Genomic DNA, 55,835 nt, shown 5'->3' with positions numbered 1-55,835 from the left:
CTTCAACCGTGTGGTCGGCAATGAACTGCAGCTCCGGCGCACGATCGTTGGCCGATGGCGGATCGAAATCGGTGCTGTACACGCCCGTGGTCGCAACATCGAAGAAGTTGACGTAGTACTCCCACTTCTTGGTGTCCTTGTTACGGGTCTTGGACAGCCAGGCATTTTCCGGCGCCATGACTTTGGCGTCGGAACGGATGATGCGGCCAATTGGACGGGTGCCGCTATACGGATCTTTCAGGCGCACATAGGCAAATGCCGCTATACGGATCTTTCAGGCGCACATAGGCAAAGGGGCAGGCGGCTCCGGGTCTTGGACAGCCAGGCATTTTCCGGCGCCATGACTTTGGCGTCGGAACGGATGATGCGGCCAATTGGACGGGTGCCGCTATACGGATCTTTCAGGCGCACATAGGCAAAGCCCGGCGTTGCAGGGAAGTTCAGCGTGTAGGTGTCGACACCGTTGGCGCTTGGGCCGACCACCAGGGTGGCAGCGGCACTGCGGTCCGTCACATCGGAATCAGGGCCGTTGGACTCGAACACTTTCACGCCGGTCGGTTCCAGCGCCAGATAATCGCGCACCGCATCGCGGCCCGGCAGGTCGACGCGCACATCGTGCAGCAGGATATGCGCGTTCACTGCCTGCATGATCGAGGTCAGCGAGCCGCCCAGTTCATCGGCGTGCGAGAACTTGGCTCCATCGACGCGCACATCGTGCAGCAGGATATGCGCGTTCACTGCCTGCATGATCGAGGTCAGCGAGCCGCCCAGTTCATCGGCGTGCGAGAACTTGGCTCCGAACTCGGTGAATTTGCCGGCCAGCGTGGTCTGCATGATCCAACGGCCCATCTTGCTGGTGCCGCCGGCGATATCGCCAAACTTCATCAGCAGGGAATTCTGCGCCGGTGAATTTGCCGGCCAGCGTGGTCTGCATGATCCAACGGCCCATCTTGCTGGTGCCGCCGGCGATATCGCCAAACTTCATCAGCAGGGAATTCTGCGCGGGGGAGTCATCGACGAAGCTGCCCAGCAACTGGAAGCCGATCAGCAGGCCCTGATTGTTCTCAACGATCTTCGGCTGCGCGGAGTCGATGGCCAGGTTGGCCGCTTTGGCCAGGCCCGTGTTTTTCACGCGCACGCCGAGAGTGAATGGCTCGGCCGCTTCGATGATTGGCGTCAGCGGATCGTCGGCCACCACATCCTGCGTCATGAAGTAATCCAGCGTCAGCGAAGGCAGCGGCTTGACGGTGATCACGTCAGGATCGACTTCCAGCGTCTGCACTTCGCCCTGGAACTTGTACTTGAGGGTGGCGCCGACCAGGTACTTCTTGCCGAAAGGTGTCGCGCCCGCCGCACCAGGCGCAGGAATCATCAGCCAGTCGATGGTGGCGGTTGTTTTCGGCTGAACGACACCTGTGCCATCGACCGAAGCAATGCCGTCCAGGTTCGAAATGCGGACGAAGAACTTTGCGGTGGTGTCGCTGGCATTGGAGGTCACCGCAACCGGCAGCCCCAGCTCGTCGGTCACCCGCATCGTCACGCTGATGTCGGAGATCTGGTCGCCGTCAACATTGTTTGTAATGCGCATGGCCGCATCAAAAGCCTGCCGCTCGAGAGTGAGCTCCTGCTTGATTTCGATTTTGACTTTGGCGCAGGAGGTTTCCTGTGCGTAGAGCGAAGGAGTGCAAATCAGAATGATTGACCCGGCAATTCCAAGAATTGCGTTACGTGACCATCGAAATATCATGATTATAAAAAGAAAATTCGTCTTAGTTCTTGGGTTACTTGAGCGAGAAGTGCAGACAACTTGGGGGCCGCGGAAGAGCAGACGAGAGCTTCCGGTCCGCAACTAAATAGCGTCGCTGATGTGCTTCACAGCGATTCATTTGCACATTCCACTACAAACCCTAAAGCAAGATGACGATTATTCCCGCGTTACTCCGGTTCCATGCTTACAAAAATACCAAACCCCAACATCAACTGACTAAGTGGTCCTAGACTGTATTAATTCCTTTAGGAAAGTAATACTATCTTTGATATCTTCGCCATCCTCATCTCGTCGTATAGGATCATTGAGGGCCCACGTCAAGAAATGCGCCAAGCACAAAAACTGATCCATATTTAAGGAAAATAATTTATGAGATATTAGCTGGCTTAGTTTTTGAACAGGATAGAACTGATAGAGAAAAAACGCCGTGAGAGTGGACTCGTTTTTCGCCTCATCACTGATGCAGAAACGCAAATAGTGGGGAAGCATCCAATTCCAGGCCTGCGCTGTCAAATGTGACAGTTCCAAGTATACAACTTGCGCTCCCGCTTCACCAAAGCAGCTTGATCGGAATCTTTCGATGTTTTCGCGCACATACTCGCATTCCGAGCATTTATCACTGTGCAGTGTAAGCAACTCATTCGACGGCATTGGAACAAACGGAAACACCTGTTCAATTTCTAGTGAAATTTTTCTCTTGGAATACATTTATTTACACCCCGGTTTACAATGGCGATCAACTGCTTTTTGCGCTTCCTTGATGGATTTTTCCAGTTCCGGATATAGATTTGGGTTGTGCTGGCCGTCCTTACCATCATAAAACCTATCGTTATGTTCTAAACGCAGCCACAAACAGGCGCGCTGCCGCCCCAGTTTAAATCTAGCCTGTTGACACTTATCTCCACCCTTAGGCGTCGGTTGATTACAACGATCCTTGTAGTTTTTGTAATCTTTTTTTCGTTCTTCCTCGCGACGCACGTCATCATTTTGGCCTGTCGCTTTTGGCGCAGATCTACTGCGCGCTTCGTCGCCAGACTCTCGGCGCCTTGATCGACTTCCATCGTCATCATCAAAGTCATACGGTGTCGGTTGAGGTAGCGGCCCAGCACCAGGGAGTGGCGGAGGGGGGCAAAACGGCCAAATGCAAATGCCCCGCCTCGGCAATGAGTCCCAGGGAGCCAGCCCTAAAGGATCTGTCTTGGTGTTTGGATTCCCTTCAGCATATAGATATTCGTTCAATCCCCCAGCAACACCAATTGGGTCTTTTTGAACATACCGTCCCAAGGACGGATCATAATAACGGCGGTAATTATAGTGGAGTCCAGTTTCAGAATCCTCTATTTGCCCCGGCAGTCTCAGATCGTTCACAATCTCCGATCGCAACACGGTGGCTTTACCGAACGCATCATACTCTGCCGCCCAGGTAATGTTTCCGTCCCTGTCTGTCGCTACTAATGGCGCTCCCCGCTGATCATTATGATAATAGGAAATCTTCTGTGTTCCATCGTATTGCTTACTCCACATAAAGACCGCGTTCGTGCCAAACAACGTATCTGGAACCACCCCGTATTGCCGGGTTATGGATGGAATTCCAATGTAAGAGGTCGATCCATCAATATTTAGTAAAATCTCTTGCTCCGCCTCTGCAATTAAGCCTTCACCTGCATAGAGATATAAAACCCGTTTCGCCTTCTCCAGTTTCGCAAAGTCTCTTCCACGGAACACTTCACGCCAAATTCGTCGACCTGCAGGGTCGTATCCATAACGGGCTATCAGTTGGCTATCGGGACCGCTCGCTTCAACAAGATGCCCAGCTGCGCTATATTTATACGAGGTCGCGCCGCCTTTCTCAATTTTTTTTATCAGATTGCCGCGTGCATCGTAGTGATAAATGACTTCGGATTCACCTTGACCGCGCTGTACAATTCGATTATTGGCGTCGTATGCCCAAGGCCCGGCAAAGCTTGACTGAGCAATCCGATTACCTACATTATCTAAAGTGAAGATATCAGCATAGCTTGTGACTCCTCCGTGGTTAACCGAAGTGCCGATCAAGCGATCCAATGAGTCATATTCGAAGCGCGAATCATTAATCCGATCCCCGCTAGGAATGGAGTAAGTTAGACGCGTTGAACCTAGATTTTGCTCCTGATTAAACCTATTTTCGAGCGCCAATAAAGTCTGCGCCCCCGCTGTTTTCACCGTTACTTTTTCAAGATTTTGAAGACCATTATATCCTCGTGTTTGCTTAATCCCGCCGGGGAACAATACCGTGCGGGGCGCATTTTCGTAAAAGTCAGCATACTTAATGACGCCTTCGTCAGGAATAGCTATTGCATCAAGCACGCCTGTCGAGCGCCAAGAATAAGCAATAGAAGTCCCGTCCGGCCAAATTATGGCGGATTTTTGCCCCACAGCATTATATTGATAGCCTACGCTCAGGCTATATCCACCAGGGAATGAGGTTGTCGATTTTATCTTTTTCCCGAATTCGCTGTACTCCACCTTCCCAGATGAAACTTCATTCCCCCGAGCATCCCTAACAGACCACATAGCGAGATTATCGTCAGAATTCCATATATATTCGACTTCCTGCTCAGGCTCATCTGCGCCGCTTGAATAGTTAATGTTAGATATACGATTTACTTTGTCATATATAAGCTTTGCTTGAGACTCAGCACTCGATATGACAGAAACATTGCCAGCCTTATCGTAGTCAAATCTTAAGCTTTGTCCGAGTGGCAATATCTCGTTGACGATCTGGCCTAATCTATTGAATTCAAATTTGTATATGTTGTTGTTTTGATCTTTTACTTCCAGAAGATTTCCGTGCACGTCATGGATGTAGTTAACCGATTTCCCGTTGGCATCGACGACTTTTGAAATCTGACCGATTTCGTCATATGAATATTTTGTCTCTCTGATCCCAGATATGATCGACCTTATTAGTGCACCACTCTTATCGTACTCGCGGGCGACGGAGCGCTTGGCTTCTGCTCCGTCATTCACGAATCTCGCCTCTGATTTAACAACATTCCCGAGGCGATCGAATTCATACTCTTCACTCCGAGTAGGAAACTTCGCCTTCGTAGCATTCTGATTCATCCCTTTCCGGATTTGCTCAGTATTTTCGGGAAGGGCATAGCTATATTCAATAGCGTTACCATCCCCGTCGACCCGGCTTGACAAGCGTCCTTGCAAGTCGTATTTCATTCGGGAAATAGTGCCCAGTGAATCCTGCGAAAGCACAAGTTTCCCCATCTGATATGTGCCGAATACTGGACCGTTCCCTGGCTCGTTAACCTCGATTTCATTATTATTGGAATCGAATTTCCTTGTCGTAACGAGTCCCCGCTTATTTCTCTCAGTCAAGAGGTTTCCAACTGCGTCATAGGTATAAGCTGAATAATTCCCAAGAGCGTCTGTTTTTCTTATTGGCCGCCCCATACCGTCCACGTCTGTTATTGTGGTATTTCCATAGGGATCGACGCTAGATGTCAAAATTTCGTCCGAATTGTAGGTATAGCGGCGAACATTTCCCTCTGGATCAACACTCTTATTAACATTGCCTCGCTGATCAAATTCGAAGGTCCATACAGAATCAAGGCTCATCAAGCCGTTAGCCTCGGTGCGGCCATGAAATCGAACCTCAGCAGCATCGCCAAAAGCATTTCTTTTGTATGTCGTGATGCGTTGCTTTTGTTTATCAACTGCAGCAACAGATTTTATAAGGTTGCCTTTTTCGTCGTACTCATAACTCGTAACCATTCCACCTTCATCAATCTCTTTCGTCTTACGCAAATTGAGCGGTGAATATTCGGCCGAGTAAGCCGATCCGTTCGGGTAGTCGATTCGTGCAACCAAGTCAAACTCATTCGTAGTCGTTTTTACGACAAAACCCATTGCATTTAATTGGTATGACTCTCTTCCGCCATCCTTAATATATTCTTCAACGAGTTCGCCATTAATCTCCTTGCGAATTTGAGCCCCATCTATGTCGTAAAATTCCTCTTCCACGCGGCGGTCGTCCACTGTGGTTTGAGTTGCACGGACAGCGTATTGCTTTTTCATCTTGTCATACGAATACTCAAAAGCCGTTACAGTTCCGTCAGCCTCGACCTCCTTTACCTTACGGCTACTTTTGCCTTGGTACTCGACGCGGCGTGTATGTCCCTCGCCATCGGTGATCGATGTCAGGCGGAATGTGTCGTCGTAGCCGAAGGAGGTGGTATTGCCGCCGGCATCAGTGGCTTTCGTCAGCAGTTGCACACCGCTAGCCTCATGGCTGAAGTCATAGTCGTACTTGACCACGCGGGGCGCGAAACTTTCCCCTGGAAGCAAAACCTCGCGCACCTCGCGAAGTGCAGTTGGATGGACCTGGTCGTAGACGAAGGTAAGGACGACGTTGCCATTACGATCTTTGACTGCTTTCAGCCTTTTGCCTTTCCTACCGTCAATGGCAGGCCCATTCTCGTATTCCATGCTGGCGGTCAACCCATTGGCGTCGCCATAAGAATCGACGCCTGTCTTGGCATCGAATAAGACCCAATCACCGGACCGATCTTGCCACCGATAGAAGACTCCTCGGTCTTGAATGAAAGTGCTTTCTACAAAGTAGCGACCAGAAGTCGAACCTTTTTGCTGATAAAAACGGTATTTCTCATCGGCCTCAAATATTGCGCCGTTGCGTATAACCTGCTCTATCGATGCCAATGGGACCGAAACAAGGTTAGGGTCGGATTCATACGCCACAAACGCACCGACATATCCAAACGACTCCTGTACTGGCGCGGGCGGCGTAGGTGCAGCCGCGGAACCGCCGCCCCCACCGCTACCGCCGCCACCTGCCCCCATTCCGAGAGGAACTCGGGGCCCGTCAAACCGCAACGGAGCCAAGTGAGGCGAGAATCTCCAGCCGTTACCGTCGTATTCCCGGCTCCAAGTGAAATAGCCATTGGCGATCTTGATGCGCATATCCACCGTGCTGACGGTGAATTTCCCGCCCGGCATGTTCGTGTTGATGCGAAGGCTCTCTTCATAGGCGGCGATTGGGTCGACAGTGCTTGCCTGCTGTGCACCGCATATAGGTGCGAGTCCCAACAACGTTGCCAGCCCAGCGATTCGCATCAAATTGTATTTATTCTGCTTGTTCATTTTCTTCAATTTCTCGTGAACACGTCACATAAGGTGAGTGGGACCACCACCACCGCCTGCTCCACCACCACCGCCTGCCCCACCACTAGGGCCGTTACCGCCGCCACCGCCACCGTTGCAAGTACCACCACCAGCCCCAGGGATGCAGCCTGAAGGTGACCCAATAGTCTGAGGCGCAGTTGATACGCCACTTCCGCCCCAGCCGCCGCCACCGCCGCCGCCGCCACCACCACCGCCGCCACCGCCGCCGCCTGGCACGGAGCAAGCGCCGCTCTGGCTGAACCAGGAGCTCGTCGCAAAGCCATTGGTCACCACACCGTTTTTGCAAGTGCACTGGTGGCTCGTGCTCGTCGAATTGCTGTAGGTCGAGCAGCCGCCGCCAGATGCCGTGCCAATATTGGCTGCGCCATCAAGCGACTGCAGTGCCACCACGCGGTAGTGCAGCGTTACGCGCTGTTTCGCGTCCAGCGTCTCTGGTACTTCTTCGAGGAACTCGAAGCGGAAATAGTTATCCGATGCAGGAAGCCTCTGCTTCACCTTATCCGCACGGAGCAAGCCGTAATTGGTGATATTCAGCTCTCCATGGAACACATCGCCCGGATTCATCTTCGGCAGGTTGGTGCTGAGCGGCTCGATCACCACTACCGCCGTCGGGACGTCGGTTTCGTAAGTCGCGTTGAGGACGATCTCGTAACGATCCTGCAGCGTGATTTCTTTGACGCTCCATTCCACGGTCACCGAGTTGTAGTCGAGGAAGACCGGCAGGGTTGCAGTGATACCCGGCTTCACTTGAACGCGGCCACCAACTTCCTGGTGGTTGGCTGCGCGGATGCGGTATTTGTAGCGTCCCGCAGGCAGGTTGGTGCTCAGTGCTTCGCCAACGCTGTCAGTCTTCAATTCGGCCATCACGGCAGTTACATCTTCGTTCTGCAGTGTGATCGTGGCATTCGCCAAGCCTTCAATCAGCTTGCCGTCTTTGCCCACGGTCGCGGTGTAGATGTCTGATGCCTTGAACAGCACCTTGCCTTCGCCGCTCTGGGTCAGGTTCACGTACACGTTCAACGCTTGCTGGCCAAAGTTGTCGCCAACGATATTCAGCTTGTACTCATACATGCCTTCTACTGCGTTCGCAGGTGGCATGAACGACAGGTCGATCGCGCGCGCTTCGCCAACCGGCAGCGTGCCGTCGGCCTGGCTGGCGATGGAGATCCACGATGGAACGGCACTGCCGTCTGCCTTGCTCAGGGTGAAGCGCAGGTTCTTCGCATCCTGCGTGCCGTTGTTGCGCAGCGTGAGCGATTCGATCTGCGTGCTGCCTTGCGCCAGGCCGGTTTCCACAAAGCTTGGAGACGCGATCAGGAATGGTTTCGCTTCGGACAGCGTGTAATTCACGGTGACTTTACCGATTGGCGTGCCGACGCTTTCGTCCGTCACCACGTCGAACACCAGGCTGCCGGATGGCTGCGCCGATTCGCTGGCCTTGAAGCTGACCGGCATATTCAGGGATTGGCGTTCGCTCAGGGTTACCGGAACGGCGGTCTGCACTTCAATGCCTTCCGGCAGGGTACCGGTGGCTTGGCTTGCAGCGTTCAGCGCCAGGCGCACGTTGGTGGCGGAAGTGCCTGCGCCTGCCTTGGCCACGAATGGAATCGTGAACGGCATGTTCTTCGCCAGGTCCAGCTTGTACGGCGTCGGGCCCACGGTGACGCGGTTGATAGTAAAGGCCTTCTGTTCCGGACGATCGGTGATGTCCGGGTGCACGGCGCTGACCTTAAACAGGCCTGCGTCGGTCACCGTTGGCGTGAACTCGTAGCTGAAGTTGCCAGAAGCATCCGTCATCACGGAGAAGTTACGTTCGAATCCTTGCTGGTTGAAGATCACCTTCAGACGGGTGAACGGCAACGGCGCGCTGCCAGCACGGTCCAGTGCACGGCCGCTGATGGTGATCTTGTCGCTGCCGAAGGAGCTGACCGGCGAAACGCTGGTCACTTCACCCACATACATGGTATCTACCAGCGAGATGGCTTTCTCGCTACCGCGGCCGGCCACGATCACCTCGTCGGCCTGGCCGGTGTGGTAACGCAGCTTGTCCACTTCCAGTCGTACACGTACTTTGGTCGGGCTGGATGCAGGAATGTTCACTTCGAATACATCCGACACATAGCTTGCGCCAGCCGGGATGCGGGCAACAGTCATACCGTTCGGCAGGGTCACCACGTTGGCGCCCAGAGCCTGTTTGTATGGCTGGGTAGCCAGGATGTTGCCGTCGTTGTCGACGATCTTGAAGCGCAACTCGGACGATGGCTCGGTGCCATTGCTCATGGCCGTGAGCAGCTCTACATCCACGGCGCTGGTGTTCTCGATGGTCAGTTTCAACTTGCCGGTGCCGCCGCGGGTGAATTCGTCGGTCGACATGCCGACCACCAGCGAGCCTTCCAGCACATCGATGGCCTGGTCGCGCGAGACTTTCACCTGCTCGCCTTCGTTCGGCGCGATTTCCAGGCCGACCGCAGCTTGCGGTGCACCCGGCATTTCGGCATAGCCGCCTACGATCACAGGAACCAGGCGGGTTTCGTTGGCAGCCAGGGTGAATACTTCGGACTTGTGGTCCTTGAACTGCGTCGCGTCCTTGTTAACCGGCACACGTACAGTGGCGCGAACGCCCTGCACTGCGCTGGACGAGGAGTTGCCAACCTGTACCTGCAGCTTGTTCATGATGCCACGCTGCAGCGGCAGGCCGCTTGCGATCTGGGCAAACACGTTCGGCATGGTCAGGCTGCGCGCCATTTCCATATTATTGGCGTCCACGGCTGCCACGGTGTAACGGCGTTCACCGCTGGTGTAGCCGGTATCGGTCAGCGTGGTCGCGGAAATTGGCGCAGGAGTCAGTTTGACCTTGCTTGAGTCCGGGCCAACGTAAACCTGGTAGCCCTTGATGTTGCCGTTCGGCGACTGCCAGGTCACTACTGGCAGGCTATTGCCATACTGTTCCACGCTCAGGTTACGTACTGGCAGCAGGCTGGCGTTCAGGTAGTCAGAGTTCGACATGGCGGATTCGTTGCCGGCTGCGTCAACCGCAGTCACCACGTAGGCGCCTTCAGTTGGCGACGGGTTGCCGTCAACGGCAGCGGTGCCTTTGATACCGGTCTTGATCGGAATCAAGCCGGTGATGCTGCCAATGCTGGTGCCGCTGCTGCGGTACAGACGATAGCTGTCCACGGTGCTGGCCACTGGCGCCTGCCAGCTTGCCTGAATGCCTTGGCCGGTGAGCAGCAAGTGCAGGTTTTGCGGCGCGCCCGGCGCAGTAGCGCTGGCGGTGACTTCGGCTGGAATGCTCTGCTCGGACAGCGCCTCCTGGCCGTTGGAAGCGCGTACCGAAGCAACCGCATAGGTATACACACCATCTTGCGGAACCTGGTCGATGTAGTCAGTGCCGCTGGTGCGCATCAATGCTTCCAGCGCGGCCTGGTTCGGGGCGCGGCGATAGATCTGGTACGACAGCGCGTCCGGCACGGCTTTCCACGCCAGCTGCACTTTGCCGCCTGGCAGCGCCTTGGCGGTGAAGCCGAATGGCGAAGCAAGTGGCGGCAAGCTGCCCTGGTAGACCTGGAATCGGTTCAGTGCCGACACCGTGGTCGATACGTTGTTCAGGTCGTCGCGCGCTTCGTTGGAGAAGCTCAGGGTTTCCAGGCCCGACGCGCCGGCATCGGACGGCAGCGTGAACGTAACCTTGTACGTCGTCGCGTTCACCGGCACCAGGCTGCCTACGCTCTGGTAGGAACGTACTGGGCCAGACAGCAAGTACTTCACAACCGGCGTACCGGTTGGCGCCTTACTGAAGGTGAAGGTAGCCTGGATGGCAGGCGAATTTTCATTCTTGATCGGCGAAACAGGATTCAGCACGATGCCGCTCAATTCCGGACCTTGGGTATCGATTTTCAGCGTTGCACCCTGCTGGATTTCGGTGCCGCGGTTGCCGGCCGCGTCGCGGGCCGAGAACAGCGCATTGGCAGTGCCGGCTGGAGTCGATGCATCGACCGTAAAGCTACCGGTATAGCGGGTGTCGCCAGCCTTGGTCAGGGTAACGGTGATCGGCGCGCCGCCTTGCGGCACTACCGACAGGTATGGCATCGTCGGCAGCGCTTCGCTGACGGTCATCTCCAGGTCGACCTTGCCCTGCCCGATGCGGCCGGAAGCTGCATCGACCATGCCCAGCGGCTTATAGAAAATGCTCACTGCTTTCGGGGCAGTCGAGTCGGAATTCGCTACCACCGAATTGGTCGGCGCCGAGGCCGTGCCAATGCTGTTGACTGCAACAACGCGGTAGTACCACACACCGTCGGCCGGAGGCATATCCTCATAGGCCATCGTGGTCAGGGGCGCGCCGCTGATACGGGTTGCGTCTTCAATTGCGGTGAAGGCGAAGTTTGCGCGATAAACGTGGTGGCCGATTGCATTGGCGTCAGTCGTGCGCACCCAGGTCAGGTTCACCTTGCCGCCGGCCTGCACGGTTACGGCCAGGCTGCTCGGGCTGGACGGGACGCTGCGGTCCAGCTTCATGCGCAGGGCGCCTGAAGCGGCGCTGGTACCGTATTGGTCGTTGGCAGTGGCGGTGATCAGGTTGTCGCCATCCACCAGGGTCACCGTGCCGTTGAAGCGGCCATCGCTGCCGGCCTTGAATGCTGCGCCGGATGGCACGCCATTCACCAGCAACTGGATATTGCGGCCCGCCTGGGCAGTACCGCTGATCCCCTGGGTGATGTTGCGGGTGACGATGCCATTGCCAGTCATCGACAATACCGGCGCGTCCGGTGCTGCGTGGGCAACGGTCACGCCGTAGCTCAGGGTGCTCGCGTTGCCCAACGAGTCGAAGGCGCGCAGGCCGAGTGTATGGGCGCCGTCAGTGATGTCTTCAATGTTCAGGGACAGCGAGAACGTTCCGCTGCCGCTTGCCTGGCTGCGGACGACGCCGTCCAGCAGCAGTTCGATGCGCGATACGCCGCTGGCATCGGTTGCGGATAATGCGAGGATGCCGTTGCGCGCCAGGGTTGCGCCTTCTGCCAGGTCAACACCGGAGATCTTGATGCCGCTCATTTCCGGACCGGCGGTGTCTGGTGGCACAATCACGTGCGAAACGGTTACCGGCACGCTGCGTTCGGTGCTGCGGCCAGCCAGGTCATTCGCTACGGCCCTGATGGCGTGGTCACCGTCGGCCACGCCTTCGATGTCCCAGGTGTAGGTGTACGGGGCAGCGGTGCGGGTTGCCACCAGCGTGCCGTCGATGTAGATCTGCACATTGCGGATGCCGCCCTCGTCGCTTGCTGCCGCGGTAATGGTGGTGTTGCGCTTGATGATGGCATTCGCCAATGGGCTGGCCAGGTCCAGCACCGGTGCGCTTGTGTCGACCAGTTGGCCCGGCAACGACACAGCACCGATCTCGCCGTTCGCGCTGCGGTACTGGACGGTGATGTTCTTGGTGCCGTCGCCAGCCGACGTGTCGAAAGGAATTGCCGTGCCGTCCGCCGGCATTGGCAGGAAGCTCACACCGGCAAAGGCGCCGTTTTCAGCGATGCGGTATTCAACTGCGTTGACGCAGGCCAGCGCCAGCTGCATGCGGTGCTGCACATGGTATGGCGCAGGGTTCAGCAGCGTTACGCGTGGGTTCAGCAGTGGTCCCGCAGCAACGAAGCTGCCGAAATTGACCCCGCCCGAAACCTTGTCGCCTTGGCCGGAAGGGTTGCCCGCAGCATTGGTCGGGCCGGTGGCGTGCCCCCACCAGTTGCCCGTCGCCTGGACGATGGAGGTTGGCGTCTTGTTTTCGATTGCAGCCGTCGTGTTGCCGACGAACTGGCCGCCTGTTATGGACGCGGTCGTGTCGAACGCTTCGACCCCGGTCGCGTTGCGCATAAAGCTTGCGCCGGTAAGCACCGGATTGGCGCCGGCACCAAGGCGCAGGCCCAGTACGTTGTCATGCAATTGCAGGAAAGGTGCGGTCGGGCTGACGCCGCGCAAGCTAAGGCCAGCATTACCGTCGGCGCCTGCGTAGCGCACCAGTATGCCGGAACCCAGTTGCACGCCGAATGCCTGCGCGGATTTCTCGATGCTGATCCCGCGCCAGTCACCGGCATGCGGTGCTTGCGCAGCCGGATTGGTGCGGCCGGCGGCAGCGTCGTCATTCTGGCTGGTGAAGGTGGTATTGTCGCCGACCGTGACCTTGTCGCGTACAACCAGTTGCGCATCCGCGCCAAACTTGATGACCACGCCATCGGCGATCTTCAGTTCGGCTGCGCCGCTCCACTGGGTCGCGAAGGCGGCACCAATGCAGACGGCCAGGATCGGACGGCGCCAGTTCGCTGGTACGCGCGTTAGCCTTGTCGCCAAGGAAGCGGCGCGCTTGGCGCCGTCGAGACGGATCTTTGTCATTACCACTCTTTTCTGCATATGACGAACTTCTGTTCTTTTCTTTTAGCCGCACCGCGGCAGAGGGATCAAATACCCGCGAGGGATGCTGCCGGCACCTTGTACTCTTTGCCGCTGACAGTGATCAGGGTGGCTAGCTGTTGACCGGCGCCCAACACGGACTCCAGGCGCACCTGGGCCACGTTTTCATTGCCAGCAAGTGGCGCCAGGGCCGCGGCAGCCTGGCCGCCCACCGTGAAGGTGATGGCAGCCTGGATAGTGTTGGAGCCGCCAGTCAATGCGACGTCGATCGAGGTGGTCGCACTGGCCTTGGTGCCTGTGGTTGGAGCGCCAACGATCTTGGTTGCTGTGGCAAGGCCTGCCTGCGCGACGGACAGCGTAACAATGCTGCCGACCGGAACGCCGGTGGTGTTAATGACTACGCTCTGGTTACCTGGCTCGTCAAAACTCAGGTCCCCATAACCGGTAGGATTGTCCGGAACCGGCTTGCCGCCGATGCTGGCAATCGTGATTCCTGGCGTGCCGCCGGGAACAACGATTGCACTCGGAAGGTCGTAGGTGAACGTAGGATTGGTACCGGCGGTACGCTCCATGATCGCGGCTTCCAGGCGGATGCGGCCTGGGCCCGCGTAGGTCCAGCCAGTATCAGGGGACTGGCAAATTCCGAAGGGCGAATCGCCAGCCGCAGCCGCATTGCCGCTGCCGCCAGTGCCGTTATGCGAGCCACCTGTGGCGGTGATGGCGCCGTTGCCGCGAATGATGTTTGCAACAAGGCGTACCGCACCGCCGCTGCCGGCACCGCCCTCAGAAGCGCCACTAAAGGACGTGGAAGCGTTGCCGCCGTTCGCGTAAATGCCGCCAGTAAGGTTGATCACTCCAGATGACGCAATCAGGATGGCCCCGCCGCCGCCGCCACCGCCGCCGCCAGGAGCGCGGTTGCCGCCAGCACCGCCGCCGCCACCCGAGCCCCCCATCAGCGGCATCAGGTTCACATTGCCATATCCAGGCACTTCAGGGTGTGCGCATTTGACGGAGCTTGCCGGAAATGCCGCCAACCTGCCGCCATATGCGCCACCAGTTCCATGGCGCAGGAAGGGTACCGTACTCGAGCTTGTCATGCCGCTGGGCCCCGGCAGGACCACACCGCCACCAGCGCCCCCGCCAGGCCCAAAGCCAGGGCTGCCCGCATTGAAAGTTGGCTCACCGTTAGCTTTCCATTGCGACGCGTCGATGAAAGAGCCGCCTCGGCCACCATCAAAACCGCCAGGACCACCTTTGCCGCCTTGTTGGCTCGTGTCGACATTCGAACCGGAGATGGTGATGCTGCCGGCGATCGTGACATCACCGCTCGCCAGGAGCGTGACCGGCGTGTTGGCTGCGTTACGCTTGAAGATGACTGAGGCACCAGCGTTGATCGTAACGGTCGTGTAGTTCAACACTCCATCAGGCGGCAGGTCGATTGTGGTGGTGCCGGATGTGGTGATGAGCAAAGCACCGTTGGCGCCGGTACTGCCGCTGTTGAATGCTGCCATGCTGTTGGCGCTGAGGGCTGCCATGATGCTGGCGAGTGCCAGCTTCGTCATCGGCTTGTTCGATTTCATATTCTTCATTCCTTCTTTCGCTTACTGAGTCTTTTTAACCGTTACGCCAACAGTCTTGGAATAGGTTGAGATTTCTCCCACCGCTGCCCCTGCTGTACCGAACACGTGCACACCGATTGGCTTACCGCTGATTGTTGTCGGGCCTTCGAATGCATTGCTTACACTGAAGACCTGTACGCCCACAGGCTTCCCTGTCACCGCGACACCACCATTAAATACGTTCGGTGCAAAGAACACTTTCACGTCGACAGGTGCGGACACGATTGGACCGATGACGGTGCCGTCGGCAATGCTGCCGACATAGACCGGGAATTTGATCGTGGCGAGGGTGGGGGACGTGGCAGTCAACATGGTGGTGCCGACTTTCAGTCCGCTTAGCGTGACGGTGGCCTGCTGCGCTCCGGCCGGGATTGTCAGCCGCGCAGGCGATACCGTCGCAATATCCGGGTCATCCAGCGCCAGGGAAAGGTCGTGCGCGATCACGTCCGCAGACGACAGTCGCAATGTGACACTGTTGGCTTGCGCGTTTGGCGCGATCGATATCTGGGCAGGGTCGGTCGAGACAGCCGGCGCGCCATTGACGACGCTCAATTTGACCGTAGCCGACGTATCCGGCGCCGTTGCATTGGTCACCAGCAGCGCCTTCTCGCCGAGCGGTGCCTGTTGGACCGCTGTAAGCTTGAAGTTGGCCGTGGTTTCCGTAGTTACCAGGTCGCTCAGGGTCATGCCTGAGTCCTGCGGCAATGCGATGTTCGCACCATTCAGGTAAGTCCCCGTCATCTGGAAAGCGGCGCTGGTACCAACGCGCAGGTAGGACGGCGTCATGCTGCTCACGCGCACGGTTGGCCGGGCCGGAATCACTTCCAATGCAGCCGGCAACCGCACCAGGCCGGCTGCAGTCTGCAGGGACAAATTCACTTTGCCGGCAGGCTGATCACGTGTGACAGCGATGCGCACCGGCACACTGCTATCGCTCGCGCCCGCGATGATCGCAACAGTTACGCCGGCGGCGTCGGCAGTGACGCTCTCCGCACCTGCCAGGCGCGAACCGCTAAGCACAGCATCGATCATGTCACCCTGTTGGACAGTCGTTGGGCTTACCGCATTGATCTTTGGACGGGCGCCGACCGAAACTTCGCCTGCGGCAACCACATACGGAATGCCGCGCAGATTCCATTGCACGCTGCCGCTGATATCGCCCGCGGGCACACTGATGCCGTTCACTGCATTGCCAGAAGCCTGCAAGCCAACGCCGCTCGGCGAGGAGCGCAAATCCATCTGCACTGCGGCACCGCTGCTGTGGCGGATGTCCACGTAATTGAGCACGGGCGAAGCCCCCTGGATGAGGATGCCTTTGCCGTAATTGACCTGTACCCATTCCAGTCGCGTGCTGGCGGACGTCCCTTCGAGGAAGCTGACATTGCCCCAGGCGCCAGCCGCAGGGCTGCCGCCCGGCATATCGGTGGATGCGGTCAGCACAATCGGGGCTGCCACGGTACCGACCGCCCGGAGGGCGCCTTCACTCACTACCAGGTTCGCATTTGCACCCAAGCGCACCGTGACGCCAGGCTCAATCGTCAGGACGGCTCCTGCCTCGATCGCAACGTCAGCATCGACCATATATGGGCTGCCGCGGGCGCCCCACGTCTGGTTCGTGCGGACGGGCCCTGACACGGTGGTCTGGGCGTGCGCCAGCCCGGTCAGCAGCAGCGCGCCGATCGCAGCTCGCGCCGGTGGCCGCAACGCGGCCCAGATGACTTTCAAAACCAAACAAACACCTCGAATTCCGGCGCAGAACAGGCATCCCGCTCTGCGCACTAGTTCTGCTGCATATCGCAAAAAAATTGCAAAAACAAAGTCGTAATGGCAAGCACTCTTTTTATCCGCGCGTTGGGGCGCGATCAAATACCTGCGAGGGATGCCGCCGGCACCTTGTATTCCTTGCCGCTGACGGTGATCAGGGTGGCCAGTTGTTCGCCGGCGCCCAGAACGGACTCCAGGCGTACCTGGGCGACCTGTTCGTTGCCGGCCAGTGGGGCCATGGCGACGCCGTTGGACTGCGAGACGGTGAAGGTCACCGAAGCCTGGACAACGTTGGCGCCACGGCCAAGATCTACGTCGACCGTCGTCGTCCCATTGTCAGTCGTGCCGGTTGTCGGCGGTGCCGAGAACAGGACTGGTGTTCCAAGCGGTGGCAGCAACTTCACTACTACAACACTTCCTACCGGGATTGCTTTGGTGGAAATGACCACCGGGACGATGGTGGTAGCGCTGGACAGGATCAGGTCGTTGTAACCATTCGGATTGGCAGGCACAGCTTGACCGGCAACGCTTACGACCGACAGCATTGGTACGCCGCCCGGCATGACGATTGGGCCGGGAACGTCGCTGGTGTAGGACGGCGACGTGTTACTTGTGAACTGCAGATTCACAGCTTCGAGGCGAATCCGGCCGGGGGACCCGTAAACACTTCTTGGGTCTGCTGAACAAACGTTATATCTCGTTCCCGCGTTATCTACATTTGCATAACCAGCGATGTTTCCGCCGCCTCCGTCAGCTTTCAACGTACCAGTGCCCGAGATGGTCGTTGCCACTATGCGAATTGCGCCGCCACTACCGCCGCCGCCGCGCGAACCGGGTCCTGGCCCAGTACCACTTGTAGTGAATTCGCCGTTGCCACCATTCGCGGAAATCAATCCGGTGATATTGATCGTTCCGTCAGCCGCGATGAGGAGTGCACCGCCGCCGCCGCCGCCGCCGCCGCCCGGCAAGCGCGCACCACCCGCACCACCACCACCGCCAGACCCGCCGACCAACGGCATGAGGTTGCTATTGCTGTATGCCGTCACGCCTGGGGTCGTACAGGTATAGGTGACGTTACCAAGAGCAGGGATGCTGCTGCCAAATGCTGCGCCGGTTGCGGGGCTAACGTGTATATAGTCTTGTTGCCCCCATCCGTATGCCCCGGGTTTAATTGCGGTCCCAGGCAAGCCACCGCCGGGGCCAAAGCCGGCGCGCCCTGTATTGGGACTCTTTCCTCCAAACGTCCACAACGATGCATCGGCAACAGCCCCGCCTTTGCCACCGTCATAACCCCCAGGTCCCGCAATTCCGCCAATGCTGTAGTTGAAGACGCTCGTTGGGGTTGCACCATCTATCGATATGGTGCCGGCGATGGTGGCATCGCCGGAGACCAGCATGGTGACCGGCGTGTTCCTGCCATTCTTCTTGAACGTAACAGTGACGCCAGCGGGAATATTCATGCTCGTGTAGTTCAGCACACCGCTTTCAGGCAATTGCACACTAACGTTGGCCGTTGGGTTGAATGCGCCGTCCGCGCCGGTGCTGCCGCTCGTCACACCGGCCAGGCTGACGCTCGCGCTCGACAACAGTACTGCGGCCAGGCTGGCTTTCGCTATTGGCATGCTTGTTTTCATCTCTGTTCCTTTTCCAAATATTCTGTAATTCATTCGCGCAATTCGACGCTTACTGGCGGTGAAATGATGGTCGTGTCGGAGCTATTCAGATCGCGCATGAGCACTACGCCAACCGGACTGGCATTAACCACGCCTCCCGGCACGGTCCCGTGATGCAGGAGAACGATGCCGACAGGTGGAGCAATTGCGACGCTATCCGGGGCGAAGCCGCTCGACAGCACGACGCCCACCGGCCGCGCGAGGACTGGATCAACCAGGGTGTTGTTGGCTACGCTGCCGACGTAAATCTGGTAGCTGATCGGCTGCAGTGTGGCCGAAGTCATGTTCAGCAAGGCCGTACCAACCTTCAGGCCAGATACCTGCACAGTCGCTTGCAGCTGGCCGCGCGGAATGGTGATCGACGCTGGGGTCACCGTGGCAATGGTCGGATCGGACGAAGACAACGCGACGGTGTTGTCGATGGAGTCGGCGGCGGAGAGGCGGATCGTTACCGTGTTGTTCCTGCCGTTCGGGAACAGCGAGATCGGCGACGGGTCGGTGTCAATGCGCGGAGCACCGTCGATAACGGTCAATGCCGCGGTGGCGGTGGAGTCGGGCACCGAGGGGTTCGCGACTTGCAGGGTCCTTTGGCCCGACACGGCGTCCGCCGCCGCGGCAAGTGTGAAGGTTGCTTGTGTTTCGGTCGTCTGCAGGCCGGACAAGACCAAGCCGGAATTCGCTGGCAATGTGACGGTTGAGCCATCCAGGTATGTGCCATCCATACGGAAGCTGCCGCTCTCGCCGCGACGCAGGATCGATGGCGTCAACGAGGTTACGCGCACAGTCGGTTTGAATGGAAGGACCTCCAGCCCTGCAGGGAACTTCACCAGGCCGGCCGCTGTTTGCAGTGCCAACGTTACCTTGCCTGTTGGCTGTTCCATGGTCGCGGTAATACGCACCGGCACAATGGTTGTAGTGGCTCCTGGTCTCAGGGTCGTGCTAACCCCGGCCGCGTCGACGGTCGCATTGTCGGCACTGTCCAGGCGAACGCCGGTGACGACCGCGTCAATGGTCTCGCCTTGCTGGATCGTTGCCGGCGCAATACTGCTAATCGAAGGACGTTGGCCAACCGAGACTTCGCCCGTCGCCACCACGTATGGGATGCCACGCAGGTTCCACTGTACATTGCCCGTAATATCTCCAGACGGCACGCTGATACCGTTCACCGCATTGCCGGAAGCTTGCAAGCCAACGCCACTTGGCGACGAGCGCAAATCCATCTGGACCGCCGCGCCGCCGCTATTGCGGACGTCGACGTAATTCAGCGTGGGCGAGGCTCCCTGGATGCGGATGCCCTTTCCGTAACTGACCTGCACCCATTCCAGTCGCGTAGCCGGCGAGGTGCCTTCCATGAAGCTGAGGTTGCCCCATGCACCTGGCGCCGGGCTCCCGCCTGGGGTGTCGCTGGAAGCCGTCAGGATAATGGGCGTTGCCGAGGAGCCTTCCGCACGCAGGGTGCCACTGCTCACGACCAGGTTCGCATTTGTCCCCAGGCGCACCGTCACGCCAGGCTCGATCGTCAGGACAGCGCCCGCTTCGATCGCAACGTCAGCATCGACGATGTAGGGACTTCCGCTCGTGGCCCAGGTCTGGTTCGTGCGGATAGGTCCCGAGACGGTGGTCTGGGCATGCGCCAGGCCGGTCAGCAGCAACGCGCCGAGCGCGGCCCGCGCTGACGGCCGCAGAGCGGCCCAGATGACTTTCAAAACCAACCAACACCTCGAATTCCGGCCCGAAACGAGCATCCCAATGCGCAATAGATGTGTCTATTACGCAAAAAAGTTGCAAAAATTCAAAATAGTAGATAGTTGGTAATATTTCGTCAAGGAAAATAATTTTATTTTTGCATCTCTTTTGTGCAATTCTCAAAAAATTAACATGAATTGCCCGAATTCCACTTAAAGACAGAGATAGATGCGGTTGGCGAGATCGAGCATAAAGGCTGGCTGCAGGTAGGCCAAGAACGCCAGCGCCAGGACGGTGGTGGCGAAAGCCCAGAGCCCGAGATGGAGCAGCCGCTGTTTCATGTCAGGCTGCCTTCAGGTCGGGCTCGCTGCGCGCCAGCGGGCGCTCGTCGATCGGCAGGTTGGCCAGGCCGGCGAAGATGCCGAGGCCGAGCGTGATGCCCCACACCACGTCGTAGCTGCCAAGCTTGTCGAACAGGTAGCCGCCCAGCCACACCCCGATGAAGCTGCCCACCTGGTGCGACAGGAAGACCACGCCGGCCAGCATCGACATATGCTTCAAGCCGAACACGCCGGCGATGATGCCGTTGGTGAGCGGCACCGTGGCCAGCCACAGGAAGCCGATGGCCGCTGCGAACAGGTAGACCGACCACTGCGACAGCGGCGCCAGCAGGAACAGGCCGATCACCACCGAGCGCGCGAAGTAGATCGACGAAAGCAGGTAGCGCTTCGGCATGCGGCCGCCCAACTGGCCGGCAGTAAAGGAGCCGAAGATGTTGAACAGCCCGATCAGCGCCAGCGCCATGACCGCCACGCCCGGCGTGGCAATGCCCTTGTCCTTCAGGTAGGCCGGCAAGTGAGCGCCGACGAACACCAACTGAAAGCCGCATACGAAATAGCCCGCCACCAACAGCAGGAAGGAGCGGTTGCCGACGGCTTCGCGCATTGCCTCGCCCACGCTCTGGTGGGCGCCGCCGGTCGCTACTTCGTGCCTCGGCTCGCGCAGGAAGTTCGTCATCGGGATCATCAGCAGGAACACCACGCCCGCCAATGCATAGAAGGCGTGCTGCCAGCCGATGGTGGAAATCAATTGCTGCTCGACCGGCATCATCAGGAACTGGCCGAAAGAGCTGGCAGCGCCCGACACGCCGAAGGCCCAGGAGCGCTTTTCAACCGGCGCCGCGCGGCCGATGATGCCGCTCACCGCACCGAAAGCGGTACAGGCCAGGCCGAGGCCAATGAACACGCCGGAGCCGATGATGAACAGCGTCGGCTGGGTTACCGTGGCCATCCACAACAAGCCCGCCATATAGGAGAAAGCGCCGGCGATCACCACGCGCTGGGTGCCCCAGCGGTCCGCCACCATGCCGGCGAAGGGGCCGAAAGCGCCCCACAGCAGGTTTTGCAGCGCCAGCGCCAGCGAATAGGTTTCGCGGCTCCAGCCATTAGCCTGCGAAATCGGCTGCATCCAGAAGCCGAAACCATGGCGCACGCCCATCGCCAGCGTCAGCACGACACCGGTCGCGAGCAGGATCGTCTTGAGATTGAGGTGGCGGTCGTTGCTTGGCATGGCAGGCATCCTGGCTGGCAAAGAAAGCCAGTGTAAAGGATGCCGCCGAATCCTGCTGGCGACCGCCGAAACGGCTTTAGCGCTTCCAGTAGCTCATGCGGCCGGTCATGATGATGTTGCCGGCGCCGGTCGCCATGTCTTCGCCGCCCTGCAACTGGCCGCCGCCGCTGGCAAAGATGTACTGGCCGGTGCCGCCGACGATCTGGAAAGTGGCGCTATTGAAGACGTAATTGGTACCTTGGCCGGTAGGCACGAACTGGCCGCTGTAGTTGGCGTAAATCTGGTCGCCGGACACGGTCATGAGGATGAAGCGGCCGCGGCTGAAGTTGTAGATGTTGCCGTCCGGCGTGATGCAGTCGCTGCCGACGTAGACGACACGGCCCAGCAAGGGGCTGCTGCCCTGGCCGGTGATGGTGCCGCCGAATTGGGAAGGGCAGCGGGCAGACGGCCCGGGTACTTCCTGGATCACCCCAGTAACTTGAAGATCAGTAGTAACCCATTGTGCCGAAGCGGCGCCGGATGCCAATGCCAGCGCCACGCCGCCTGCCAGCTTCAGGATTGCTTGATGCATACCACCCTCCATCCAAAGTTAAAAATACGATAATAACTTTATGACAATTTTAGGGCTAATACTTTTTTGTAAAGAGTTGTCGTGTGGCGCGCGCGCGTCAATCCTCGCTTCAGTCGACGCTGTAACGCACGCCAAGCTGGGCCCGCAACTCATCCAGCACGCCCATCAGCGCCACGGTTTCATCGAGCGGCATCTGCGGGCTTTCGAGCAGGCCTTCGCGCAGGCAGCGTCCTACTTCGATCGCCTCATGCGCATAGCCGTTGCCGATGCGCGGGAAGTGGAATTCGCGTTCACTGCCATCGTTCAGGACGACGGTGAAACGCTCCGCGTGGTGGAAACGTCCATGCAGGCGCAGGAATCCCTTGTCGCCGCCAATGCTCAGCGTGGCCGGGGTGCGGGCATTCAGGCTGCAGCCACATGCCGACAGCGCCCCGTCTTCATGATGCAGCGTGAAATTGGCTTGCACATCGACGCCGGCCGGCGTCAATTCGCCATAGCCGCGGACACCTTTGACAGGCCCCAGGAAGAAGGCTGCCATCGACAGCGGATAAATGCCCAGGTCCAGCAGAGCGCCGCCGCCCAGCGAGGGGTTGAACAGGCGATGCTCCGGGCCGGCGTTGGCCACGAAACCCAGGTCCGCCTGCAGGTTGCGCACGTTGCCGATCTCGCCCATGTCGATCATGCGCTTGGCTTCCAGGATGGCTGGCTGGAAGCGGGTCCACATGGCCTCCATCACGAACAGCTTGCGCTCGCGCGCCAGGTCGGCGATTTCCTGCGCTTCGCGGCGGTTCAGGGTAAAGGCCTTTTCAACCAGCAGCGCCTTGCCGCCCTTCAGGCACATGATGGCATTTTCGTGGTGCATGGCGTGCGGGGTGGCGATGTAGATGACATCCACGCCGCCGTCATCGGCCAGCGCCTGGTAGCCGCCATGGGCGCGCTTTGCGCCATACTCCCTGGCGAACTCGGTAGCGCTATCTAAGCTGCGCGATGCAACGGCCGCCAGTTCGACGTCAGGCACCTCGCGCAGCGCTGTGGCGAAGGCCTTGGCGATCTTGCCGGTGCCGAGGATGCCCCAGCGAATAATCTTGTCCATTCAAAGCTCCTTTTCAAGCGGGCTTCCGCTTTGGGCGGAATACCGTGTCGTCTGCGTAAAAAGCGTCATCCTGCTGCGGCCACCAGCCGGGAATGCCCAGCACCGGCACCGGCGTGAAGCCGCCCTTGGCCAAACCTTCGCCGGCCAGGCGCGCCGCTTCCGCACTATCCAGCCATGCGCGGCGGCCGGCATCGTCCTGCGCCCAGTAATCGTCTCCCGCCCGCACCACGCGGGTGTGGGCGGTGATGGCTTTATAAGGCGCCACCAGCTTTTCCATCAGCGCGTGGCCGAACAGCCAGACTTCGGCGTCGCGGCCGAACATGGGGGCGCACTGCACGAAGGCTTCGCGCCAGCGGTGGTTACGCAAGGCGTCCACCAGGGCTGCGCCTTCGGCGTCGTCGCGCACCACCAGCAGCGCCGAGTTTTCGTCGTAAATAGTAGCAGCATCGCGCGCGGGACCGCGCGATTTGCCCACGCCATCGAGCGCGATCTGCGCCGCCTGCAAGGCGTTGAGCTGGCGTTTGATGAGCGGGAAAGTCAGCCACACCAGGCCGTTGAAGAAATCGTGCAGGTTGTCGCGGGTAGGCACCTGGCCGGTGGCGCCGATGAATTCTTCGTAGGCCGTGCCTTCGGGCAGCGCGGCTTGCGGCACGAAGCGCAGCGGCTGGCCTGCGTGGTTGACCAGCGCCAGCGCGTCAGCCTGCTCGCAGAACGGCCGTACCACGCTGGGCTGGGAGAGGTCGATGCGGGAAGCTGCATCGCGCACCGAGGCATACCAGGCGCGCGACCAGTCGATTTCCTGGAACACTTGGAGCTTTAGGCCATTTTCCAGTTGATCGTTTCGCCGGCGTTCAGCGGGATCAGCCTGGAATCGCCGAATGGCAGGTCGGCCGGCAGCGTCCACTGCTCGCGCTTCAGCGTGATGGTGCCATTGTTCGGCTCCAGGCCGTAGAAGGCCGGGCCGTTCAGGGAAGCGAAGGCTTCCAGCTTGTCCAGTGCGCCGGCACGGGCGAAGACCTCGGTGTACAGCTCCATGGCGTGCAGCGCGGTGTAGCAACCGGCGCAGCCGCAAGCGGCTTCCTTGGCGCCCTGCGCGTGCGGCGCGGAGTCGGTGCCGAGGAAGAAACGCTCGTCGCCGCTGGTGGCCGCGGTCACCAGCGCCAGGCGGTGCTCCTCGCGCTTCAGCACCGGCAGGCAGTAGTAATGCGGGCGAATGCCGCCCTTGAAGATCTCGTTGCGGTTGTACAGCAGGTGGTGGGCGGTGATGGTGGCTGCGATCGGGCCTTCCGCTTCCGCCACGTATTGCGCGGCATCCTTGGTGGTGATGTGCTCGAACACGATGTTCAGTGCCGGCAGGTCCTTGCGCAGCGGGCGCATGACGCGTTCGATGAACACGGCTTCGCGGTCGAACAGGTCGATGTCCTGGTCGGTCACTTCACCGTGCACCAGGAAGGGCATGCCAACTTCCTGCATGGTTTCCAGCACCTTGTAGCACTTGGCGAGGTCGGTCACGCCGGCGTCGGAGTTGGTGGTGGCGCCAGCCGGGTACAGCTTGACTGCATGCACGAAACCACTGTCGGCGGCGCGGATGATCTCGTCCGGCGAAGTGTTGTCGGTCAGGTAGAGCGTCATCAGCGGCTCGAAATCCAGGCCTTGCGGCAGAGCGGCCAGGATGCGGTCGCGGTAGGCGGCGGCCTGCGCCACGGTGGTGACAGGAGGTTTCAAATTTGGCATCACGATCGCACGGCCGAACTGGCGCGCGGTGTCCGGCAGGACGCTGGCCATGGTGGCGCCGTCACGCAGGTGAAGGTGCCAGTCGTCCGGGCGGGTGATAGTGATGCTGTGCGGGATCTCGAAGTCACTCATGGCTGCAGGCTTTCATTTAAAACGAATCCCGACATTTTACCTGCTGTACCGCATGGGCCGCGAGAATATGCGATATTGGCGCTTCCCCCCGCAATCCTTTGAGGAGGCAAGCGATGGCTAGCAAGAACACAGTCTGCCTTTGGTACGACGGCGACGCACTGGATGCCGCCACCTTCTACGCAAAAACCTTCCCCGATAGCGCCGTCGGTGCAATCAACCGGGCGCCGGGCGATTACCCGGACGGCAAGCAGGGCGACGTCCTCGTGGTTGAGTTCACGGTCGCCGGCATCCCATGCATTGGCCTGAACGGCGGCCCCCTTTTCAAGCACAGCGAGGCGTTCTCATTCCAGATCGCGACCGACGACCAGACGGAAACCGACCGCCTTTGGAACGCCATTGTCAGCAACGGCGGACAGGAAAGCGAATGCGGCTGGTGCAAGGACCGCTGGGGCCTGTCATGGCAAATCACGCCGCGCGTGCTGATGGAGGCAATTTCCGATCCCGATCCCAAGGCAGCCAAGCGGGCTTTCGATGCGATGATGGACATGAAAAAAATCGACATCGCGAAGATCGAGAAAGCGCGGCGCGGCCCTGCTTAGCCGGCGGGCGGAGCGGGATGCTCCTCCGCGTAGCGGCGGGCCGATTCCAGCATCGTGTCCAGTTGGTTGCGGTCGTAGATCTTGCCGTGGCTGATCACCATGCGCACCTTGCGGGTGTTGGCGATGTCCTGCAGCGGATTGGCGTCCAGCACCAGCAGGTCGGCTGCCTTGCCCTGGGCGACGGCGCCGTAGCGCTCCTGCTTGCCGAGGAAGCGCGGGCCATTGATCACCGACGCTTGCAGCGCCTGCTGCGGCGTCAGGCCGTATTTGACGAAGATGCCCAGTTCGTCATGCAAGCCCTGGCCCGGATAGTCGAAGGAATTCAGGAAACCCGCATCGGTTCCGGCGATGATGTTGACGCCTTCCTGCTGCAGCAGCGGCAACAGCGACGCCGCTTTCTCGTAAGACGCGTGGCGGTAGGCGATGGCGGCCGCATCATCCTTGGCGGCGCGCTGCACGCGCCATTCGTAGGTTTTGCGCAGGCCCTTGCCGATGTATTTCAGGTACGGGTCGTTGGCGTGTTCATCCTGGTCCAGGTAAGCGGTGACTTGCGAGCCCACCAGGGTCGGGGTGATCGACATGCCCGCTGCGGCCATGCGGCGGAAGGTGGCGCGCGCGGTCGCTTCATCGAAGCTTTCCAGGCTGGCGCGCATCGCTTCCCGGCCGGTGATCCTGCCTTCCGCGACCTGTGCGGTCAGTTCCGCTTCACGCGGGGTTGAGCCGCGCAGGGCATAGGCCTGGTGCTCAATGCTGCCCAAGCCGGCCCGCATCGCCTGGTCCAGCGTGAGCTGTACCGGCAGGTGGCCCGAGGTCTGCATGCCGCGTGCCTTGGCCTGGCGTACCGCTTCCAGGAAAATCTCCGGCTTCATGGTGTTTTCGGTGATCTTCACGAAGTCCACGCTGCGCGACTGCAGGTAGTCCAGCGCCTTGCTGACTTCTTCCGGCGTGCCGACTTCGATGGTGCCTTTCCACAGCGGCTTGTAGCCCTCCAGTTTCGGGCCAGATGCCAGGATGGTCGGGCCAAGCAGCTTGCCCTGGTTGATCAGGTCGCGCCAATCGAGCACGGTGTCGGAGAGGTCGCCGGCACAATCGCGCACGGTAGTGATGCCGTGCGCGAGGTAGAGGTTCAGCAGCTGCTTGTTCTCTTCGATCAGGGCCGGCCCGCCGCCAAAGTGCACATGCGTGTCCCACAGGCCCGGCATCAGGTATTTGCCCGTCAGCTTGACGGTTCGCCTGGGTGAATAGTCCCTTAGCCTTGCGTTGTCGACAACGGCGATGATGTCGCCACCCTTCAGCAGCACGGCCTTGCCTTGCACCAGGCGGCCGGAAGCCACGTCGACAATCGTCGCCTGGGTCAATGCCACGTCTGCAACCACGCGTCCCGCAGCGTGCGCGCTACCGAATGCCCCCAGCACAAGCAAGGCGCCAACCGAAAGTTTAGTCATCTTCATGCACCACATGGTACACACGCGACATGCCGCGCACCAGGCTGCGATACAACCCGAAACATATGAAAGCCCGGAGGAGCGCAAACTTTCGATGAGTCAGTAAATGATCGCGATGCGCCGCTGCATGCGGCGCACCAGCCACGACATCAACGTGCACAGGATGAAGTAGACCACGGCCACGAAGACGTACATTTCGACCAGCCGCCCATCGCGCTGGGCGATCTTGCTGGCAGCGCCAACGAAGTCGGGGACGGATAGCACATACACCAGCGATACGTCCTGGAACAGCACGATCGTCTGCGTCAGCAGTACCGGAAGCATATTGCGGAAAGCCTGCGGCAGCACGATCTGCGACATGGTTTGCCAGTAATTCATGCCCAGCGCCTGCGCTGCCTGAAATTGCCCTTTCGGGATGGCCTGTATGCCGCCGCGCATGATCTCGCAGTAGTAGGCGGCCTGGAACAGGGTGAAGGTGACCAGCGCTGACAGGAAGGTGCCGACTTTAACTGGCTCCGAAGCGCCGATCATCCACGCAGCGATGTAGGGCACCAGGAAATAGAACCAGAAGATCACCAGCACCAGCGGCACGGCACGCACCAGGTTTACATAGACTGCGGCGGCCAGCGACAGCACGCGCAGCGACGACAGGCGCGCCATCGCCAGCAAGGTTCCCAGCGCCACGCCGCCCAGCATGGCCAGCACGGTCAGCTTGAGCGTGAACACCATGCCCACCCTGAACAGGTAGACCCACGAACCGGCAATCACGCTGAAATCAAAGTTCGCGAACATCACGCTGCCCTCCGCGCTTCGCCGCCCAAGGTTCCGGGCAGCGCGAGGTGCCGCTCAAGCAAGGTCATGCCGGCAACGACAATGATGTTGGCGATGACGTAGATCACAGTGGCGGCGGCAAATGCCTCAAAAAACTGGAAAGTAAATTCCTGCATCGAGCGCGCGCTGGCGGTCAGCTCCATCAAGCCGATGGTCAGCGCCACCGAACTGTTCTTGATGATGTTGAGGAACTCGCTGGCCAACGGCGGCAGCACGATGCGCAAGCCAAGCGGCAGCAGCACATATTGGTAAGCCTGCACGCGCGACAGTCCCAGCGCCAGCGCAGCCAGGCGCTGGCCGCCGGCGAGCGCGTTGATGCCGGCCGCCACCTGCACTGCCACGCGGGCGGACGTAAAGAAGCCCAGGCACAGCACGGCCGTGACAAACGGTGCGTTGGGCAGGGCCTTCAGCCAGTCGCCTGCCGCGCGCGGCAATAGCTCGGGCAGCACGAAGAACCACAGGAACATCTGCACCAGCAACGGGATATTGCGGAACACTTCCACCCAGCAGATGGCGCAGCAGCGCAGCCAGCGACTGGGGGCCGTGCGCAGCGTGCCGACCGCTATGCCTAGCGCCAACGCGATCACCCAGCCGGCCAGCGAGGTGGCCAGCGTCCAGGCCAGGCCGGACCACAGCGTCTCCCAATAACTGTGCACACCGTCCGGGGACAGCTCCCAGAAGATGCGCCAGTTCCAGTTGTAGTGCATGCTACCTGTAGGCTGCGGGGTCCGGCGAATCGGTCGGTTTTGCCAGCACGGCCTTCAACCTGGCCGGCATGGGGAAGTTCAGGTTCACGCCGCGCGGCGGGATGGGGCTCATGAACCATTTCTTGTAGATGCGCTGGATCTCGTCGGACTGGTAGACCTTGCGCAGCGCTTCATCGACCGACTTTTTGAACGGCATGTCGTTCTTGCGCAGCATGATGCCGTAGGGTTCAATCGACATCGCCTCCTTGCTGACGGCGAAATCGACCGGCGCCTTGGACGTGGCGACTTGCGCCGCGAGCAGGATGTCGTCATTGGCCTCCGCTTCCGCGCGCCCGGTTTCCAGCATCAGGAACGATTCAGGGTGGTCCTTGCCGATCAGGATCTTCATGCCAAGCTTGCGCTCATTATTCAGAATCGTCATCTGCTTCAGCGTGGTGGTGCCGGCGGTAGCCACCAGCACCCTGCCTTTCATGTCGTCCAGCGCCTGGATATTGGCCGACTTCTTGGCCAGCAGGCGGCTGGAGATCACGAACATGGTCGGCGCGAACGCCACCTGCTGCTGGCGTTCCGCATTATTGGTAGTGGAACCGCATTCGAGGTCGATGGTGCCGTTGGCCATCAGCGGGATGCGGTTGGCGGAGGTGACCGGGTTGTAGGCCACCTTCAGCCCCGGCATCGCGAGCTGCGTTTTCAGGTGCTCGACGACTTTCAGGCACAGGTCCACCGAGTAGCCCTGGTACTGCTGCTTGTCATCGAGGTAGGAGAAAGGGATGGAGCCGTCGCGCACGCCCAACACCACCTGGCCGGTGCGTTTGATTTTGGCGAGGGTGCCGGTGGGCTCCTGGGCGCTGGCCGCTGCGGCCAGGCAGAAAAGTGGAAGCAGGCGCAGAAAGGTCATGGTGTCCTCCGCTGGCGGGGACGACGACCCGCCCTGTTAGTGGATGATACGCGCTAAAAAGTCCCGTGCGCGCTCGGAACGCGGCGCGCCGAAGAATTCGTCCTTGCTGCAGTCTTCCAGGATGCGGCCTTTGTCCATGAAGACCACGCGGTTGGCCACCTTGCGGGCGAAGCCCATTTCGTGGGTCACCACCATCATGGTCATGCCGTCCTGCGCCAGCCCAACCATAACGTCCAGCACTTCATTGATCATTTCCGGATCCAGGGCGGACGTCGGCTCGTCGAACAGCATGGCAATCGGGTCCATCGCCAGGGCACGGGCAATCGCCACGCGCTGCTGCTGGCCGCCGGAGAGCTGGTTCGGGTATTTGTCCTGGTGCGCCAGCAGGCCGACGCGGTCGAGGTACTGCAGGCCCTTTGCATTGGCCTCGTCTTGCGAACGGCCCAGTACCTTGACCTGGCCCAGGGTCAGGTTTTCGCGCACCGTCAGGTGGGGAAACAGCTCGAAATTCTGGAAAACCATGCCGATGCGGGCGCGCAGGGCCGGCAGATCGGTGCCTTTGGCGCCGACTGATGTTCCATCGACAATAATTTCACCCTTCTGGAACGGCTCCAGCCCGTTAACTGTCTTGATCAGCGTCGATTTGCCCGAACCGGAGGGTCCGCAGATCACCATGACGTCGCCCTTGGCTACCTCGGTGCTGCACTCTGTGAGCACCTGAAAGTTGCCAAACCATTTACTTAAGTCTTTAATTGCGATCATCTTTTTCGGGTTTCAGCAGTTTTATTCTTGCTTGACAGTGGCCTAGAACCGCAAGGATACTTCGGGACTTGCTTAATAGCTCATCAAATAGCTATTCATTCTAACGGCAAATCCGCCCTACTTCAGGAATCTTGCTTATGGCCAACAAAAACCGCCTGACCACATATATCCTCGTCGGCCTGGCGCTGGGTATCTTCACCGGGTACGCCATCAATGTCTCGCAAGCGGCGCCACAAGCGACCAGCTTTGCGGAGTACATGACCCTCATTACCACCCTGTTCCTGCGCCTGATCAAGATGATCATCGCGCCGCTGGTGTTCTCGACCCTGATGGTCGGCATTGCGCGCATGGGCGACACCAAGGAAGTTGGCCGGGTCGGCATCAAGACCCTGGGCTGGTTCTTCATCGCATCCGTGCTGTCGTTGACGCTCGGCCTGATCATGGTGAATCTGTTCCGTCCGGGCGATGCGCTGCTGGGCCATATTCCGGCCGACGGTGCTGCCGCTGCGGCTACGCTGCAGACTTCCAGCCTGTCGCTGAAAGAATTCATCACCCACCTGGTGCCTTCCTCGATCATCGACGGCATGGCCAAGAACGAGATCCTGCAGATCGTGGTGTTCTCGCTGTTCTTCGGTACCGCTGCCGCTGCAGTCGGAAAAAAAGCGGAACCGCTGATCGACGCGGTCGACGGCGTGGCGCACATCATGCTGAAGGTAACCGGCTACGTGATGCAGTTCGCACCGTTCGCCGTGTTCGCCGCCGTTGCCGGCACCATCGCCAAGAGCGGCGTGGGCGTGCTGCAAACCTACGGCGTGTTCATGGCGGAGTTCTACCTGTCGATCGGCGTGCTGTGGGCGATCCTGATCTTTGCCGGCTTCCTGTTCCTGGGCAAGCGCGTGCTGAAGCTGATGTCGGAAGTCAAAGAGCCAACCCTGCTGGCCTTCTCCACCGCATCCTCCGAAGCCGCTTTCCCGAAAACCCTGGAAGGCCTGGAGCGCTTTGGCGTGCGTAACCGCATTGCGGCATTCGTGCTGCCGATCGGCTACTCGTTCAACCTGGACGGTTCGATGATGTACTGCACCTTCGCGACGGTATTCATCGCGCAGGCTTACGGCATCAATATGGACCTGGGTACCCAGGTCACCATGATGGCCGTGCTGATGCTGACCTCCAAGGGTATGGCTGGCGTGCCGCGTGCATCGCTGGTGGTGATTGCCGCGACCCTGTCGCAGTTCAAGATTCCCGAAGCCGGCCTGGTGCTGCTGCTCGGCATCGACCACTTCCTGGACATGGCGCGTTCCGCCACCAACGTAGTCGGCAACTCCATCGCCACCGCCGTTGTGGCGAAATGGGAAGGCGAACTGACCAGCACCGACGACCGCGAACTGTCGGATCGCCCGCTGCCTTAAGGCATCAGGCCTCCAACATAAAAGTCGGGGTCAAAAGTCGGGGTCAGCTCCGGCAATCGGACAAAATGTCCGATTGCCGGAGCTGACCCCGACTTTCTTTATGCACTGTTCTTCAATAGCTGGTGGTAGAAGCGGATCATGTCGGCGTAGCCTTTTACCGACATGCGTTCGTTGGTGCCGTGGAAGCGCGGCAGGTCTTCCGGCTTGGCGCGCACGGGGCCGAATTTCAGCACGCTGTCGCTCATGCTGTCGAAGTAGCGCGAGTCGGTGGCGCCGATCATCAGGCCGGGGGCGACGACCACGTCGGGGAATACCTGGCGGATGGTGCGGTTCATCGCTGTAAAGGCCGCCCCGTCCTGGCGTGCCACGCGCGAGGCTTCGGTATTGAAGTCGCCTTCCGGCGTGATGCGGATCTTGTCGTTGCCGATCACCTGGTGCATATGCTGCTCCACGCCAGCCAGCGTGTCGCCCGGCAGCAGGCGGAAGTTGACGGTGGCGCTGGCAGTGCCGGGCAGGACATTGTCCTTTACGCCGGCGTTGACGATGGTTAGCGCGGTGCTAGTGCGCACCAGCGCATTGACACTCGGCGTTTTGGTCAGCATGCGCTCCAGCATCGGCTTGAACAGCCAGAAGTTAGACAGCGCGACGCGGTTCATGCCCGTCATTTCAGGCGCCATCATCTCAAAACTTTGCTGCGGCAGGCCGGCCATGCGCACCGGCATCGGGTGCGCTTCCAGCGCGACCAGGGCTTTGCTCATCATGCCGATGGCAGTGTCCTGCGGCGGCATCGAGGAGTGGCCGGGTGCAGTTTCCAGTTCCAGTTTGTAGCTGGCGTAGCCTTTCTCCGCCACGCCAACCATGGCGGCGCCGGGCTGCAAACCCGGCACCATGCCGTGCACGATCATCAAGCCTTCATCCAGCACGTATTCGAGTTTGACGTTGCGCGATTTGAGCAATTCGGCGATCTTTGCCGCGCCACGCTTGCCGCCGACTTCTTCGTCGGCGCCGTAGGCCAGGTAGACGGTGCGGCGCGGCTGGAAGCCGGCGGCCAGCAGCATTTCGATGGCTTCCATCTGGGCGAACAGGTTGCCCTTGTCGTCCCACGAACCGCGGCCCCAGATGAAGCCGTCTTTCACTACGCCAGCGAAGGGTTGCTGCTCCCAGTTCTTTTCCGTGCCGGGCGCGATCGGCACCACGTCCTGGTGCGCCATCCACATCACCGGCGCGGCGTTGGCATCGCTGCCTTGCCAGGTGTAGAGCAAAGCCTTGCCGTTGACGTTCTCGCGTGTCAGCGCAGCATGCAGGCGGGGAAAGCTGGCTTGCAGGTGGGCGTGCAGCTTGTCGAATTCGGCGGTGTTGGCGTCGGCATCCTTGTAGTCGGAAATGGTGACGAAGCGCAGGGCTTCGCCCAGGCGCTGCGCTGCTGCGGTTTCGTCGATCGCCAATGCAGGCGCCTTCTCCACCACCAGCTGTTTGCTGCCGCTGCGCGCCGTATTGACGCCGACTGCGGCTGCCAGCACGCCGATCGCCGCAAGGGCTGCTGCCAGAACCTTTTTCACCGCCATCGCCGTCCTCCTCTTAGTTGACCAGCTCGCCGGTAGCCGGCGAAGTCTGTTCCTGTTCGCCGCGCGCTTGCTGGCGCTCCCACATCTGGGCGTACAGGCCTTCGCGTGCCAGCAGTGCCGCGTGCGTGCCGCGCTCTACAATCTTGCCGTGGTCGAGCACCAGGATCTGCTGGGCGTCAGCGATGGTCGACAGGCGGTGCGCGATCACCATCGTCGTGCGGTTCTTCGCGATTTCCTTCAACTGCGTCTGGATCGCCTGTTCGGCCTTGGAGTCGAGCGCGGAGGTGGCTTCGTCGAAGATCAGGATGGCCGGGTTCTTCAACAGGGTACGGGCAATCGCCACGCGCTGCTTTTCGCCGCCGGACAGCTTGAGGCCACGTTCGCCGACCATGGTTTCATAGCCATCCGGCAGGCTGGCGATGAAGTCGTGGATCGAAGCGGCGCGCGCGGCGGCAATGATCTCGTCCTTGCTGGCACCGGGGCGGCCGTAGGCAATGTTGTATTCGATGGTGTCGTTGAACAGCACCGTATCCTGCGGCACGATGCCGATCGCGTGGCGCAGCGAGTGCTGGGTGATATCGCGCAAGTCCTGGCCATCGATCGTGATGCTGCCGCTGTTCACTTCATAGAAGCGGTACAGCAGGCGCGACAGCGTCGACTTGCCGGAGCCGCTGTGACCCACCACGGCCGTGGTAGTACCGGCCGGGATCGCAAAGTCCACGTCGAACAGGATCTGGCGCTTGGGGTCGTAGCTGAAGTCCACATGGTTGAAGCGTACTTCCGCGCCCTGCGGCTGCAGCGGCCTGGCGTGCGCCGCATCGTCCACTTCGCGGTTCTCGTCCAGCAGCGAGAACAGGCGTTCCATGTCCGCCAGGCTTTGCTTGATCTCGCGGTAGATCACGCCGAGGAAGTTGAGCGGGATGTAGAGCTGGATCATGAACGCGTTAACCAGCACCAGGTCGCCCAGCGACATTTTGCCGTCGATGACACCCTGCGTTGCGCGCCACAGGATCAGCGTGACCGCGATCGCGATGATGGCCGACTGCCCCGTATTCAACAGCGACAGCGAAGTCTGCGACTTGACCGCCGCCTTCTCGTAGCGCTGCAAGCCTTCGTCATAGCGATTGGCCTCGTAGTCCTCGTTACCGAAGTATTTGACGGTCTCGTAATTCAGCAGCGAATCGATAGCCTTGGTATTGGCCTTCGAATCGAGGTCGTTCATGGTGCGGCGGAAGTGCGTGCGCCAGTTCGTCACCAGGATGGTGAACGTGATGTAGATCACCAATGCCGAGAAGGTGATCACGGAGAACCAGATATCGTAATGCGTGACCAGGTAGCCCAGCACCAGCGTGATCTCGACCAGCGTCGGCAGGATGTTGAACAGCGTGTACGAGATCAGGGAACTGACGCCGCGCGTGCCGCGCTCGATATCGCGCGTCATGCCGCCCGTCTGGCGATTCAGGTGGAAGCGCAGCGACAGCGAATGCAGGTGGCGGAACACTCTCAGCGCGATGGTGCGCACGGCACGTTGCGTCACGCGCGCGAACAGGAATTCGCGCAGCTCCGTGAACATGGTGGTGGACAGGCGCAGCAAGCCATACGCCACCAGCGTTGCCAGGGGCAGCACCAGCAGCGCATGCGGGTCGCCCGGCTTGACGGTCATGTCGTCGACCAGCTGCTTCAGCACAACCGGCACGCCAACGTTGGCAGCCTTGGCGCCCACCAGCGCCAGCAAGGCCGCCAGCACGCGCCATTTGTACACCCACAAATAGGGCAGCAATGTTTTCAGAGTGGCAATGTCGCCGCGCTCTTGGCTAGGCGGAGGTGGTGGGGTATTCGAATAACGTCGCATACGTGCGTTGGCTGGCTGGTTTAAAATCCCATCAATTGTAGTCCTTCATGAGAATTTGCGATGACCTCCCAAGAACAAACCTCCCGCGGCCTCCCTCCTGGAAAAATGCCTGAACTGCGCGTGATGCCCTCGCCGTCCGACGCCAACGTGTACGGCGACGTGTTCGGCGGCTGGATCATGGCCCAGGTCGACATTGCAGGCTCCCTGCCCGCCACCCGCCGCGCCAATGGCCGCGTCGCCACCATTGCCGTGAACTCCTTCCTGTTCAAGCACCCGGTGTTTGTCGGCGACCTGCTGACCTTCTATGCCGACATCGTCAAAGTCGGCAACACCTCGATCACCGTCAACGTGGAGGTCTATGCGGAGCGCAACCGCCTGCAGGCAAATATCGTGAAGGTCACTGAAGCGACGCTGACATATGTCGCCACCGGTCCTGACCGCAAGCCGCGCCCAGTGCCGCCGCTTGAATCGCTGCTGTAATTCATGCATGACGGTCGCCGCCTCCTGCTCCAGGCTGCGGCCCGTGCCGCCGCGCTGGCAATGTTGGCGCCCCACCTTCCCGCTCAGGCACGCAGCGCCGCCAACGGCGCCTACCCTTTCACGCTGGGCATTGCCTCTGGCGCGCCGCTCCCCGATTCCGTCATCCTCTGGACCCGGCTCCTGCCCGATCCGCTGAACGCCGCATCGATGCCGCCAGTCGCACAGCAGGTGCGCTGGGAAGTCGCGCACGACGAAGCGTTCACCCGTATTGCAGCAAAAGGCACGGCAGTCGCGGCGCCGGCACTGGCGCACAGCGTCAATGTCGACGTGCGCGGCCTGCAGCCGGACCGCTGGTACTGGTACCGCTTCATGCTGGGCGACGCGGTCAGTCCCGTCGGCCGCACGCGCACGGCGCCGGCGCCGGGCAGCACCCCGGCTGCGTTGAAGCTGGCCGTCGCATCCTGCCAGCATTGGGAATTCGGCCATTACGCCGCACACCGCCATATTGCGCAAGCGGCACCGGACCTGGTGGTCTTCCTCGGCGACTACATTTACGAGTGGGGCCCCTACAGTTTGCAGCATCCGGCCTCCGCCCTGCGCCGCAACGAGAGCTTCACGCTGGCGGAGTACCGCGCGCGCTATGCGCAATACAAGAGCGACCCCGACCTGCAAGCCGCGCACCATGCCGCGCCCTGGCTGCTGACCTGGGACGATCACGAAGTGGCCAACGATTACAGCCCGACGCGCGACGAACTGCTGTCGCCGGACTTCGTGCAGCGCCGCGCCGCTGCCTACCAGGCCTACTTCGAACATCAGCCGCTGCGCGCCCAGCGCATCTACCAGCGCTACGACTGGGGGCAATTGGCGCGCTTCCATGTGCTCGACACGCGCCAATACCGCTCGATACACGCCTGCCAGCCGACCGGGCGCGGCGGATCCAGCTCGGTCTATCGCCGCTCCTGCGCCGCCCTGGCCGATCCGCGCCGCACCATGCTGGGCGGCGAGCAGGAACAATGGCTGGCGCAGGGCCTCAAGGAATCAAAGGCGCGCTGGAACATCATTGCCCAGCAAACGCTGATGGCGCAGATGTCGCAAGTCCCGCTGGCCAGCGACAAGGATGGCCGTTTCTGGACCGATGGCTGGGATGGCTATGCCGCAGCACGTGGTCGCCTGCTGGATGCAGTGCGCAACGCACGCAATCCGCTGGTGCTGTCCGGTGACGTGCATACCTTCTTCGCCGCCGATTTGCGGCGCGATCCAACGCGTGCGGCCAGCGCCGGCAATCCGGTAGTCGCAACGGAATTCTGTGGCACGTCTGTCACGTCCAGCTCGCGCCCGCAAGAGCGCACGCAGCAATTCGTCGACATGAACCGCGATTTGCATTTCGGCCGCAGCGACAGGCGCGGCTTCATGCTGCTGGACTTGCGCCCCGACCGGGCTGCGATGGCATTCCAGGCGTTGGACAATGTGCGCGATGCGAATAGCGGCTTGTCCACGCTGGCATCGTTCTCCGTTGCCGACGGCAAGCCGGGCCCGCGCCGCGAAAGCTAAGCGCGGAAAGGCGCACTTTCCTCCTTGCGCCGCGCAGCCAGCCCGGCATGCGGCATCAAGCGCCCTTCCACCGGAGCGCTGATATTGCGCAGCATGGCATCGGCCGCGCCATCGAAATCGCCGCAATCGATACGGCGCAACACCAGCATCGCACCGCCGGCACCAAGGTTGTAGGTGTAGCTGACCAGCGCATCGAACTGCGCTTGCGTGAGCGGATGGTGGCTGACCTGGCGCTGTACTGCGCGTTCTGCGCTGCGCACGGACAGGTCGAAAGCTGCTTCGACCTGGTCGGGGGTCATGCCGGGACGGGAGACTTCGTAGTAGCCGAGCAGGCCTTCGCGCTGACGCAGTGCGCGGCGGCCTTCGGTACTGAGGATGAGTGCGAAATTGTAAAGAAGGCGCATTGGCTCTCCGGAGGCTGCTCAGGTGGTGCATTCCACTTTACAGCCGGTCCGGAGCCCTATTCTGCGCCAGGTCAACGCTACCGGCTTATGCTGCTTTCTTCTCGTCGCGCAGTTGGCGGCGCAGAATCTTGCCGACGTTGGTCTTCGGCAGTTCATCACGGAACTCAATGTACTTCGGTTTTTTGTATGCGGTCAACTCGTGTTTGCAGAACTCGAGCAGCGCTTCCGCCGTCAGGTTCGGGTCCTTGCGGACGACGAACAATTTCACCGCTTCGCCGGAGTTCGCATCAGGTACACCAACGCAAGCCACCTCCAGCACGCCTGGGTGCGCCGCCACCACGCCTTCCACTTCGTTCGGGTACACATTGAAGCCCGACACCAGGATCATGTCCTTCTTGCGGTCGACGATGCGCACGAAGCCCTTGTCGTCCATGATGCCGACGTCGCCGGTCTTGAAGAAACCGTCAGGGGTGATCGACTTCGCGGTTTCGTCAGGACGGTTCCAGTAGCCAGCCATCACTTGCGGGCCGCGGATCGCGATTTCGCCGGCGGAGCCCAGCGGCACTTCCTTGCCATCGTCGTCCAGGATCGCCACTTCGGTGGACGGAATCGGCACACCGATGGTGCCGGTGAATTCCTTGATGTCGACGCGGTTGGCAGTCGCCACCGGCGAAGTCTCGGACAGGCCGTAGCCTTCAATGATCGGGGTGCCGGTGACCTTCAGCCAGCGGTCTGCCACCGACTGCTGCACTGCCATGCCGCCGCCGTTGCAGATCTTGTAGCTGGAGAAGTCCAGCTTGGAGAAGTCCGGGTTGTTCAGCAGCGCGTTGTACAGCGTATTCACGGCCGGGAACACGGTCACCGGATACTTGGCCAGCTCTTTCACGAAACCCGGGATATCGCGCGGGTTCGGGACCAGGATGTTCATGCCGCCCAGCTTCCAGCCCATGAAGCAGGAAATGGTCAGCGAGTAGATGTGGTACAGCGGCAGTGCAGCGACGAAGACCATCTGCTTGTCGCTCGGCGCCATCTGCAGCCAGGCTTCGTTCTGCAGCATGTTGGCCACCACGTTACTGTGCAACAGCACCGCGCCTTTCGACACGCCGGTGGTGCCGCCGGTGTACTGCAGGAAGGCGATATCGCTTGCTTTCTGGTCGACCGGTTTCAGGGTCAGGCGCGAACCTTCGGACAGCACCTGCTTGAAGGTGACGTGGCCAGGGATATTCCAGGCCGGCACCATCTTCTTCACGTTGCGCACCACGAAGTTGACGATCATGCCTTTCAGGCCTCCCAGCAGGTCGCCCATCGAAGCCACGATCACATGCTTGACCGGGGTTGATGCCACGACTTGCTGCACGGTGGTGGCAAAGTTCTCCAGCACGATCACGGCTTCGGCGCCGGAGTCGTTCAACTGGTGCTGCAGCTCGCGCGGCGTATACAGCGGATTGACGTTGACCACCACGTAGCCGGCGCGGATGATGCCCGCCAGCGCGACCGGGTATTGCAACACGTTAGGCAGCATGATGGCGACGCGCGCCCCCGGCTTCAGGCCCTTGGACTGCAGCCAGGCACCGAATTGCTTCGACAACTGGTCCACTTGGGAGTACGTCAGGAACTTGTCCATGCAGACGTAAGCATTGCGGCTTGCGTACTTCTGGAACGACTCCTCCATCAGGTGGGTCACGGAGCGGTACTGCGAAACATCGATCTCCGCAGGAACGCCTTCAGGGTAGGACTTCAGCCAGATTTTTTCCATCGTATTGCCTTTCGTGTGCCTTGCCGCTTTATGCAGCCTTCTTGTCGTCGGCAGGCTTCTCGTCGCGCAGCATGCGGCGCAGGATCTTGCCAACGTTCGTCTTCGGAAGCTCCGTGCGGAACTCGATATATTTCGGTTTCTTGTAGCCGGTCAGGTTTTGCTTGCAGTGCTCCATCAGCGCTTCGACGGTCAGGTTCGGGTCTTTCTTCACCACGAACACCTTCACCGCCTCGCCGGAGTGCTCGTCCGGCACGCCGATACAGGCGCATTCCAGCACGCCCGGATGCGATGCCACCACGTCTTCGATTTCATTCGGATAGACATTGAAACCGGAGACCAGGATCATGTCCTTTTTGCGGTCCACGATCTTGACGTAGCCGCGTTCGTCCATCACGCCCACGTCGCCGGATTTGAAGTAGCCATCGGCCGTCATGACCTTGGCGGTTTCCTCCGGCCGGTTCCAGTAGCCAGCCATCACTTGCGGGCCGCGGATCGCGATTTCGCCTGGACTGCCCAGCGGCACTTCATTGCCGGCGTCGTCCAGGATAGCCACTTCGGTGGAAGGAATCGGCAGGCCGATCATGCCGGAGAATTCGGTGCTGTCGAAGCGGTTGGCAGTGGCCACCGGTGCGGTCTCGGACAAGCCGTAGCCTTCCACGATGGTGACGCCGGTGGCGGCCAGCCACTTGTCGGCCACCGCCTTCTGCACCGCCATGCCGCCGCCATTGGCGACCTTCAGGCCGGAGAAGTCCAGCTTGTTGAAGTCGGGGTGATTCAGCAGCGCGTTGTACAGCGTGTTCACGGCCGGCAGCATATTGAAGCGGTACTTGGCCAGCTCCTTGATAAAGCCGCCGATATCGCGCGGGTTCGGGATCAGAACGTTCAGGCCGCCCTCGCGGATGCCCCACATGGCGCACACGGTCAGCGCGAAGATGTGGTACAGCGGCAGCGCGCAAATGATGGTGCGCTCTTCCGGCGGCAGGTCGGCCAGCTTCGGCGCCGACCAGGCTTGCATCTGCAGCAGGTTGGCGATGATGTTGCGATGGGTCAGGGTCGCGCCCTTCGATACGCCGGTAGTACCGCCGGTGTACTGCAGGAAGGCCACGTCCTCGTGGCGCAATTCGACAGGAGTCAGCTTCATGCTGCGGGCATGGCCCAGCGCATCCTTGAAGCGCACCGCATTCGGCAGCGAGAAGGGCGGCACCAGCTTCTTCACGTTGCGCACCACGAAGTTGACGATCATGCCTTTCAGGCCGCCCAGCATTTCGCCCATATTGCCGACGATGATGTGCTTGACCTGGGTGCGCGGCAGCACCTGTTCCAGGGTGGTCGCGAAATTCTCGAGGATGATGATGGCTTCCGCGCCGGAATCATTGAGCTGGTGCTCCAGTTCGCGCGGGGTGTACAGCGGGTTGACGTTGACGACGGTATAGCCGGCACGCAGGATGGCGGCAATGGCAATCGGGTATTGCAGCACGTTGGGCATCATGACGGCCACGCGCGCGCCCTTTTTCATGCCGCGGCTTTGCAGCCAGGCGGCCAGGCGCTTGGAGTGCTGGTCCAGGTCGGCATAGGTGATGAATTTGTCCATGCACACGAAGGCATTGCGCGACGCGTACTTCTGGAACGATTCTTCGAGCAGGTGAACCAGGGAGCGGTATTGCGTGGCGTCGATTTCACTCGGGACGCCTGGGGGATACGACTTCAACCAGATTTTTTCCATCCTGTGCCTCTTTGTCTCAGTTTTATATGTTTTATTTGCGAAAATAGAACGGCCGTGCTTTCCCGCTCTCTAGATGCTATCGTGCGGCATGACACAGGGCAAGCTATTTTCGGGATTTGGAACGCGTACTCTAGCGGGCCTCCGTGCTGCAAAGCAGCATCGATGATGCGTCAATTGACGGCGCCCGCTTCCTTGGCAGCAGCGGCCGTCGTGGTCTCAGTGGCTTGCGCCATAGAGCGCGCCAGTTCGTGCAGCCTGTCATGCCGTTCAAGCGATGGCAGGTTGCTCATGCTCCGCACCGCAGCATAAAACTGCGGGAATCCCTTCTCTTTCACAAGCAGGGCGCGGAATCCTGGCAGCAGGTCATTATAGGTTGCAACAGATGCCAAATGGGCATTATTCAACGGTTCTGCAAAGAACCGGTCGTAGCCGTTGTAACCACCCCAGTTGGCCTTCAGGACTTTGTACTCTTCCTGCAGGGAAGCGAAAATGCGCAGTTTTTCCTCGCGCTTTTTCTTGGCGCTGGCTTTGCTGGCATAGTTGTCTGCCAGCATTTGGCGATGCTTCACCAGCAAGTCCATGAAGTCCTGGCGCCGCACGTTGTAGCGCGCATAGGCTTCGCGCATGGCGTCGTTGCCATACAGTTCGAGCCAGTGGTTGACGCCGGCCTCTTCCACCGCGGAAGCAAAGGCTTCGTTGAATTTGGAATCGCCCTGCACGTAGACCACCTGGTGCGCCAGTTCGTGGAAGATCAGGCGCGCCAGTTCGGCATCGGAGTGATTGATGAAGGTGGACAGCAGCGGGTCGCTGAGCCAGCCCAGCGTGGAGTAGGCCGGCACGCCGCCGACCTGGACGTCGTTACCCTCCTTGCGTAACTCCTCGGCATACGCTTCGGCATCGGCCTTGTCGTAATAGCCGCGATAGCTGACGCAGCCTGCAATCGGGAAGCACCATTGCACCGGGCGCAGCGACAGCTCCGGCGTGGCAACCACATTCCACAGCACGTATTGCCGGTCCAGCGGGGCGTAATTCTTGTAGCTGGCGTTGTCCGGCAAGCCAAGCTCCTTGACCGCGAACTTGCGGATCAGCTTGGACTTTTCGAGGCGCGCCTTGAGCTTGGGATCGGTGCTTGGGTCGCCGATCCAGTCGTCGACCGGACGCGCGTCAGACCAGAGCGCATACTGGCCCTGGGCAGCCTGGAAGTAATACTTGAATTGCGCACAACCGGCCAGGAGGCCGGCGCACACCCCCGCCGTCGCCAGGTATCTGGCGCGCAGTTTCAAGTGTGCTAAGGTGCGCATAAATCATTCTCAGGCGGCTTTCTCGACTTGAACCAGTGTATCGTAAAACGTCGGTGCACGACCCATGTCAGTCAGCCGCTGGCTGGTGACCTCATTGGCGTTCTTGCCATCTCCCGCCAGCTTCTTCCACCAGATCGAGAGCCCTACGACCAGGCCTGTGCGGGCCTTTGGCGTCACGCGCGCCTTGCACACGAAGGAACCGCGATCGTTGAAGATGCGCACCATATCGCCGTGGTTGATGCCACGTGTTGCCGCATCGTCAGGACTGATGTCGAGCTGGGGCTCCCCTTCCGTGGCGCGCAAGCTTTGCACGTTGACAAAAGTCGAGTTCAGGAAGTTGCGCGCCGGCGGAGATATCATCGCAAGCGGGTATTTTGCCGCCAGTTCCGGGGCAGATGCTGCAGATTCGTAGTTCGCGATATAGGTCGGCAATGGGTCCAGGCCATCCTGCTTCATGCTTTCTGAGTAGAACTCACATTTTCCCGAAGGTGTGGGGAAATTGCCGCATGCAAAGGGTGCATCAGGAACTTCCAGCTTCTGCCAGCCCTTCTGCTTGAGCGACTCCCAGTCGAATTGCACGAATGCCACCGATGCCAGGGCGTCATCGCTGTCGCGGAAACATGGATCGTCAAAGCCCATGCGCGCGGCCAGCAGGCGGAAGATCTCGGTGTTCGGTTTGGCTTCGCCCATCGGCGCGATGGCCGGGTTATTGGCCATCATGTACAGGTGGCCGTAGGCGCTGTGCGCATCGGTATGCTCGAGCTGGGTGGTGGCCGGCAGCACGATATCGGCGTAATCGGCGGTATCGGTCTGGAAATGTTCCAGCACCACCGTGAACAGGTCTTCGCGCGCAAAGCCGGCCTGCACTTTGGACGAATCCGGCGCCACCGCCAGCGGATTCGAGTTGTACACGATGACAGCCTTGAGCTGCGGGCCGAATTCGGGCGAGGCCGGGCGCAGCAGGTCGTCGCCGATGGTAGTCATATTGACGGTGCGCGGCTGCTTCGCCAGCAGGTCCGGGCGCTGCAGCGCGGCCAGGTTTTTCTTGAAGGTGCCGGACGCGGACAGCTGCACTCCGCCCGCCGCATGACGCCAGGCGCCCACCAGGGCTGGCAGGCAAGCGATATTGCGCACGGCCATGCCGCCGCCGTGCACGCGCTGCACGCCGTAGTTCATGCGGATCGCGACCGGCTCGCCGCGCCTGGCAGTTTCGCCGTATTCGCGCGCCAGGCCTTCCACTTCCGCCACCGATAAGCCGCAGGTGGCGGCGACGCGCTGCGGCGTCCATTCCGCCACGCGCTGGCGCAGCTCCCCGAAGCCTACCGTGTAGTTGGCGATGTAGTCGTGGTCCAGCAAGTCGTCGCGCACCAGGATATGCATCAGGCCCAGCGCCAGCGCCGCATCCGTGCCCGGCAGGACGGCGATGTGCTGGTGGCATTTCTCGGCCGTCAGCGAGCGGTATGGGTCGATGGCGATCAGCTTGGCGCCATTGCGCTTGGCCTCCTGGGCCCGGGTCCAGAAGTGCAGGTTGGAGGCGATCGGGTTGCCACCCCAGATGATGAGCAGCTTGGCATTCTGGAATTGCTCGATATCGGTGCCGATCGAAGCGCCGACCGTGTATTTATAGCCGGTGGCGCCAGCGGTGGCGCAAATGGTGCGGTCCAGCAGCGAAGCGCCCAACTTGTGGAAGAAGCGGGACGACATGGAATCGCCCTGCACCAGGCCCATGGTGCCGGCGTAGCTATATGGCAGGATAGCTTCCGGCTCGGTCGCCGCCAGTGGTTTCAGGCGCGCCGCAATCTCGTCCAGCGCCTGCTCCCAGCTGATGCGCTCGAACTTGCCCTCGCCCTTCCTGCCGACGCGGCGCATTGGATACAGCAGGCGGTCCGGCGAGTAGGTGCGCTCTGTATAGCGGGAAACCTTGGTGCACAGCACACCGGCAGTGGTCGGGTGATCCGGATCGCCTTTCACCTCGGTGGCCACGCCATCCTCGACGGTGACGAGCAGGGCGCAGGTATCGGGGCAATCGTGCGGGCAGGTGGCGCGGACTTGTGTGGTTGACATCTTGATCTGGATTAGCGACGGCTGAAAACAGTATCGTAAACGATTCCAGAAAATCGCATCGGGAGGCTAGAATGGCAACACCGATGGAGAACAATAATGAAACTGATCGACCCGATTATCGCGTTTCAGTCCGAGTTGCAGCAGATCCGACGCGACCTGCATGCCCACCCGGAACTCTGCTATGAAGAAGAACGTACCGCCGATGTCGTTTGCGCCAAGCTGACCGAATGGGGCATCCCCTTCGAGCGCGGCCTGGGCAAGACCGGCGTGGTTGGCATCATCCGCAACGGCACCTCCGGCGGCGCCATTGGCCTGCGCGCCGACATGGATGCGCTGCCCATGCAGGAGATCAATACCTTCCCGCACGCCTCCAGGCACCCCGGCAAGATGCACGCCTGCGGCCATGACGGCCACACTGCCATGCTGCTCGGCGCGGCCCACCACCTGGCCAGGCACCGCAACTTCGACGGCACCGTCTACCTGGTGTTCCAGCCGGCCGAGGAAGGCGGCGCCGGCGCGCGTGCAATGATCAAGGACGGCTTGTTCGAACGTTTCCCGATGGATGCGATCTACGGCATGCACAACTGGCCCGGCATGGCGCAGGGCGCGCTGGGCGCTTGCGAAGGCCCGATGATGGCTTCGTCCAACGAATTCCACGTGACCGTGCGCGGCAAGGGTGCCCACGCGGCCCAGCCGCACAAGGGCATCGACCCGATCATGATCGCGGTGCAGATTGCGCAAGCCTGGCAGACCATTGTCACGCGCAACAAGAGCCCGCTGGATACGGCCGTGCTGTCGATCACCCAGATCCACGCCGGCAGCGCCACCAACGTGATTCCCGACGATGCGAAGCTGGTCGGCACCGTGCGCACCTTCACGACCGAAGTACTGGACATGGTGGAAAAGCGCATGCAGTCGCTGGCCGAAGGCATCGCCGCCGCTTTCGACGCGGAAGTGGAATTCACCTTCCGCCGCAACTATCCGCCGCTGGTGAACCACGCCAGGGAAACCCGGTTCGCTTTAGGCGTCATGCAATCCGTGGTCGGCGAATCGATGGTGGACGCCAACGTCGAACCGACCATGGGCGCCGAGGACTTCGCCTTCTTCCTGCAGGAGAAGCCGGGCTGCTACATCTTCATCGGCAACGGCGAAGGCGAGCACCGCGACGGCGGCCATGGCCTCGGTCCCTGCGTGCTGCACAACGCCAGCTACGACTTCAACGACCGCCTGCTGCCGATCGGCGCCAGCTTCTGGGTGCATCTGGCGGAAGCGGCTTTGCCACAGGCGCATCAAGCCTAAGGCAGCTTATCGGCCTGCTGGCCGACCCGCACGCCATCATTCAGCCGCTCAAGCGCCAGCAGCGCGGCTGAATGGTCGGCACGCGGATACACATCCTTGATCGACTCATAACGCTCCGTCACCAGGCTGGTGACCGGCAGCGCAACGCCCGCCGCTGCTGCAGCGGCCAGGATATTGTGCTGGTCCTTCAACTGCGTCAGCACCTGGCCGCCCGGCAGGAAATTGCGCTCCAGCATGCGCTGGCCATGCACCTCCAGTACGCGGCTCTCGGCAAAGCCGCCGCGAATCGCTTCGCGCACCGCCACAGGATCGGCGCCCGCGGCCTGCGCCAGCAGCAATGCTTCCGCCACGATGTTGATGGTGGCGCCGACGATCAGCTGGTTGCACAGCTTTGCCACTTGCCCGCTGCCAGCGGGACCAACCAGCCTGGGTTTGCCCATCGCTTCCAACACCTGCCGCGCCGCTTCGAAATCCGCCGCACTGCCGCCGGCCATGATGGCCAGCGTGCCCGCCTGCGCACCACCAACGCCGCCCGACACCGGCGCATCGATGAAGCGATGCCCACGCGCGGTAAGCAGCGCATGGAAAGCCTGCGCCTCGTCCTGCCGCGTCGAGCTCATATCGATCCACAGCGTGCCCGGACGCAGCGCGTCGAGCGCCGCTTCGATCACGCCGCCGACTGCATCGCCGGCCGACAGCATCGATACCACCACCGCCGCATCGGCCACTGCATGCGTCAACACATCGTCCGGATCGGCGCCGGCAGCGGCCAGCACGCCGGCCTTGCCCGCAGTACGATTCCAGGCGGTAACCTTGAAACCTGCCGCCAACAGGCGGTGTACCATAGGCTCTCCCATCAAGCCAATGCCAAGGAATGCGATTCGCAGAGAATGCGTCACGGTAAGCTCCAATGTGCCAATATTGCAGTGATTCTAACAATTAAGAGGTCGCCTGAAAAAAATTCAGAACGAAAGTAAAATTGCCGGCATTGCCTCAGCAAATATGAAGACTGTGGCAAGGACTAGAGAGAAAAACATGCAAATCAAAAAACTGTTCGCTATTGCTGCCGCTGCCTTGGCAGCGCAATCTGCTTTCGCCTTCGACATCAATTCCGCCTATATGGAATATGGCTCCGCTTCCAAATTGAAGATGGTACGACTGGGTGCCACGCAGGACTTCAAGCCCGAATGGAGCTGGTTCAATTCCAACGGCACTCACGTCGCCGGTTACTGGGACGCCAGCATCGGCTTCTGGCGAGCCAGCCAGTGGCACAACGTGCCTGATATGAACAAGAACATTGTCGACATCGGCTTCACCCCGGTGTTCCGCTTCGAGAAGACCAACAAGAAGGGCTTCTACCTTGAAGGCGGCATTGGCGCGCACGTACTGTCCAAGACCTACAACAACAATGACGACCACCTGTCGACTGCCTTCCAGTTCGGCGACCATATCGGTGTCGGCTATGTATTCGACAACAAGTGGGACGTCGCCATCAAGGCGCAGCACTACTCCAACGGCGGCATCAAGAACCCGAACAGTGGTGTCGACGTCCTCATGGTAAAAGCAGCTTACCGCTATTGATTCACTTCTTGCGGTAGCGCTGCAATCCCTTTGGCAGCAGGTTAAACAAGCGTACCATCGCGTGTAGCTGCCAGGGGAAAATGCAATGTGCATCGCGCTGCGCGATCGCGCGGGCAATGCGGCGCACAGCCTGTTCTTCGGTTTGCAGGAAAGGCTTGCGCTGCGCACTTCCCCCGTTCAAATCCCGTAGTTTCTGCGTATCGACATAGCCCGGCACCACGGCTGTCACATCGATCCCATGCGGCGCCAACGCCTTGCGGTAGGCATCGCTGATGGCAATCGCGGCACGCTTGCTTGCGCTGTACAGCGAACCATTCGGATATTCGTGCAGCAGGCCGGCGATCGACGCCACCACCACCATCTGGCCGCGCCCATTGCGCAGCATGGCCTGCGCACCGGCATCGAATGCATGGCACAGGCCGGAGACATTGGTGCGAACCATTGGCAGGCTGCACATGCGATCCCGCACCAGCGCATCGGCGCCGGCATACTGGCCGGCGGTGACGATCAGCAGGTCCAGTCCTTCTTCAGCAAAATCGCCGACCGCATCAAACACGGCCTGGCGCTCACCAATGTCAAAACCATAGCGGCGAAGTCCTGCCCGCGCGGCGATCGGATGTCCATCCAGCCGCGCAGGATCGCGCCCGCATAACGCCAGTGCGGCGCCCTGCTGCGCATAATGCCCTGCCAGCGCCAGCCCGATGCCGCTGGTTCCGCCGATGATCATTACCCTCATTCACTTCCCCTGTTGAATCTTGTTGCGTGGCGCAGGCGCAGCCCCGGACTGGCATAGGCCTCGATGCCGCGCTGGTAACCGTACTGCCATTGCGCTTCCACGTCCTGCGCATATTCCGCAAGGCTGGGCGGCATCACGAGCCGGATGCGGTTGCCAAGCCAGTCGATGCGCTTGCGCATGCCCCTGCCGCGCAAGGCACTGGAGATATCGCTGGTATCGACCCAGGCATGGGCGTGCTGTGCATGCACGTGTTTCAGCCTGGCATTGCCGTCGATGCCGAGCACCTTCCGCAAGGCCGGAATTGCCAGCGCTTGCCCAAATGGCGGCTTGGCTTCCATGGTCACGTGCCTGGCTAGGCCATGCGCGATCTCGATCGGGAACAGGTCGATCACGCCACCCATATAGTGTTCGCCGGCATGCGCATGGCAGGCGAAATACAGCATATCGGTAATCGAGCTGCGCACGGCATCGGCGACCGGCATGGCGCTATCCAGCAACAGGCCTGGCGCCACGGCGCCGCAACTCCATGCCGGCAAGCTGGCCGGTGCTTGCCATCCATGCAGGAGGCGGCAAGCGCGCTCGGGCCCGAGGACGACTTCCGCGAATATTGCGCGGCCGCTTCGCGCCTGCCCGACTTGTTCGCGGCCGAACAGCAGCTTGGATGCCACGATGGCGAGCGCCGCACGCGGCTGCAAGCCAGGGACGGGCAATGGCAAGGGTCCCGGTAACTCGAACATGTAGTCGCCGAATACATCCGGCACGCGGGCCGCCCGGCCGCGCGACAGTCCTCGCAGCAGGGCCGCCCCCAGCACCGGCAGCGGGCGCGCGTGCGCCGCCGCATGCATGCCGCACAGGAACTGGTACATCTCCTGCGAAGCGAGCCACTGCTTGCGCTGCGCCGCATCCGGCAAGGCATGGATGATGGCCGCTGCCAGCGAGCCGCCGCAACTGGCGAGGATGATATCGGGCGCCATGCCGCTATCCTCTGCCGCGGCGTGCATGCCAAGGTAATAGCCGAAGCGGAATCCTCCACCCGCCATCACCATGCAGCGCTGGTACTTTTGATCTTCACTCATATCGCGTGACATAATGCCATGAATGCAACTCCTGCACCTGATCATCAACGCCCTCCTGTTCGGGCTTTGCTATACGCTCACGAACCATGCTGCCGAGACGGCGCAGGTCCAGCGCACGCTGGCGCTTCCGTTCGAGCAGGCCATCCCGTTCCTGCCGTGGATGATCATCCCCTATGCAAGTTCGGGACCCTTGCTGGCATGGGGCTTCTTCAAGGTCCGCCAGGGAGAAGCGCTGCGCGTGTACAGCCGCCGCCTGATGCTCTCCACCGTAGCCGCCAGCCTGGTATTCGCCCTGTTCCCCGCGCGCTTCCCCGCCAGCAGGGTGCTGCCCGACCACAGCTTCCTCCAGCTGGCATATGGATGGCTGGATGCCTCAGATCGCCCGTACAACCAGTTCCCCTCCCTGCACATCACTTATTGCATCCTGCTGTGGCTCGCCCTGCGGCCCGCCACTGCGAGCCGCGCCTGGCGCACGGCGCTGTCGTGCTGGCTGCTGCTGGTGGGCGCCAGCACGCTGCTGACCTGGCAGCATGCCTCGGCCGATATCGTTGGCGGGATTGCACTGGCGGCCGTCGCGTGCTACGCCGTGCGGCGCGGCGCCACCGCACGTCAAAGCGTTTCGTTCTACTACGCCATCATGGCAGGGTTGGCGCTGCTGGCAGCCTGCCTGTTTGCGCCAGCCTGGCTCTGGATCTATCTTGCCACCAGCCTGCTGCTGGTGGCCTGGGCATACGCCCGCCGCAACCCAGCCTTCCTGCGCAAGAACCAGGGCCGGCATCCGGCCTGGATCTGGCTGCTGTTCTGGCCGTATCTTGCCGGCTATGGCGTCACCTGGCTGCTGGTGCGCTGGCGCCATCGCGGCAAGCCGCCATTCGCCAAGGCGACGGATGGCTTGTGGGTAGGACGTCGCTTGAGTGCCAGCGAAGCACAGCAACTGCCGCCGGGCTGCAGCATTATCGACCTGAGTGCGGAGCTCAGCGAAGCGCCCCCCCTGCGGCACGGCCATTATTGCCACCTTCCCTTGATGGACCTGCAAGCGCCTACCCGCAAGCAGGTTCGCACTATCCTTGCGGCCATCGACGCCGAGCGCAAACAGGGCCGACCGGTGTACCTGCATTGCGCGATGGGCTATAGCCGCAGCATTTTTATCGCCCGCATCTACCTTAACTCCTACATCTCATGAGCATTTCGATCTATCAGCTTAAACCGCGCTTCCAGCAATTGCTGCGTCCTTTTCTCAACTTGCTCACCCGGCTCGGCATCACCCCCAACCAGGTCACGCTGGCCGCGATGATGCTGTCGGTTGGCTACGGCGCTGCGCTGGCATTGGTGCCGCAATGCCTTGGCCTGTGGCTGGGCCTGCCGTTTTTCCTGCTTCTGCGCATGGCCCTGAACGCCATCGACGGCATGCTGGCCAATGCAACCGGCAACAAAACCGCAATGGGTGCGTTGCTGAACGAACTATGCGACCAGGTTTCGGATGCGGCACTCTACCTGCCGGTGGCTCTGCTGGCCGGCATCTCGCCGCACCTGCTGGTGCTGGTCGTGGTATTTGCCTTGCTGGCGGAATTTTCCGGTGTACTGGCCAGCAGCATCGGCGTGGCGCGCCGCTTCGACGGACCAATGGGCAAGAGCGACCGCGCCTTTGCATTTGGCCTGCTTGGCTTGCTGGTGTGGGCTGGCGTTGCGCCGGTCTGGCACAACGCCCTGCTTGCCGTGGTCCTGCTGCTGTCGCTGGTGACGGTGTTTAATCGCCTGCGCCAGGCGCTGCGCCTTTCTCCGCAAGCGAAACAGTAAAGATACCTTCCAGGCCGATCCTGGTCTTCAGCTTGCGGCAGCCGGCAAGGTCGACCAGGCCATCCATCTCGGCCTGCGCACGCGGACGCATGCGCCATGGCTCGCCGCGGTGGTTGGTCAGCGTGTAGGCGATCATGTCCAGTTGCGGATGCCATGGCTGGCCGGTGTACAGCAAGCTGCCGCCTTCGCGCAAGCTGGCCGCAACGCCGCGCAGCGATTGCAGCACCAGCGAATTGTCGCTGAACAGTTCGTACAGGCCCGATATCACCGCGATATCGTAGCGCCCCTCCTGCCCTTGGTAACTGTCGGCGCTGAACGCATCGCGGCGGCAGTATTCGATGCGGGCGCCGATCTGCAGCTTCTCCGCCAGCTTCTTCGCCTGGTCCAGGTTGTGCTGTTCGTAATCGCACAGCGTGACTTCGATCTCGCGGTCCTGGAAGCGCTTGATGGTCTCCAGCACATAGCGGGCGGAGCCTGCCGCGATATCGAGGATGCGCACCGGCCCCGGGCCCTGGTGGGCAGCGATCTGCTCTGCCAGCATCTGCTGCATCTGCACTTTGCGCATACGAATGCCGCGCCAGCCCACGGCATCCAGGTAACCACGGTCCATCATGCCGCCGAAGCCAAGCTTGCCGCCCGCCTGGTTACGGTAGACATAGTCCAGCGATTCACCCGAATCAAAGCCATGGCGCAGGCCGATCTTCATGCCGTCACTGAGCGGCCCCATGACCTTCAGCATATTGCGCTGCAATCCGAACCAGGCGCGCGTCAGTGCATTGCCGGTCTGGTTGTTCAGCAGCGCTGCGTAATGCTGGGCGCCCTGTCCTTCGCGATCGGCAGCCGCGAAGCGCACCGGCGATGGCGGCTTCGCCGCAAAGCACTCGTCGATGAAGCTTCGGCTAGCCTGCATCGCAACGGAAGTGTCCTCTTCGTAGAAGATCGCATGGCGGCAGCGCTGCAGCCGGAGATAACGTTTCATTGGCGACGACAGGCGGTCGAAGAACAGCTTCTGCGGCGCTTCATGCACCACATAGTCCTGGTCCGCCGCCAGCATCAGGACCGGCGTATCAATGGCGGCGGCATCGTGCACGATGCGCTGCGCCGTATCGGCAAGCTCCAGCAGGATCTGCGCCGAAATGCTTTTGGCGATCAGCGGGTCTTCCTGGTAGGCGCGCGCCTGCTCCGCCGAATGCGTCAGCATGGTCGGGCGGATATAGCTGGTCACAAATAATTCCGGCTTGAAGCGCCGTGCGAAGCGCAGGCCCGGCTTGGCCAGCGGCACATACAGCTTGATCGCAAAGGCTGCCGCAGCCATTACCAGGCCGCGCACGCGCGGTGCGTAATCATGCAGCCAGGTCGCGGCGACGACGGCGCCAACACTGTTGGCCACCACCAGTACATCCTCGATGGAGAAACCATGCTTGCTGCAGATATGGCGCACAAAGGTATCCAGGTCTTCCACCATGGTCGCGAAGCTTGGTGCAGAACCGCGTTCACCCGGGGAATAACCGTGCCCGCGCGCGTCATAAGCGAAAGCCCAGTCGCCGTGGAAGCCGAACTGCTCGACCAGCGTTCCGATACGGCCAGAATGTTCATGCCCGCGATGCAGGAAGACCAGCGCGCGCGGCGCCCCGCTGCGTGGCGCCAGCGGCATCCAGCTCCGGTAGAACAGGCGCGTACCGTCGGCGGCTTCAAATCCGGACTGGGTCTCGCTCCAGGCAAGGCCTCGTTCAATCTTCATTCTTTTTTCCTTATCGATAAATGAGCAACAGGTAAAGCAAGGGGGCCGTAACCACCAGGCTGTCGGCGCGATCCAGCATGCCGCCGTGGCCGGGAATCAGGTTTGAAAAATCCTTGATGCCAAGCTTGCGCTTCGCAGCGGAGAACATCACGTCACCGGCAAAGCCGCCCACCGACAGCAAAATCGCGATCCCGGCCAGCCATGCCGCCTCGCCCAGTGCGAGGTACGCGCCCAATGCCAGCGACAGCAAGACGGAAACCACCACCCCGCCCAGCAAGCCTTGCCAGGTCTTCTGCGGGCTAATCAGGGGAACGATTTTCTGCTTGCCGAACAGTTTGCCGCTGGTGAACTGGGCGATGTCGTTCAGGGCCGTCACGATGAACAGGTAGAACAGCCAGGACAGGTTTTCCTTCGGCCCGAAAGGCAGGTGCACGAAGGCGGGCACAAAGCTGATGCCGAAGCAGGTCAGCGCAAACAGCAGCCAGGGCAGCGTTGCCAAGTCACGTGAGCTCCACAGGCAGGCAGCAGCAGCGACGCTGGCCAGGCTAAACGCCACAGGCAAGCAGGAAGGCAAATATGCGCCGGCGCATACCGCCGCGAAGAGCGCGGCAACGGCAACCAGTCGAAAACGCCCGGACGCCAGCCCGCAGTAAGGCGCAAGCTCGCGCGCGGCAAGGCCGCAAATGACGAGTGCCAGCAAGGGCGCACCCACCGGATAAAGAATCAAGCCGCAGCTCACAATGGGGAAGATGAACCACCAGGCATTCACCTGGTCGCGCAATTGGCTGGTACGCGAGCCTAGCGCCAATCCCACACCCGTTGAAACAACACCCAGCAGCACGTACAGGGCAGCCATGGCGTATCCAAGCTGCGCAGTGAAAATACCATTCATGACTTGCATTTTGCCAACAACTGGCCGATGCACAATCACACATTGTCACGACGTGCAAAAAAAAACCGCCAGGCTGCCCCGGCGGTTCCTGTGCGTCGCTGCGCGGCTTATTCTGCCACGTCGGCACCCACGTTAATGGCAGCATAGGCGCGCTGGACTGCTTTCGCTTCGGCGCTATTGGCACCGTATAGTTCCTGCGCTGCTGCCAGCACTTTCAAACGAGCGTCTGCGTAGTTGGTCGACGAGGTGAACTTGGTGGTGTTCGCGCGGAACCAGATACGGTAAGCCTTGTCGATGCCAATGCCGGTCATGTTCCTTGGCTGCTGGGTCAGGTATTGCGAGTAGTAATCACTGCTCGAATTGGAGCTGGAGCCCATCGCCAGGAAGTAGAACATGCGGTTGTTCGGGCCGCTGCTGTAGTGCACGTCCAGGCGCTTGATGGTGGACTTCCATGCATCCGGCGATTTGCCATCCTTGCTTGGCTTGTACAGCCAGCGCAGCGGTTGGCCGTTCTTGGAAATTTCCTTGCCCATCACCCAGTCGTTGCCCGATGGGACAGGCAGCGAAGTGCCGGTGCCGCCAGCGCGCGCATAGGCTTCCACCGCTTCGCCCGAGATGTCCGACGACGATTCATTCAGGCCGCCCGATTCGCCACGGTAGGTCAGGTTCGAAGTGGCGGCGGTGATGCCGTGGCCCATTTCGTGGCCGATCACGTCGATCGAGCCCAGGTTGTTGAAATAGCTGCCGCCATCGCCGATGAACATGCATTTGCAGCTATCCGAGTAATAGGCGTTGTCGTAAGCGGTGTTGACGTGCACGGCAATATAGGTCGCAGTGTTGTTGCCATCGAGCGAAGACCAGTTCAGCACGTTCTTGTGCATGTCGTAGGTATTCATCAGGCCCCACAGTGCATTCACTGCTGCGGTCTGGCCATTGGCATTGGTCGTGCTGCCGCCAGCGATGTACTGCTTGCCGTCGCCCCAGGTATTGGTCGCGTTGCTGTACACGGCGCCGGCGCTGGTGCCGTGGTTGGCGTTGGTAATTGCCATGGCGCCGAAGGTACCGCCAGTACCGCGGCTGCCGTCGATCATCTTGTACACGCCGCCGGTCAGGGTGGTATTGATAGGCACGTCGCCGTTGTACTGGCTATGGCCGGTACCAACCACATTTTGCATCGCGCTCCACTGGTCGAGGATACGGCCATCGCGTGCACTGACGACGGTGTCATGGAAAGCGCCATGCTGGCGGGTTTTCACCACGTAGGCCAACTCATAGCTGGCAACCACGTCTTGCACATCCACAGCGTTCAGCTCTGCCTCGGCCTTGTTTTCGGCGCCGGCGGCACGCACGGTCTTCACCATCGGGAAGATGACGAGCTCTGCGGATGGCGGGTCAATCTCGGCGCCCGCGCTCGCCAGGCTGCGGCTTGCCCTGGCAATCGCAGCCTTGGCGCTAATGGAAGGCTTGACGTCGAAGCGCTTGCCCGACAGGCCCTGGCGGCGCTCGCCAACCGATTCGCTGACGATATTTCCGCCCTGGTCAGTGACCACCACGGATTCGGATTCAAAGATGCGCACGCCCTTGTAGGTATGGTTCAGGCGGCTGATTGCCCTACCTTGTTCGCCCGGGTGCTGGCTGGCGATCGAGTAGCCATGGTCGGCATCCAGGCCAAATTTGCCCCGCTCACCATTCAGGGTCGATACCAGGCGGGCTTTCTCCTGGGCGGAGAAGGCAACCGGGCTGGCCATCATGCTTGGGGCGGCGCTGGCTTGTGCAGCAACCATGGCGATCGCGGCTGCGATCAGGCTTTTGCGAAATTCCATTTTTGTCTCCAAATGTCCCGATGAGGTGGGGTGTTATAGGGAATCTAACACTATCGGGACCCGAAGGCTGAGTCAAAATTTCTACAAATTGAGACATATTTTTGTTGCTTGTCTCGGATACAACACCCACAAAGCAAAAAATCCCCTCCAGCACCGAGCGCGATCTAGAGCGCGCTCAGGCTGAAGGGGATTTCTCTAATAAGAGCCTGACGATAACCTACTTTCACACTGGTTGCAGCACTATCATCGGCGCAAAGTCGTTTCACGGTCCTGTTCGGGATGGGAAGGGGTGGGACCGACTTCGGTCCTGTTCGGGATGGGAAGGGGTGGGACCGACTT

The 55,835-nt window shown here is 60.6% G+C and carries 42 protein-coding genes; 8 read left to right on the top strand and 34 right to left on the bottom strand.

Features of this window, described 5'->3' with window-relative positions; translation table 11 throughout:
* From ASD58_RS17035 to pyrC, 16 genes are all read right to left on the bottom strand, one after another.
* Positions 1 to 247 (bottom strand): hypothetical protein (locus tag ASD58_RS17035; RefSeq protein WP_156401329.1); only part of this gene is annotated, 247 nt, incomplete at its 3' end.
* A 14-nt stretch (positions 248 to 261) separates the two neighbouring features.
* Positions 262 to 834: a hypothetical protein gene (locus ASD58_RS17030; protein ID WP_156401328.1), complete on the bottom strand. Its 573-nt coding sequence runs from the start codon at positions 832 to 834 to the stop codon at positions 262 to 264.
* On the bottom strand, positions 773 to 1,747 hold the full coding sequence (locus ASD58_RS17025) for a hypothetical protein (protein ID WP_156401327.1): 975 nt from the start codon (positions 1,745 to 1,747) through the stop codon (positions 773 to 775). Before ASD58_RS17025 ends, ASD58_RS17030 begins: the two co-directional genes overlap by 62 nt.
* Positions 1,748 to 1,984: 237 nt before the next feature.
* Positions 1,985 to 2,419, bottom strand: a complete 435-nt coding sequence (locus ASD58_RS32800; RefSeq protein ID WP_373994454.1) for a DUF6714 family protein — start codon at positions 2,417 to 2,419, stop codon at positions 1,985 to 1,987.
* A gap of 57 nt (positions 2,420 to 2,476) precedes the next feature.
* Positions 2,477 to 6,922: an RHS repeat-associated core domain-containing protein gene (locus tag ASD58_RS17015; RefSeq protein ID WP_057262364.1), complete on the bottom strand. Its 4,446-nt coding sequence runs from the start codon at positions 6,920 to 6,922 to the stop codon at positions 2,477 to 2,479.
* Positions 6,923 to 6,946: 24 nt separating this feature from the next.
* A complete protein-coding gene (locus ASD58_RS31855; protein ID WP_057262363.1) occupies positions 6,947 to 13,345 on the bottom strand; it encodes an Ig-like domain-containing protein in 6,399 nt (2,132 codons plus the stop codon).
* A 65-nt stretch (positions 13,346 to 13,410) separates the two neighbouring features.
* Positions 13,411 to 14,952, bottom strand: a complete 1,542-nt coding sequence (locus ASD58_RS31300; RefSeq protein WP_057262362.1) for a hypothetical protein — start codon at positions 14,950 to 14,952, stop codon at positions 13,411 to 13,413.
* A gap of 12 nt (positions 14,953 to 14,964) precedes the next feature.
* Complete coding sequence (locus tag ASD58_RS17000) at positions 14,965 to 16,713, bottom strand: hypothetical protein (RefSeq protein ID WP_156401325.1); 1,749 nt, start codon at positions 16,711 to 16,713, stop codon at positions 14,965 to 14,967.
* 131 nt (positions 16,714 to 16,844) lie between these two features.
* Positions 16,845 to 18,380, bottom strand: a complete 1,536-nt coding sequence (locus ASD58_RS31295) for a hypothetical protein (RefSeq protein ID WP_156401324.1) — start codon at positions 18,378 to 18,380, stop codon at positions 16,845 to 16,847.
* A gap of 29 nt (positions 18,381 to 18,409) precedes the next feature.
* Positions 18,410 to 20,125 carry a hypothetical protein gene (locus ASD58_RS16990; RefSeq protein ID WP_162253029.1) on the bottom strand — a complete coding sequence of 572 codons (1,716 nt, stop codon included), beginning with the start codon at positions 20,123 to 20,125 and terminating at the stop codon, positions 18,410 to 18,412.
* A 192-nt stretch (positions 20,126 to 20,317) separates the two neighbouring features.
* Positions 20,318 to 20,446 carry a hypothetical protein gene (locus ASD58_RS32560; protein WP_255357332.1) on the bottom strand — a complete coding sequence of 43 codons (129 nt, stop codon included), beginning with the start codon at positions 20,444 to 20,446 and terminating at the stop codon, positions 20,318 to 20,320.
* 1 nt (position 20,447) lies between these two features.
* Entirely contained in the window at positions 20,448 to 21,674 is a 1,227-nt protein-coding gene (locus ASD58_RS16985) for an MFS transporter (RefSeq protein WP_057262370.1), read from the bottom strand.
* Between the two features lie 76 nt (positions 21,675 to 21,750).
* On the bottom strand, positions 21,751 to 22,245 hold the full coding sequence (locus ASD58_RS16980) for a hypothetical protein (RefSeq protein ID WP_057262358.1): 495 nt from the start codon (positions 22,243 to 22,245) through the stop codon (positions 21,751 to 21,753).
* 109 nt (positions 22,246 to 22,354) lie between these two features.
* Positions 22,355 to 23,338 carry a Gfo/Idh/MocA family protein gene (locus tag ASD58_RS16975; RefSeq protein WP_057262357.1) on the bottom strand — a complete coding sequence of 328 codons (984 nt, stop codon included), beginning with the start codon at positions 23,336 to 23,338 and terminating at the stop codon, positions 22,355 to 22,357.
* Between the two features lie 13 nt (positions 23,339 to 23,351).
* Positions 23,352 to 24,146, bottom strand: coding sequence for a DUF3025 domain-containing protein (locus ASD58_RS16970; RefSeq protein WP_057262356.1), 795 nt, complete (start codon positions 24,144 to 24,146; stop codon positions 23,352 to 23,354).
* 8 nt (positions 24,147 to 24,154) lie between these two features.
* Positions 24,155 to 25,204 carry a dihydroorotase gene (gene pyrC / locus ASD58_RS16965; protein WP_057262355.1) on the bottom strand — a complete coding sequence of 350 codons (1,050 nt, stop codon included), beginning with the start codon at positions 25,202 to 25,204 and terminating at the stop codon, positions 24,155 to 24,157.
* A 113-nt stretch (positions 25,205 to 25,317) separates the two neighbouring features.
* Here pyrC and ASD58_RS16960 point away from each other — a divergent pair, with 113 nt between their 5' ends.
* On the top strand, positions 25,318 to 25,803 hold the full coding sequence (locus ASD58_RS16960) for a VOC family protein (protein ID WP_057262354.1): 486 nt from the start codon (positions 25,318 to 25,320) through the stop codon (positions 25,801 to 25,803).
* Here the strand turns inward: ASD58_RS16960 and ASD58_RS16955 are convergent.
* From ASD58_RS16955 to ASD58_RS16935, 5 genes are all read right to left on the bottom strand, one after another.
* Positions 25,800 to 27,248, bottom strand: coding sequence for an amidohydrolase family protein (locus tag ASD58_RS16955; protein WP_057262369.1), 1,449 nt, complete (start codon positions 27,246 to 27,248; stop codon positions 25,800 to 25,802). The genes ASD58_RS16960 and ASD58_RS16955 overlap by 4 nt on opposite strands.
* Before the next feature lie 99 nt (positions 27,249 to 27,347).
* Positions 27,348 to 28,040, bottom strand: coding sequence for an amino acid ABC transporter permease (locus ASD58_RS16950; RefSeq protein ID WP_057262353.1), 693 nt, complete (start codon positions 28,038 to 28,040; stop codon positions 27,348 to 27,350).
* Complete coding sequence (locus ASD58_RS16945) at positions 28,040 to 28,786, bottom strand: amino acid ABC transporter permease (RefSeq protein ID WP_057262352.1); 747 nt, start codon at positions 28,784 to 28,786, stop codon at positions 28,040 to 28,042. Before ASD58_RS16945 ends, ASD58_RS16950 begins: the two co-directional genes overlap by 1 nt.
* Before the next feature lies 1 nt (position 28,787).
* Positions 28,788 to 29,684 carry an amino acid ABC transporter substrate-binding protein gene (locus ASD58_RS16940; RefSeq protein ID WP_057262351.1) on the bottom strand — a complete coding sequence of 299 codons (897 nt, stop codon included), beginning with the start codon at positions 29,682 to 29,684 and terminating at the stop codon, positions 28,788 to 28,790.
* Positions 29,685 to 29,720: 36 nt separating this feature from the next.
* Positions 29,721 to 30,446, bottom strand: a complete 726-nt coding sequence (locus tag ASD58_RS16935; protein ID WP_057262350.1) for an amino acid ABC transporter ATP-binding protein — start codon at positions 30,444 to 30,446, stop codon at positions 29,721 to 29,723.
* 137 nt (positions 30,447 to 30,583) lie between these two features.
* On the opposite strand from ASD58_RS16935, the gene ASD58_RS16930 reads away from it, so the two are divergent.
* Entirely contained in the window at positions 30,584 to 31,855 is a 1,272-nt protein-coding gene (locus ASD58_RS16930; RefSeq protein WP_057262349.1) for a dicarboxylate/amino acid:cation symporter, read from the top strand.
* A gap of 98 nt (positions 31,856 to 31,953) precedes the next feature.
* Here the strand turns inward: ASD58_RS16930 and ASD58_RS16925 are convergent, their stop codons facing one another.
* Both ASD58_RS16925 and ASD58_RS16920 read right to left on the bottom strand, forming a co-directional pair.
* A complete protein-coding gene (locus tag ASD58_RS16925; RefSeq protein WP_057262348.1) occupies positions 31,954 to 33,420 on the bottom strand; it encodes a M20 family peptidase in 1,467 nt (488 codons plus the stop codon).
* Positions 33,421 to 33,433: 13 nt separating this feature from the next.
* Positions 33,434 to 35,272, bottom strand: coding sequence for an ABC transporter ATP-binding protein/permease (locus tag ASD58_RS16920; RefSeq protein ID WP_057262347.1), 1,839 nt, complete (start codon positions 35,270 to 35,272; stop codon positions 33,434 to 33,436).
* Positions 35,273 to 35,332: 60 nt separating this feature from the next.
* Here ASD58_RS16920 and ASD58_RS16915 point away from each other — a divergent pair, with 60 nt between their 5' ends.
* Both ASD58_RS16915 and ASD58_RS16910 read left to right on the top strand, forming a co-directional pair.
* Positions 35,333 to 35,752 (top strand): acyl-CoA thioesterase, encoded by a 420-nt coding sequence (locus ASD58_RS16915; protein WP_057262346.1) that lies wholly within the window; start codon positions 35,333 to 35,335, stop codon positions 35,750 to 35,752.
* A 3-nt stretch (positions 35,753 to 35,755) separates the two neighbouring features.
* The gene (locus ASD58_RS16910) at positions 35,756 to 37,303 is read left to right on the top strand and encodes an alkaline phosphatase (RefSeq protein WP_057262345.1); all 1,548 of its coding nucleotides are present in this window, start codon (positions 35,756 to 35,758) and stop codon (positions 37,301 to 37,303) included.
* On the opposite strand, the gene ASD58_RS16905 is transcribed toward ASD58_RS16910, so the two are convergent.
* The 5 genes from ASD58_RS16905 to ASD58_RS16885 all read right to left on the bottom strand — a co-directional run bounded on the left by ASD58_RS16905 (position 37,300) and on the right by ASD58_RS16885 (position 44,551).
* A complete protein-coding gene (locus tag ASD58_RS16905) occupies positions 37,300 to 37,707 on the bottom strand; it encodes a glycoside hydrolase family protein (RefSeq protein WP_057262344.1) in 408 nt (135 codons plus the stop codon). The two genes, ASD58_RS16910 and ASD58_RS16905, sit on opposite strands and share 4 nt — an antisense overlap.
* Positions 37,708 to 37,792: 85 nt before the next feature.
* The gene (locus ASD58_RS16900) at positions 37,793 to 39,463 is read right to left on the bottom strand and encodes a long-chain-fatty-acid--CoA ligase (protein WP_057262343.1); all 1,671 of its coding nucleotides are present in this window, start codon (positions 39,461 to 39,463) and stop codon (positions 37,793 to 37,795) included.
* Between the two features lie 28 nt (positions 39,464 to 39,491).
* Complete coding sequence (locus tag ASD58_RS16895) at positions 39,492 to 41,186, bottom strand: long-chain fatty acid--CoA ligase (protein WP_057262342.1); 1,695 nt, start codon at positions 41,184 to 41,186, stop codon at positions 39,492 to 39,494.
* A gap of 170 nt (positions 41,187 to 41,356) precedes the next feature.
* A complete protein-coding gene (locus ASD58_RS16890) occupies positions 41,357 to 42,487 on the bottom strand; it encodes an aminopeptidase (protein WP_057262341.1) in 1,131 nt (376 codons plus the stop codon).
* Positions 42,488 to 42,496: 9 nt separating this feature from the next.
* Positions 42,497 to 44,551 (bottom strand): molybdopterin-dependent oxidoreductase, encoded by a 2,055-nt coding sequence (locus tag ASD58_RS16885; RefSeq protein ID WP_057262340.1) that lies wholly within the window; start codon positions 44,549 to 44,551, stop codon positions 42,497 to 42,499.
* A gap of 96 nt (positions 44,552 to 44,647) precedes the next feature.
* Here ASD58_RS16885 and ASD58_RS16880 point away from each other — a divergent pair, with 96 nt between their 5' ends.
* Positions 44,648 to 45,850 carry a M20 aminoacylase family protein gene (locus tag ASD58_RS16880; protein ID WP_057262339.1) on the top strand — a complete coding sequence of 401 codons (1,203 nt, stop codon included), beginning with the start codon at positions 44,648 to 44,650 and terminating at the stop codon, positions 45,848 to 45,850.
* Here ASD58_RS16880 and ASD58_RS16875 read toward each other — a convergent pair.
* Complete coding sequence (locus ASD58_RS16875; RefSeq protein ID WP_255357333.1) at positions 45,847 to 46,737, bottom strand: NAD(P)-dependent oxidoreductase; 891 nt, start codon at positions 46,735 to 46,737, stop codon at positions 45,847 to 45,849. The two genes, ASD58_RS16880 and ASD58_RS16875, sit on opposite strands and share 4 nt — an antisense overlap.
* Before the next feature lie 148 nt (positions 46,738 to 46,885).
* Here ASD58_RS16875 and ASD58_RS16870 point away from each other — a divergent pair, with 148 nt between their 5' ends.
* Positions 46,886 to 47,431: an acyloxyacyl hydrolase gene (locus ASD58_RS16870; protein WP_057262337.1), complete on the top strand. Its 546-nt coding sequence runs from the start codon at positions 46,886 to 46,888 to the stop codon at positions 47,429 to 47,431.
* A 1-nt stretch (position 47,432) separates the two neighbouring features.
* Here ASD58_RS16870 and ASD58_RS16865 read toward each other — a convergent pair whose 3' ends face one another.
* The gene (locus ASD58_RS16865; protein ID WP_082565475.1) at positions 47,433 to 48,167 is read right to left on the bottom strand and encodes an SDR family oxidoreductase; all 735 of its coding nucleotides are present in this window, start codon (positions 48,165 to 48,167) and stop codon (positions 47,433 to 47,435) included.
* A complete protein-coding gene (locus tag ASD58_RS16860) occupies positions 48,164 to 49,243 on the bottom strand; it encodes a patatin-like phospholipase family protein (RefSeq protein WP_082565474.1) in 1,080 nt (359 codons plus the stop codon). The genes ASD58_RS16865 and ASD58_RS16860 overlap by 4 nt, the downstream gene beginning before the upstream one ends.
* 22 nt (positions 49,244 to 49,265) lie before the next feature.
* Here ASD58_RS16860 and ASD58_RS16855 point away from each other — a divergent pair, with 22 nt between their 5' ends.
* Complete coding sequence (locus ASD58_RS16855; RefSeq protein ID WP_082565473.1) at positions 49,266 to 50,426, top strand: phosphatase PAP2 family protein; 1,161 nt, start codon at positions 49,266 to 49,268, stop codon at positions 50,424 to 50,426.
* On the top strand, positions 50,423 to 51,040 hold the full coding sequence (locus ASD58_RS16850) for a CDP-alcohol phosphatidyltransferase family protein (protein ID WP_057262333.1): 618 nt from the start codon (positions 50,423 to 50,425) through the stop codon (positions 51,038 to 51,040). The genes ASD58_RS16855 and ASD58_RS16850 overlap by 4 nt, the downstream gene beginning before the upstream one ends.
* Here ASD58_RS16850 and ASD58_RS16845 read toward each other — a convergent pair.
* The 3 genes from ASD58_RS16845 to ASD58_RS16835 form a co-directional block, all read right to left on the bottom strand.
* Positions 50,991 to 52,781 carry a bifunctional alpha/beta hydrolase/class I SAM-dependent methyltransferase gene (locus ASD58_RS16845; protein WP_057262332.1) on the bottom strand — a complete coding sequence of 597 codons (1,791 nt, stop codon included), beginning with the start codon at positions 52,779 to 52,781 and terminating at the stop codon, positions 50,991 to 50,993. The genes ASD58_RS16850 and ASD58_RS16845 overlap by 50 nt on opposite strands.
* 10 nt (positions 52,782 to 52,791) lie before the next feature.
* A complete protein-coding gene (locus tag ASD58_RS16840) occupies positions 52,792 to 53,637 on the bottom strand; it encodes a phosphatidate cytidylyltransferase (protein ID WP_162253028.1) in 846 nt (281 codons plus the stop codon).
* 143 nt (positions 53,638 to 53,780) lie between these two features.
* Entirely contained in the window at positions 53,781 to 55,496 is a 1,716-nt protein-coding gene (locus tag ASD58_RS16835) for a M4 family metallopeptidase (protein WP_082565472.1), read from the bottom strand.
* Between the last annotated feature and the right edge of the window lie 339 nt (positions 55,497 to 55,835).

This window comes from Duganella sp. Root1480D1 (assembly GCF_001427305.1).
Taxonomy (GTDB): domain Bacteria; phylum Pseudomonadota; class Gammaproteobacteria; order Burkholderiales; family Burkholderiaceae_D; genus Rugamonas.
This window is presented reverse-complemented; position numbering and strand designations above follow the sequence as displayed.

Coding starts and splice junctions, on each gene's coding strand:
- ASD58_RS17030 (WP_156401328.1), bottom strand. CDS start 834: ATGCAGACCACGCTGGCCGGCAAATTCACCGAGTTCGGAGCCAAGTTC.
- ASD58_RS17025 (WP_156401327.1), bottom strand. CDS start 1,747: ATGATATTTCGATGGTCACGTAACGCAATTCTTGGAATTGCCGGGTCA.
- ASD58_RS32800 (WP_373994454.1), bottom strand. CDS start 2,419: ATGCCGTCGAATGAGTTGCTTACACTGCACAGTGATAAATGCTCGGAA.
- ASD58_RS17015 (WP_057262364.1), bottom strand. CDS start 6,922: ATGAACAAGCAGAATAAATACAATTTGATGCGAATCGCTGGGCTGGCA.
- ASD58_RS31855 (WP_057262363.1), bottom strand. CDS start 13,345: ATGACAAAGATCCGTCTCGACGGCGCCAAGCGCGCCGCTTCCTTGGCG.
- ASD58_RS31300 (WP_057262362.1), bottom strand. CDS start 14,952: ATGAAGAATATGAAATCGAACAAGCCGATGACGAAGCTGGCACTCGCC.
- ASD58_RS31295 (WP_156401324.1), bottom strand. CDS start 18,380: ATGAAAACAAGCATGCCAATAGCGAAAGCCAGCCTGGCCGCAGTACTG.
- ASD58_RS32560 (WP_255357332.1), bottom strand. CDS start 20,446: ATGAAACAGCGGCTGCTCCATCTCGGGCTCTGGGCTTTCGCCACCACC.
- ASD58_RS16985 (WP_057262370.1), bottom strand. CDS start 21,674: ATGCCAAGCAACGACCGCCACCTCAATCTCAAGACGATCCTGCTCGCG.
- ASD58_RS16980 (WP_057262358.1), bottom strand. CDS start 22,245: ATGCATCAAGCAATCCTGAAGCTGGCAGGCGGCGTGGCGCTGGCATTG.
- ASD58_RS16975 (WP_057262357.1), bottom strand. CDS start 23,338: ATGGACAAGATTATTCGCTGGGGCATCCTCGGCACCGGCAAGATCGCC.
- pyrC (WP_057262355.1), bottom strand. CDS start 25,204: ATGAGTGACTTCGAGATCCCGCACAGCATCACTATCACCCGCCCGGAC.
- ASD58_RS16960 (WP_057262354.1), top strand. CDS start 25,318: ATGGCTAGCAAGAACACAGTCTGCCTTTGGTACGACGGCGACGCACTG.
- ASD58_RS16955 (WP_057262369.1), bottom strand. CDS start 27,248: ATGACTAAACTTTCGGTTGGCGCCTTGCTTGTGCTGGGGGCATTCGGT.
- ASD58_RS16950 (WP_057262353.1), bottom strand. CDS start 28,040: ATGTTCGCGAACTTTGATTTCAGCGTGATTGCCGGTTCGTGGGTCTAC.
- ASD58_RS16945 (WP_057262352.1), bottom strand. CDS start 28,786: ATGCACTACAACTGGAACTGGCGCATCTTCTGGGAGCTGTCCCCGGAC.
- ASD58_RS16940 (WP_057262351.1), bottom strand. CDS start 29,684: ATGACCTTTCTGCGCCTGCTTCCACTTTTCTGCCTGGCCGCAGCGGCC.
- ASD58_RS16935 (WP_057262350.1), bottom strand. CDS start 30,446: ATGATCGCAATTAAAGACTTAAGTAAATGGTTTGGCAACTTTCAGGTG.
- ASD58_RS16930 (WP_057262349.1), top strand. CDS start 30,584: ATGGCCAACAAAAACCGCCTGACCACATATATCCTCGTCGGCCTGGCG.
- ASD58_RS16925 (WP_057262348.1), bottom strand. CDS start 33,420: ATGGCGGTGAAAAAGGTTCTGGCAGCAGCCCTTGCGGCGATCGGCGTG.
- ASD58_RS16920 (WP_057262347.1), bottom strand. CDS start 35,272: ATGCGACGTTATTCGAATACCCCACCACCTCCGCCTAGCCAAGAGCGC.
- ASD58_RS16915 (WP_057262346.1), top strand. CDS start 35,333: ATGACCTCCCAAGAACAAACCTCCCGCGGCCTCCCTCCTGGAAAAATG.
- ASD58_RS16910 (WP_057262345.1), top strand. CDS start 35,756: ATGCATGACGGTCGCCGCCTCCTGCTCCAGGCTGCGGCCCGTGCCGCC.
- ASD58_RS16905 (WP_057262344.1), bottom strand. CDS start 37,707: ATGCGCCTTCTTTACAATTTCGCACTCATCCTCAGTACCGAAGGCCGC.
- ASD58_RS16900 (WP_057262343.1), bottom strand. CDS start 39,463: ATGGAAAAAATCTGGCTGAAGTCCTACCCTGAAGGCGTTCCTGCGGAG.
- ASD58_RS16895 (WP_057262342.1), bottom strand. CDS start 41,186: ATGGAAAAAATCTGGTTGAAGTCGTATCCCCCAGGCGTCCCGAGTGAA.
- ASD58_RS16890 (WP_057262341.1), bottom strand. CDS start 42,487: ATGCGCACCTTAGCACACTTGAAACTGCGCGCCAGATACCTGGCGACG.
- ASD58_RS16885 (WP_057262340.1), bottom strand. CDS start 44,551: ATGTCAACCACACAAGTCCGCGCCACCTGCCCGCACGATTGCCCCGAT.
- ASD58_RS16880 (WP_057262339.1), top strand. CDS start 44,648: ATGAAACTGATCGACCCGATTATCGCGTTTCAGTCCGAGTTGCAGCAG.
- ASD58_RS16870 (WP_057262337.1), top strand. CDS start 46,886: ATGCAAATCAAAAAACTGTTCGCTATTGCTGCCGCTGCCTTGGCAGCG.
- ASD58_RS16865 (WP_082565475.1), bottom strand. CDS start 48,167: ATGAGGGTAATGATCATCGGCGGAACCAGCGGCATCGGGCTGGCGCTG.
- ASD58_RS16860 (WP_082565474.1), bottom strand. CDS start 49,243: ATGAGTGAAGATCAAAAGTACCAGCGCTGCATGGTGATGGCGGGTGGA.
- ASD58_RS16855 (WP_082565473.1), top strand. CDS start 49,266: ATGCAACTCCTGCACCTGATCATCAACGCCCTCCTGTTCGGGCTTTGC.
- ASD58_RS16850 (WP_057262333.1), top strand. CDS start 50,423: ATGAGCATTTCGATCTATCAGCTTAAACCGCGCTTCCAGCAATTGCTG.
- ASD58_RS16845 (WP_057262332.1), bottom strand. CDS start 52,781: ATGAAGATTGAACGAGGCCTTGCCTGGAGCGAGACCCAGTCCGGATTT.
- ASD58_RS16840 (WP_162253028.1), bottom strand. CDS start 53,637: ATGGCTGCCCTGTACGTGCTGCTGGGTGTTGTTTCAACGGGTGTGGGA.
- ASD58_RS16835 (WP_082565472.1), bottom strand. CDS start 55,496: ATGGAATTTCGCAAAAGCCTGATCGCAGCCGCGATCGCCATGGTTGCT.